Genomic DNA, 56077 nt, shown 5'->3' with positions numbered 1-56077 from the left:
GGCGGACAACTCCGGCGTCGACCTTGCAAACGTCAAGATGTCCATGAACCCCTTCTGCGAGATCGCCGTCGAAGAAGCCGTGCGCCTGAAAGAGAAGGGTGTGGCCACCGAGATCGTCGCCGTTACCATCGGCCCCACCGCTGCCCAGGAGCAGCTGCGTACCGCCCTGGCCCTCGGCGCCGACCGCGCCATCCTGGTCGAAACCAGTGAAGAGCTGAACTCCCTGGCCGTGGCCAAGGCCCTCAAGGCCGTGGTCGACAAGGAACAGCCACAACTGGTGATCCTCGGCAAGCAGGCCATCGATAGCGACAACAACCAGACTGGCCAGATGCTCGCTGCGCTGACCGGCTATGCCCAGGGCACCTTCGCCTCCAAGGTCGAGGTCGCTGGCGACAAGCTGAACGTCACCCGCGAGATCGATGGCGGCCTGCAGACCGTCGCGCTGAACCTGCCGGCGATCGTCACCACCGACCTGCGCCTGAACGAGCCACGCTACGCGTCGCTGCCGAACATCATGAAGGCCAAGAAGAAGCCGCTGGAGACCGTGACGCCGGACGCGCTGGGCGTTTCCACCGCCTCCACCAACAAGACCCTGAAGGTCGAAGCGCCGGCTGCGCGCAGCGCCGGTATCAAGGTCAAGTCGGTGGCCGAACTGGTCGAGAAGCTGAAGAACGAAGCGAAGGTAATCTAAATGACTATCCTGGTTGTCGCTGAACACGAAAACGGTGCCGTTGCCCCGGCTACCCTGAACACTGTCGCTGCCGCCGCCAAGATCGGTGGTGATATCCACGTGCTGGTCGCTGGCCAGAACGTCGCTGGCGTTGCCGAGGCCGCCGCCAAGATCGCCGGCGTTGCCAAGGTGCTGGTCGCGGACAACGCCGCCTACGCCCACCTGCTGCCGGAAAACGTCGCCCCGCTGGTTGCCGAGCTGGGCAAGGCTTACAGCCACGTGCTGGCCCCGGCCACCACCAACGGCAAGAACATCCTGCCGCGCGTCGCCGCACTGCTGGACGTCGACCAGATCTCCGAGATCATCTCGGTCGAGTCCGCCGACACCTTCAAGCGCCCGATCTACGCCGGTAACGCCATTGCCACCGTGCAATCCAGCGCTGGCGTCAAGGTCATCACCGTGCGCGCCACCGGCTTCGACGCCGTGGCCGCCGAAGGTGGCTCGGCCGCGGTCGAGGCCGTTGGCGCCGTGCACGACGCCGGCAAGTCCGCCTTCGTCGGTGAAGAGCTGGCCAAGTCCGACCGTCCTGAGCTGACCGCTGCCAAGATCGTCGTTTCCGGCGGCCGCGGCATGGGCAACGGTGACAACTTCAAGCACCTGTACGCCCTGGCCGACAAGCTCGGTGCTGCCGTCGGCGCTTCCCGCGCCGCGGTCGACGCAGGCTTCGTGCCCAACGACATGCAGGTCGGCCAGACCGGCAAGATCGTCGCGCCGCAGCTGTACATCGCCGTGGGTATCTCCGGTGCCATCCAGCACCTGGCGGGCATGAAGGACTCCAAGGTGATCGTGGCGATCAACAAGGACGAGGAGGCGCCGATCTTCCAGGTCGCCGACTACGGCCTGGTCGCGGACCTGTTCGAAGCGGTTCCGGAGCTGGAAAAGCTGGTCTGATCCGCCTGCTTCACTTATAAAGAAGCCCGGCCCTCCTGCAGGGGGCCGGGCTTTTTTTGTGTGCGAGGCCGAGCCTGCAGGGTTGATAGCGTGAGGAGTGAGGCATGGAGTTTCGCGGAACGGGCAGGGCGCTGGCCTGCGTGGCAGCGCTGCTGTCGCCGCTGGCGATGGCGGCGGGCAAGTGCGAGCGCCTGGTGGCGACCGGCAGCCCGGATGCGCCACCGTATTCCTGGCAGGACCCGAACGACCCCCGGCACCTGATCGGCGCCAATGTCGACTTGCTGCGCCAGGTGGCCAGGGAGCTTGGCGTGTCGCTCGAGGTATTGCACGCCGGTAAGCGCGAGCAGGCGCTGGAGGAGGTACGCAGCGGGCGCATGGACCTGCTGGTCGATACCCCCATGCAGGTAGGCCAGTTGACCGCGCTGGACTATATCCATCCGCCCCTGCAGCTCAACGAGTATCTGGTCTGGACTCGTCATGACGCCTCGGTGGTGTTCGATGGCCCGGCGGACCTGGCCCGCTATCGGGGTAGCCTCTCGGAAAGGGCACGCCTGACGCCGGCCTTCGAAGCCTTTGCCAAGGCCCAGCTCAAGCTGGAGCCGGCGCAGAACCTGACCCAGGCGTTCCAGAAGCTGGTGCTGGGTCAGGTCGACTACGTGCTGGCTGGCCGTTATGCGGGCATGGGCATGATGCAGAGCCTGGGCATGGGCAACGACCTGATCGCCCGTGGCCTGCCGGTGGACCGCCCGGGCCTGTACCTGGCCGTGTCGCACAACTCGGCCTGCAATGACGCCTGGTTGCGCGGACAACTGGCGAAAAAACTGACAGAATTGCCGATTTCCGGGGCATCCGAGGCGGTGCTGCAGCGCAATGTCGAGCGCTGGAAGGCACAGATGCAGGGGCCGCAGGATGCTCCCAAACAGTAGGAAGATTGCGTGAGAACCCAACCATTGATCCTGGCCCTGGTCGTGCTTGGCCTGTCGGGCTGCGCCAACGATCCGGCGCCCAACGAGCAACTGCGCTTGTCCGAACAGGCGTTGGAGCAGGCCAAGGCCGTCGGCGCCACCGACCAGGTGGAGGCGCTCAAGCTGGCTGAAGACAAACTGGCGCGGGCCAAGGCCAACATGACCCGTGCAAGCTACCGTGAAGCGCGCATGCGTGCCGAGCAGGCCGAGCTGGATGCGCGTCTGGCCGAGGCCCAGGTGCTGACCAGCAAGAGCGAGGAGCAGCTCGAGCTGCTGCAATCGCGGGTCACGCGCCTGCGCAAGCAGCTGGAGGTGCAGCCATGATGGGCAAGCCATCGATGGCCGCCCTGGCGGTGCTGGCGCTGGTCGGTTTGCAGGGCTGCGCCAGCCAGCGCAGCGCCTCGGCGCTGGATGAGGCCAGCACCGCATTCCAGCGGGTCAAGGACGATTCCGATGTGCTGCGCAGCGCTCCCCGCGATGTGATCCGCGCAGGCGAGTCGCTGGCCAAGGCCGAGCGTCTGTCCAGCTACATCGGTACCGGGGCCGATGTTCGCCACTATGCCTACCTGAGCCGGCGCTACAGCGAGATTGCCGGCGAGCACGCCAAATTGGCGCTGAACCAGGAGCGGCTGGCCAAGCTCGATCTGGAGCGCCAGCGCCTGCAGTTGGCCTTGCGCGAGGCCAAGCTGGCCAGTGTGCAGCAGCAGGGCAAGTGGGTCGAGGCGCAGATCGCCGCCTTGGCTTCCGAGCAGAGCGACCGAGGGCTGGTGATGACCTTGGGCGACGTGTTGTTCGATACCGGGCGCGCCGACCTGAAGAACTCGGCCAGCCGCACAGTCCTCAAGCTGGTTCAGTTCCTTCAGCTCAACCCGCGTCGGGTGGTGCGCATCGAGGGCTATACCGACAGCACCGGCGCTCCCGAGGACAACCTCAAGCTGTCTCGCGACCGGGCCCAGGCCGTGGCCGACATGCTGGTCGACCTCGGTGTCGACGAGAAGCGCATCCAGGTCGAGGGTTATGGCGACCAGTACCCGGTCGAGGCCAATGCCTCGGAGCGGGGCAGGGCGCAGAACCGGCGGGTGGAGATCGTCTTCTCCGACGACAAGGGCAAGCTGGCGCCGGTGCGCTGATATTCGAGCCAGGGCTGCTGCGCAGCCCTTTCGCGACACAAGGCCGCTCTCACAGGTACGACGCTGCGCTGTAATCCAGCGCCGTACCTGTGAGAGCGGCCTTGTGTCGCGAAGCGCCCCCAAAAGGGCCGGCGCAGATCATATCGGGCGCGAACGAGGCCAGTTCTTCATTCGTCGGAACGAAGCGCCAGCATCCATCGCATGGCTGTCACGCAACTGTATTGTTGACTATTCTGCGATCTGTCCCAGTACACTTTGCAACTGTTACGGTATTCTGTCTCGTCAGTGAGCCGCACAAGAACAACGAACCCGTTTGCGCTTCGAGAAACCGCCATGACCAACCTGCTGCTGTACCAGCGCATCGCCCAGCAACTGGCCGACGACATCCGCCGGGGTGTCTACCAGCCCGGCGAGCGCGTACCGTCCGTACGCAAGATGAGCGCCCAGCTCAACGTCAGCCACGCCACGGTGCTGCAGGCCTACGCCAACCTGGAGGACCAGGGGCTGATCCGCGCGCGTCCGCAGTCGGGGTACTACGTGCACCAGACCCCAGCGCTGACCGCCCAGACACCGGATATCGCCCGGGTCGAGCGGCCTGGCCTGGTCACCCGCGCCAGTATCATCCAGCAGGTGCTGACCGAGGCGCGGCGCGATGGCGTGTTCCCGTTCGGTGCGGCGGTGCCCCACGTGGACTACCTGCCGGTGCGGGCGCTGCACCAGCAACTGGCCAAGGTCACGCGCTTCCATAGCCCACGGGCGTTCAGCTATATGTTCAGCCCCGGCTTCGAGCCGTTGCGCCGGCAGATCGCTATCCGCATGCGCGATGCCGGGGTGCTGGTCGATCCGCGCGAGGTCGTGGTCACCCACGGCTGCGTCGATGCCCTGCAGATGTCGCTGCGGGTGCTGACCCGGCCGGGCGACCTGATCGCCGCCGAATCGCCGACCTACTACGGCTTGCTGCAACTGGCCGACCTGCTGGGCCTGAAGGTCATCGAGATTCCCAGCGATCCGTCCACTGGCATCAGCCTCGAGGCCCTGCAACTGGCGGCCAACCAGTGGTCGATCAAGGCCCTGGTGCTGACCCCGCGGCTGAGCAACCCGCTCGGCGGCACCATTCCCGAGGAGCGCCAGAAGCAGCTGTTGCGCCTGGCCTCGGACTTCGACATCCAGATCGTCGAGGACGATATCTACGGCGAGCTGATGTTCGAGCAGGGGCGCACCAAGGCGCTCAAGGCTTTCGATCGCCTGGACCGGGTGATCTACTGCTCGAGTTTCTCCAAGACCTTGTCGCCAGGGGTGCGTGTTGGCTGGATGATCGCCGGGCGCTACCAGGACGAGATCCAGCGCCTGCAGACCTTCACCACCCATTCGGCCTGCAGCGTGACACAGATGGGCGTGGCGGCCTACCTGGAGAACGGAGGCTATGATCGACACCTGCGCTACATCCGCCAGGAGTACCGCAAGAACCTCAGCGCCTATCAGTTGGCAGTGCAGCAGCACTTTCCGGAAGGTACGCAGATGACCCGGCCCACGGGGGGATTCATCCTCTGGGTCAGCCTGCCGGGGCGGGTCAATACCCAGGAGTTGCACGTGCGGGCGCTGGAGCAGGGGATCAGCATCGCGCCGGGGCTGATCTTCAGCAACACCGAGCAGTTCAACCACTGCATCCGGCTCAATTGCGGTATTCCGTGGAACAAGGAGGCGGAGCGCGCGGTGATCACCCTCGGGTTGCTGGCCCACCAGCTGTGCAAGGCGCCGGCAGGTTCGCTGCTGTAGGCTTGCCAGGCGCGAAAGGAACAGAGAGCATACGCATCTTTGCAGCTGGCCTTCGATGTCGATGAAAGCGCTTCGCTCTCTTGCCCTGTTCTTCTGCCTGGCGCCTCTGTGCCTGTCCAGTGGGGCGCTGCAGGCTGCACAACCGGCGGTCCAGGCGCAATCGAAACCCGGCGCGGTCGTGGCCAAGCCCAAGCCCGTGGCGCGCAAACCACTGCGTAAGGCCGTGGCGAAACCGCTGCCAAAGCCCAAGCTGGACTTGAGCCTGCCTGTGGAGATGGTCAAGGACCTCAAGCCCGACGTCGGCACCTCGACGCCAGGCCGCGCGCCGCTGTTGCCGTCCATGTTCCCGGTAAAGCCGATGTCCGACGACAGTCCGTTCCAGCTCAATGGCCGCTTGATCAGCAACGAGATGCAGCTGCAGTTGCGCAACGACAGCCGGCGTGACGTAGACGGGGCAGCCATCGATTTCGAATTCCGTCAGTAGTCGGTCCAACTGACTGCCCGGTCAGGGCAGATTTCATCCGGCCAGCAATTTCAAACGTATGTTTGAGCGGTTACCATCCAGGGACGCTCGTCCCATTCTGTTCCAGGGAGTCCTGTTTTCATGAAATGCCGAGAGGGCTGTGGCGCCTGCTGCATCGCACCTTCCATCAGTTCGCCGATGCCGCGCATGCCCCAGGGCAAGCCGGCGGGTGAGCGTTGCCTGCACCTGACCGTGGAAAACCTCTGCGACCTGTTCGGCAAGCCCGAGCGGCCGAAGGTGTGTGGTGGTTTCAGGGCGGACGTGGAGGTGTGCGGCGACGACCGTGACGAAGCGATCAGGATTCTCGGTTGGCTGGAGCGGATGACGGCGGCGTGACAGGCTGGAACTTCGACAACAAGGACAAAGATGATGAGATCGTTCAAGCGTATTGCACTGCTGTGTGGCATGGGTGTCCTGCTGGCGCCGGCCGCCTGGGCCGAGAACTGGCAGGTAGCCAAGGACGAGGAGGGGATCAAGGTGTCCCTCAGCGAGGTGCCTGGTTCCAAGTACAAGGCCTACCGTGGGGTGACGGTGATCAAGGCGCCGCTGGCCAAGGTCAAGGCGCTGCAGGAGGATGTGGCGGGCGCCTGTGCCTGGATCCATGAGTGCAAGTCGCAGAAGTTGCTCAAGCATGAAGGTGACCAGAGCTGGACCTATACCCAGTTCAATACGCCCTGGCCGGTGACGCCGCGTGATTCGGTCCTGCACGTGACCACCACCGTCGAGGCCGACGGCAGCGTGACCCGCAGGATCGAGGAGGATCCCAAATACATTCCCGAGGAGAAGGGCTATGTGCGGGTGGCGCAGGTGAAGGGGTACTGGAAGCTGGTGCCCAAGGGGGACAGTACCGAAGTGACCTACCAGGTGCATACCGAGCCTGGGGGGAGCGTGCCTTCGTGGCTGGCCAACAAGTTCGTGGTGGACGCGCCGTTCAATACGCTCAAGGGGTTGCGGCAGTTGGCCGAGAAGCCTTGAGGTTGTGCGCCATCTCGATGGAGGCTGGGTTGGTGTGTTTACGAAGCTTTCGGTCCTAGGGGTGCGAAGCGGCCCCGGCGGTGGTGCCACTGCTCAAACGGATATTCGTACGCCAGAAAGCCCAAAGAAAAAGGCCACCCAAGGGTTAATGTCAGTCAGTTAAGCGGCGCTTTGTCATTTTTGGGGCTACCTTGCAGCCCATCGCCGGCAAGCCGGCCCCCACAGGGGCCGCGGCGACCACACACGATGCGGTTTGCACGGACAATGTGGGAGCCGGCTTGCCGGCGATGGGGCGCGAAGCGGCCCCAAATGACAACTGAAAGCCTAACTGACCGGCATTGACCCAAGAGTGGTCTTTTTCATGTCACGCATCCGGCGTTGCCAGGCAACCCTTAGGCGCGATCCTTCAGGTCAACGATGTCGCGCTGCTCGTGACCGGTGTACAGCTGACGCGGGCGGCCGATCTTGTACGGGCCGGAGAGCATTTCCTTCCAGTGCGAGATCCAGCCCACGGTACGCGCCAGGGCGAAGATCACGGTGAACATGCTGGTCGGAATGCCGATCGCCTTGAGGATGATGCCCGAGTAGAAGTCGACGTTCGGGTACAGCGAGCGCTCCTTGAAGTACGGATCGGTCAGGGCGATCTCTTCCAGGCGCATGGCCAGCTCCAGCTGCGGATCGTTGATGCCCAGCTCGCTGAGCACTTCGTCGCAGGTCTGCTTCATCACGGTGGCGCGCGGGTCGCGGTTCTTGTACACGCGGTGGCCGAAGCCCATGAGCTTGAACGGATCGTTCTTGTCCTTGGCCTTGGCGATGAACTTGTCGATGTTCGACACGTCACCGATCTCGTCCAGCATGTTCAGCACCGCCTCGTTGGCGCCGCCGTGGGCCGGGCCCCACAGCGCGGCGATGCCGGCGGCGATACAGGCGAACGGGTTGGCGCCCGAGGAACCGGCCAGGCGCACGGTGGAGGTGGAGGCGTTCTGCTCGTGGTCGGCGTGGAGGATGAAGATCCGGTCCATCGCCTTGGCCAGTACCGGGCTGATCGGTTTGATCTCGCACGGGGTGTTGAACATCATGTGCAGGAAGTTCTCCGCGTACGACAGGTCGTTGCGCGGATACATCATCGGCTGGCCCATGGAGTACTTGTAGACCATCGCTGCCAGGGTCGGCATCTTGGCGACCAGGCGTACCGCGGAGATCTCGCGATGCTGCGGATTGTTGATGTCCAGGGAGTCATGGTAGAACGCCGACAGGGCGCCGACCACGCCGCACATCACCGCCATCGGGTGGGCATCGCGACGGAAACCGTTGAAGAAGGATTTCAGCTGCTCGTGGACCATGGTGTGGTTCTTCACGGTGCTGACGAACTGGGCCTTCTGCTCGGCGTTCGGCAGTTCGCCGTTGAGCAGCAGGTAGCAGGTTTCGAGGTAGTCCGATTTTTCGGCGAGCTGTTCGATCGGGTAGCCGCGGTGCAGCAGGACGCCCTTGTCGCCATCGATATAGGTGATCTTCGACTCGCAGGATGCGGTCGCCATGAAGCCAGGGTCGAAGGTGAAGTGACCGGTAGCCCCCAACCCGCGGACGTCGATAACATCGGGACCAACGGTGCCGGTTAAAATGGGCAGCTCGACGGGGGCTGCGCCCTCGATGACCAACTGCGCTTTTTTGTCAGCCATGTGGCCTCCTATTAATGCTTGAAATCATCAGACAGACCCCCCACGCAGGGCCCGCACCACTATAGAGGGATAAATTCGAATGTCAATTTGCCTAAAGGCTGGTTGAAACGCCCTCGCAGCCTTGGTTTTTCGCGAAATTGTCGCCCATTTACGCCTTTTGTTCGCCAAAGGCAATGCGCTATTTGGGCTAGCCCCTCACGTTGTCATAAGCAGCCTAACTGTCTATACTCCGCAACCGACCGCCAGGGGCTTGCAAGCCCGTTCCGCTGGGGGTCGTCGCTCCCTGGGTGGTGGGTACCTGACCAGTACACTTACCAACAACTTTGCCCTGTTAGCTAGGGGCTCTTCAGTGTGAAAAAAGCCGTGAAAAGCCAACGACCTGTAAACCTAGACCTAAGGACCATCAAACTCCCGATCACCGCTTACACGTCCATTCTTCACCGTATCTCCGGCGTCATCCTGTTTCTCGGCCTGGCCATCATGCTCTATGCATTGAGCAAGTCCCTGGGTTCCGAGGAAGGTTTCGCGGAAGTGAAGGCGTGTCTGACCAGCCCGCTGGCCAAGCTGGTGACCTGGGGGCTGCTGTCCGCCCTGCTGTATCACCTGGTGGCTGGCGTACGCCACCTGATCATGGACATGGGCATCGGTGAGACGCTGGAAGGCGGCAAGCTGGGCTCGAAAATCGTGATTGTCATCTCCGTGGTGGTGATCGTTCTGGCGGGAGTTTGGGTATGGTAACCAATGTCACGAACCTGTCGCGTTCGGGCCTCTATGACTGGATGGCGCAGCGCGTCTCTGCGGTCGTTCTCGCGGCTTATTTCATCTTCCTGATCGGCTACCTCGTGGCCCACCCGGGCATCGACTATGCCCAGTGGCACAGCCTGTTCTCCAACAACGCGATGCGTATCTTCAGTCTGTTGGCCCTGGTGGCCCTGGGCGCTCACGCCTGGGTCGGCATGTGGACCATCGCCACCGACTACCTGACGCCGATGTCCTTCGGCAAGTCGGCGACTGCGGTACGTTTCCTGTTCCAGGCGGTTTGCGGCGTCGCGATGTTCGCGTACTTCGTCTGGGGTGTACAGATTCTCTGGGGTATCTGATTCATGGCTAGCCTTCCAACGATTTCCTTCGACGCCATCATCATCGGTGGCGGCGGCGCCGGCATGCGCGCAGCGCTGCAACTGGCCCAGGGCGGTCACAAGACCGCGGTCATCACCAAGGTCTTCCCGACCCGTTCCCACACCGTGTCCGCCCAGGGCGGCATCACCTGCGCCATCGCTTCGGCCGACCCGAACGACGACTGGCGCTGGCACATGTACGATACCGTCAAGGGTTCCGACTACATCGGTGACCAGGACGCGATCGAATACATGTGTCAGGAAGGCCCGGCCGCGGTCTTCGAACTGGACCACATGGGCCTGCCGTTCTCCCGTACCGAAACCGGCCGCATCTACCAGCGTCCGTTCGGCGGCCAGTCGAAAGACTACGGCAAGGGTGGCCAGGCTGCCCGTACCTGCGCGGCCTCCGACCGTACCGGTCACGCGCTGCTGCACACCCTGTACCAGAACAACGTCAAGCACGGCACCGTGTTCCTCAACGAGTGGTACGCCGTCGACCTGGTGAAGAACCAGGACGGTGCCATCGTCGGTGTGATCGCCATCTGCATCGAGACCGGCGAGACCGTCTACGTGCGTTCCAAGGCCACCGTACTGGCCACCGGCGGTGCTGGCCGTATCTATGCCTCCACCACCAACGCCCTGATCAATACCGGTGACGGTGTCGGCATGGCCCTGCGTGCCGGCGTGCCGGTGCAGGACATCGAGATGTGGCAGTTCCACCCGACCGGCATCGCCGGCGCCGGTGTGCTGGTCACCGAGGGTTGCCGCGGCGAGGGTGGCTACCTGATCAACGCCCACGGCGAGCGCTTCATGGAGCGTTACGCGCCGAACGCGAAGGACCTGGCCGGCCGCGACGTGGTCGCCCGTTCCATGGTCAAGGAAATCATCGCCGGCAACGGCGTGGGCCCGAACAAGGACCACGTGCTGCTGAAGCTGGACCACCTGGGCGAGGAAGTGCTGCACAGCCGCCTGCCAGGTATCTGCGAACTGTCCAAGACCTTCGCCCACGTCGACCCGGTCGTCGCGCCGGTGCCGGTCATCCCGACCTGCCACTACATGATGGGCGGCATCGCCACCAACATCCATGGCCAGGCCATCACCATGGACGCCAACGGCCAGGATCACATCATCGAAGGCCTGTTCGCCGTAGGTGAAGTGGCGTGCGTATCGGTCCACGGCGCCAACCGTCTGGGCGGCAACTCGCTGCTCGACCTGGTGGTGTTCGGTCGCGCCGCCGGCCTGCACCTGGAGAAGGCGCTGAGCGAAGGCATCGAGTACCGCGACGCCAGCGACACCGACGTCGACGTGGCCCTGAACCGCCTGAACAAGCTCAACGAGCGTACCGCTGGCGAAGACGTCGCCAGCCTCAAGCGCGAGCTGCAGAGCTGCATGCAGAACTACTTCGGTGTATTCCGTACCGGCGAATACATGCAGAAGGGTATCGAGCAGCTGGCCGGCCTGCGCGACCGTATCGCCAACGTCAAGATCAACGACAAGTCCCAGGCCTTCAACACCGCGCGTATCGAAGCGCTGGAGCTGCAGAACCTGCTGGAAGTCGCCGAAGCTACTGCCATCGCGGCCGAAGCCCGTAAAGAGTCCCGTGGCGCCCACGCCCGTGAAGACTTCGAAGACCGTGACGACGAAAACTGGCTGTGCCACACCCTGTACTACCCGGGTGAGAAGCGCGTGGCCAAGCGTGCAGTCAACTTCGCGCCGAAGACCGTACCGGCCTTCGAACCAAAAGTCCGGACTTACTAAGGGTGGCCGCTATGTTGCAAGTCGAAGTTTATCGTTACAACCCGGACACCGATTCGGCCCCGAAGATGCAGGCCTTCCAGGTCGACACCGGTGGCAAGGACCTGATGGTGCTGGACGTGCTGGCCTTGATCAAGGAGCAGGACGAAGGTTTCTCCTACCGTCGCTCCTGCCGTGAAGGCGTCTGCGGTTCCGATGGCATGAACATCAACGGCAAGAACGGCCTGGCCTGCATCACCCCGCTGTCGTCGGTGGTCAAGGGCAACAAGCTGGTCCTGCGTCCGCTGCCGGGCCTGCCGGTCATTCGTGACCTGGTCGTCGATATGAGCATCTTCTACAAGCAGTACGAGAAGGTGAAGCCGTTCCTGCAGAACGACACGCCGGCCCCGGCCATCGAGCGTCTGCAGTCGCCGGAGGACCGTGACAAGCTGGACGGCCTGTACGAGTGCATCCTGTGCGCTTGCTGCTCGACCTCCTGCCCGTCGTTCTGGTGGAACCCGGACAAGTTCCTCGGTCCCGCCGCGCTGCTGCAGGCCTATCGCTTCCTGGCCGACAGCCGTGACACCAAGACCCAGGAGCGCCTGGCGTCCCTGGATGACCCGTTCAGCGTATTCCGCTGCCGCGGGATCATGAACTGCGTAAACGTTTGCCCGAAAGGTCTGAACCCGACCAAGGCGATCGGTCACGTACGTAACATGCTGCTGCAAAGCGGCACTTGATGTAAGACCGCTGTAACCGTTGCAAGCCGAGGTGCGGGTGCTGAGCCCGCACCGAGGTAAAACCCGAGCAAGGGCCCACAAAGCCCGCGCTCATTACCTATGAAGATATGAGACCAGCAGGGGCTTCCGGGCTGGTACCCGGAAAATCTGCAGGATCCTCGGTGGCGTGGTTCAGTCGCTGTACTCGGACTTTTCCAGGTTTGCTGTGGCTCTTGCCGATCAGTCCCCTAACCGAGGGTGACCAAGCATGCAAGAAAGCGTGATGCAGCGCATGTGGGAAAGCGCCCACCTTTCAGGTGGTAACGCTGCATATGTGGAAGAGCTTTATGAGCTCTACCTGCACGACCCTAACGCTGTGCCAGAAGAGTGGCGCACTTACTTCCAGAAGTTGCCCGCCGACGGCAGCACCGCTACCGATGTATCGCACTCTACAATCCGCGACCATTTCGTACTGCTGGCGAAGAACCAGCGCCGCGCCCAGCCGGTTTCCGCCGGGAGCGTGAGCAGCGAACACGAGAAGAAGCAGGTTGAAGTACTGCGACTGATCCAGGCCTATCGTATGCGCGGTCATCAGGCTGCCAAGCTCGACCCGCTGGGGTTGTGGCAGCGCCCTGCGCCCGTAGACCTGTCGATCAATCACTACGGCTTGACCAATGCCGACCTTGATACGACCTTCCGTGCCGGCGACCTGTACATCGGCAAGGAGGAGGCGAGCCTACGCGAAATCTTCGACGCGTTGCAGAAGACATATTGTCGCACCATCGGCGCCGAGTTCACCCACATCGTCGATTCCGAGCAGCGCAGCTGGTTCCAGCAGCGCCTGGAAAGCGTCCGTGGCCGTCCCGAGTTCTCCGTCGACGCGCAGACCCACCTGCTCGAGCGCGTCACCGCGGCCGAGGGCCTGGAGAAGTACCTGGGCACCAAGTACCCAGGCACCAAGCGCTTCGGCCTGGAAGGTGGCGAGAGCCTGATCCCGATGCTGGACGAAATGATCCAGCGCTCCGGCTCCTACGGCACCAAGGAAGTCGTGATCGGCATGGCCCACCGTGGCCGTCTCAACGTGCTGGTCAACACCTTCGGCAAGAACCCGCGCGAGCTGTTCGACGAGTTCGAAGGCAAGAAGATGAACGAGCTGGGCTCCGGTGACGTGAAGTATCACCAGGGCTTCTCCTCCAACGTGATGACCACCGGCGGCGAAGTCCACCTGGCCATGGCGTTCAACCCTTCCCACCTGGAAATCGTCTCGCCGGTGGTGGAGGGTTCGGTGCGTGCCCGCCAGGACCGTCGCAACGACCGTGTCGGTGACAAGGTCCTGCCGATCTCGATCCACGGCGACGCGGCGTTCGCCGGCCAGGGCGTGGTCATGGAAACCTTCCAGATGTCGCAGACCCGCGGTTTCAAGACCGGCGGTACCGTGCACATCGTGATCAACAACCAGGTCGGTTTCACCATCAGCAACCCGCTGGACTCGCGTTCCACCGAGTACTGCACCGACGTCGCCAAGATGATCCAGGCGCCGATCCTGCACGTGAACGGCGATGACCCGGAAGCGGTGCTGTTCGTCACCCAGCTGGCCATCGACTATCGCATGCAGTTCAAGCGTGACGTGGTCATCGACCTGGTCTGCTACCGCCGTCGCGGCCACAACGAGGCCGACGAGCCGAGCGGCACCCAGCCGCTGATGTACCAGCAGATCGCCAAGCAGCGCACCACCCGCGAGCTGTACGCCGAGTCCCTGATCCAGGCCGGACGTATCGACGCCGAGCGCGCCCAGGCCAAGATCGACGAGTACCGCAATGCGCTGGACAACGGCCTGCACGTGGTCAAGAGCCTGGTCAAGGAGCCGAACCGCGAGCTGTTCGTCGATTGGCGCCCATACCTGGGCCATGCCTGGACCGCCCGTCACGACACCCGCTTCGACCTCAAGACCCTGCAGGACCTGTCGGCCAAGCTGCTCGACCTGCCGGAAGGCTTCGTGGTCCAGCGCCAGGTCTCGAAAATCTACGAAGACCGCCAGAAGATGCAGGCCGGCGGCCTGCCGATCAACTGGGGCTACGCCGAGACCATGGCCTACGCGACCCTGCTGTTCGAAGGCCACCCGGTGCGCATCACCGGCCAGGACGTAGGCCGCGGCACCTTCTCGCACCGCCATGCGGCGTTGCACAACCAGAAGGACGCCAGCACCTACCTGCCGCTGCAGAACCTGTTCGCCGGCCAGCCGAGCTTCGAGCTGTACGACTCCTTCCTGTCGGAAGAAGCGGTACTGGCCTTCGAATACGGCTACTCGACCACCACGCCGAACGCGCTGGTGATCTGGGAAGCCCAGTTCGGTGACTTCGCCAACGGCGCCCAGGTGGTGATCGACCAGTTCATCACCAGCGGCGAGCACAAGTGGGGGCGCCTGTGCGGCCTGACCATGCTGCTGCCGCACGGCTACGAAGGCCAGGGCCCCGAGCACTCCTCGGCACGCCTGGAGCGCTACCTGCAGCTGTGCGCCGAGCACAACATCCAGGTTTGCGTACCGACCACGCCGGCACAGATCTACCACCTGCTGCGTCGCCAGGTCATCCGTCCGCTGCGCAAGCCGCTGATCGTCCTGACGCCGAAGTCGCTGCTGCGCCACAAGCTGGCCATCTCGACCCTGGAAGAACTGGCCGAAGGCTCGTTCCAGACCGTGATCCCGGAAGTCGATGCCCACGACCCGGCCAAGGTCGAGCGCATCGTGCTGTGCAGCGGCAAGGTCTACTACGACCTGCTGGAAAAACGCCGTGCCGAAGGCCGCGAAGACATCGCCATCGTGCGTATCGAGCAGCTGTATCCGTTCCCTGAGGACGACCTGGTCGAGATCCTTGCTCCGTACACCAACCTCAAGCATGCGGTGTGGTGCCAGGAAGAACCGATGAACCAGGGCGCCTGGTACAGCAGCCAGCACCACATGCGCCGTATCCTGACCCGCCACAACAAGGCGCTGGTCCTGGAGTACGCCGGTCGCGAAGCGTCCGCCGCGCCCGCTTGTGGTTACGCATCGATGCACGCCGAGCAGCAGGAAAAACTGCTGCAGGATGCCTTCACTGTCTAATGCCTTCGCGCACCTGAAACCGAATTTAAGGAATCACTGATAATGGCTATCGAGATCAAAGCCCCAACCTTCCCGGAATCGGTCGCCGACGGCACCGTTGCCACCTGGCACAAGAAGCCGGGCGAAGCCGTCAAGCGTGACGAGCTGATCGTCGACATCGAGACCGACAAGGTCGTCCTGGAAGTCCTGGCCACCGCCGACGGCGTGCTGGGTGACATCGTCAAGGGCGAGGGCGACACCGTCCTGTCCGACGAAGTCCTGGGCTCGATCGTTGAAGGCGCCGCCGCTGCCCCGGCTGCTGCACCTGCCGCTGCCGCCGCCGCTCCGGCTGCCGCCGACGCTGGCGAGGACGACCCGGTCGCTGCCCCGGCCGCACGCAAACTGGCTGAAGAAAACGGCATCGACCTGGCTGCCGTTGCCGGCACCGGCAAGGGTGGCCGCGTGACCAAGGAAGACGTGGTCGCCGCCATCGCCAACAAGAAGGCCGCGCCTGCCGCTGCCCCGGCTGCCAAGCCTGCCGCCGCCGCTGCAGTGGTCACCGCTGCTGGTGACCGCACCGAGAAGCGCGTGCCGATGACCCGCCTGCGCGCCAAGATCGCCGAGCGCCTGGTCGAAGCCCAGTCGAACATGGCCATGCTGACCACCTTCAACGAAGTGGACATGACCGAAGTCATGGCCCTGCGTTCGAAGTACAAGGATCTGTTCGAGAAGACCCACAACGGCGTGCGCCTGGGCTTCATGTCGTTCTTCGTCAAGGCTGCCACCGAAGCGCTGAAGCGCTTCCCGGCGGTCAACGCCTCGATCGACGGCAACGACATCGTCTACCATGGCTACGCCGACGTCGGTGTCGCGGTTTCCAGCGACCGTGGCCTGGTGGTGCCGGTCCTGCGCAACGCCGAGTCGATGAGCCTGGCCGAGATCGAGAACGGCATCGCCACCTTCGGCAAGAAGGCCCGTGAAGGCAAGCTGGCCATCGAAGAGATGACTGGCGGTACCTTCACCATCACCAACGGTGGTACCTTCGGTTCGATGATGTCGACCCCGATCGTCAACCCGCCGCAGGCAGCGATCCTGGGCATGCACAACATCATCCAGCGTCCGATGGCGATCAATGGCCAGGTGGTCATTCGCCCGATGATGTACCTGGCGCTGTCCTACGACCACCGCCTGATCGACGGTAAGGAAGCCGTGACCTTCCTGGTGACCATCAAGAACCTGCTGGAAGATCCAGCGCGTCTGCTGCTGGACATCTAATCACGCAGCTACGAGCTGCAAGCGACCCGCTTCCTGGGAAGCGGCTCGTCTTGCAGCTCGCGGCTTGTAGCTTGAAGCTGATAAGGAATCTTTTATGACCCAGAAATTCGACGTGGTGGTGATTGGTGCTGGTCCTGGCGGCTACGTTGCCGCGATCAAGGCTGCTCAGCTCGGCCTTTCGACCGCCTGCATCGAGAAATACACCGACGCCGAGGGCAAGCTGGCCCTGGGCGGTACCTGCCTGAACGTGGGTTGCATTCCTTCCAAGGCCCTGCTGGACAGCTCCTGGAAGTACAAGGAAGCCAAAGAGAGCTTCAACGTCCACGGTATCTCCACTGGCGAAGTGAAAATGGACGTCGCCGCGATGGTCGGTCGCAAGGCCGGCATCGTCAAGAACCTGACCGGTGGCGTCGCCACCCTGTTCAAGGCCAATGGCGTGACCTCGATCCAAGGGCACGGCAAGCTGCTGGCTGGCAAGAAGGTCGAAGTCACCAAGCCTGACGGTTCGGTCGAAGTCATCGAGGCCGAGAACGTGATCCTGGCCTCCGGTTCGCGTCCGATCGACATTCCGCCGGCTCCGGTCGACCAGAAAGTCATCGTCGACTCCACCGGCGCCCTGGAATTCCAGGCCGTGCCGAAGCGCCTGGGCGTGATCGGCGCTGGCGTCATCGGCCTGGAGCTGGGTTCGGTATGGGCCCGCTTGGGTGCCGAAGTCACCGTCCTGGAAGCCCTGGACACCTTCCTGATGGCCGCCGACACCGCGGTTTCCAAGGAAGCGCTGAAGACCCTGACCAAGCAGGGCCTGGACATCAAGCTGGGCGCCCGCGTGACCGGCTCGAAGGTCAACGGCGACGAAGTCGAAGTCACCTACACCGACGCCAACGGCGAACAGAAGATCGTCTTCGACAAGCTGATCGTCGCGGTCGGCCGCCGCCCGGTGACCACCGACCTGCTGGCCGCCGACAGCGGCGTGACCATCGACGAGCGTGGCTACATCTACGTCGATGACTACTGCGCCACCAGCGTGCCGGGCGTCTACGCCATCGGCGACGTGGTACGTGGCCTGATGCTGGCGCACAAGGCCTCGGAAGAGGGCATCATGGTGGTCGAGCGCATCAAGGGCCACAAGGCACAGATGAACTACGACCTGATCCCGTCGGTCATCTACACCCACCCGGAAATCGCTTGGGTCGGCAAGACCGAACAGGCCTTGAAGGCCGAGGGCGTTGAGGTTAACGTGGGCACCTTCCCGTTCGCGGCCAGCGGCCGTGCGATGGCGGCCAACGATACCGGTGGTTTCGTCAAGGTCATCGCCGATGCCAAGACCGACCGCGTCCTGGGCGTTCACGTGATCGGCCCATCCGCTGCCGAGCTGGTCCAGCAGGGTGCGATCGCGATGGAATTCGGCACCAGCGCCGAAGACCTGGGCATGATGGTCTTCAGCCATCCGACCCTGTCCGAAGCGCTGCACGAAGCCGCGCTGGCAGTGAATGGCGGTGCCATTCACGTGGCCAACCGTAAGAAGCGTTAATTATAAGAAACCACGGCGGGCTGCCCGTCGTGGGTCTTGCGTGCAAGACTCACCGCGGAACGTCCGCCGGACCGGGCCCTCGGGACAACCCGCGGGTCAACGGTCACAGGTGGCGCGGCACCGGTAACGGTGCAGCGCCGAAGCGCAGTACCTAACGAAGACGGTAAAAAGCATGAATCTTCACGAGTATCAGGGTAAGCAGCTGTTCGCTGAATACGGCCTGCCAGTTTCCAAGGGTTTCGCTGTCGATACCCCTGAAGCTGCCGCAGAAGCCTGCGAAAAGATCGGCGGTTCCGAGTGGGTCGTAAAGGCCCAGGTCCACGCCGGCGGTCGCGGCAAGGCGGGCGGCGTCAAGCTGGTCAAGAGCAAGGAGGACGCCAAGGCGTTCGCCGCGCAGTGGCTGGGCAAGCGCCTGGTGACCTACCAGACCGACGCCAACGGCCAGCCAGTCAGCAAGATCCTGGTCGAATCCTGCACTGACATCGCCAAGGAACTCTACCTGGGCGCGGTCGTCGATCGTTCCAGCCGCCGCATCGTGTTCATGGCCTCCACCGAAGGTGGCGTGGACATCGAGAAGGTCGCGCACGACACTCCCGAGAAGATTCTCAAGGCCACCATCGACCCGCTGGTCGGCGCCCAGCCGTTCCAGGGCCGTGAGCTGGCGTTCAAGCTGGGCCTGGAAGGCAAGCAAGTCGCCCAGTTCGTCAAGATCTTCACCGGCCTGGCCAAGCTGTTCCAGGACTACGACCTGGCCCTGCTGGAAGTCAACCCGCTGGTCATCAAGGCCGACGGCGACCTGCACTGCCTGGACGCCAAGATCAACATCGACGGCAACGCGATCTATCGCCAGCCGAAGCTCAAGGCCATGCACGACCCGTCCCAGGACGACCCGCGTGAAGCCCACGCCGCCAGCTTCGAGCTGAACTACGTGGCCCTGGAAGGCAACATCGGCTGCATGGTCAACGGCGCAGGCCTGGCCATGGGTACCATGGACATCGTCAACCTGCACGGCGGCAAGCCGGCCAACTTCCTCGACGTTGGCGGTGGCGCTACCAAGGAACGCGTGACCGAAGCGTTCAAGATCATCCTGTCCGACAGCAATGTCGCGGCCGTGCTGGTCAACATCTTCGGTGGCATCGTTCGCTGCGACATGATCGCCGAAGGCATCATCGGTGCAGTGAAGGAAGTCGGCGTCAAGGTGCCGGTCGTGGTTCGCCTCGAAGGCAACAACGCCGAACTGGGCGCTAAAGTTCTGGCAGAAAGCGGTTTGAACATCATTGCGGCTACCAGCCTGACCGACGCTGCTCAACAAGTTGTCAAAGCTGCGGAGGGCAAGTAATGAGCGTCCTGATCAATAAAGACACCAAAGTCATCTGCCAGGGCTTCACCGGCTCGCAGGGCACTTTCCACTCCGAACAGGCCATCGCCTACGGCACCAAGATGGTTGGCGGCGTCACCCCGGGCAAGGGTGGCACCACCCACCTGGGCCTGCCGGTGTTCAACACCGTCAAGGAAGCCGTTGAGACCACCGGCGCCGAAGCCTCGGTGATCTACGTTCCGGCTCCTTTCTGCAAGGACTCGATCCTGGAAGCGGCCAACGCCGGCATCAAGCTGATCGTCTGCATCACCGAGGGTATTCCTACCCTCGACATGCTGGACGCCAAGGTCAAGTGCGACGAGCTGGGCGTACGCCTGATCGGCCCGAACTGCCCAGGCGTCATCACGCCGGGCGAGTGCAAGATCGGCATCATGCCGGGCCACATCCACCAGCCAGGCAAGGTCGGTATCGTTTCCCGTTCCGGCACCCTGACCTATGAAGCGGTCAAGCAGACCACCGACGCCGGCTTCGGCCAGTCGACCTGCGTTGGTATCGGTGGCGACCCGATCCCGGGCTCCAACTTCATCGATATCCTCAAGCTGTTCCAGGAAGACCCGCAGACCGAAGCGATCGTCATGATCGGTGAGATCGGTGGTTCCGCCGAGGAAGAGGCCGCGGCCTACATCAAGGCCAACGTCACCAAGCCTGTCGTTTCCTACATCGCCGGTGTTACCGCGCCTGCAGGTAAGCGCATGGGCCACGCTGGCGCCATCATCTCCGGTGGCAAGGGCACCGCGGACGAGAAGTTCGCCGCCCTGCAGGACGCCGGTGTGAAGACCGTGCGTTCCCTGGCTGACATCGGCAAGGCCCTGGCCGAGCTGACCGGTTGGGAAATCAAGAAGTAATACGCTTTACCCCCCACGCAACACAAAGGCCACCTTCGGGTGGCCTTTGTGTTTCTTGCGAGCAGGGATTCAACGCCCCCTGCGTCATGCACGATGAATTCGATCGGTTTGATAGGAATTTTCAGACAGACATCTCATCAGGTGCCTGAGAGAATTCTCGCAGCTCAGAGTCACCCAGACGACAAGAACATACGCACATCGGACAAGCACGACTGTACCAGTGCGTTTGCTGGGTAAAACGGTTACCCTACGCGCTCACTCTGTGCCCGTACCCCAAAAGGGAACGACACGCTAAACGGGTCTGGCTCATCAAGCCGGGCAGCATTTCCCCCGACCCATGGGGAAATCCCCTCACGAATCCCGATTTCAGCAGTGTGGTACTTCCTTAAATGAAAGTGTTAAAAGGCCAGGACATCCTGGCGCTTGGCTTTATGACGTTCGCGCTGTTCGTCGGCGCTGGCAATATCATCTTCCCGCCCATCGTCGGTCTGCAAGCCGGTCCGCACGTGTGGATGGCGGCACTGGGCTTTTTGGTCACGGCCGTTGGCCTGCCGGTCATCACCGTGGTCGCCCTGGCCAAGGTCGGTGGCGGCATGGACGCCCTGAGCAGCCCGATCGGCAAGTTCTTCGGCGGCCTGCTGGCTGCCGTGTGCTACCTGTCGGTCGGCCCGCTGTTCGCCACCCCACGCACCGCCACCGTGTCCTTCGAGGTGGGCGTGGCGCCGCTGACCGGTGAAAGCCCGCTGGCGTTGTTCATCTACAGCCTGGTGTATTTCCTGGTGGTGCTGGCGGTGTCCATGTACCCGGGCAAGCTGCTCGACACCGTCGGCCGCTTCCTCGCGCCGCTGAAGATCATCGCCCTGGCCGTGCTGGGCATCGCTGCCTTCGCGTTGCCGGCCGGGACCATCGGCGAGGCGCAACCGGCCTACGTGGCCTCACCGTTCTCCCAGGGCTTCATCAACGGCTACCTGACCATGGACACCCTGGGTGCGCTGGTCTTCGGCATCGTCATCGTCAACGCCATCCGTTCCCGGGGCGTCGAGTCGCCGAAGCTGATCACCCGCTACGCCATCATCGCGGGCCTGATCGCCGGTGTGGGCCTGGCCCTGGTGTACATCAGCCTGTTCCGCCTGGGTGCCGGCAGCCATGACATCGCCATGGGCGCCACCAACGGCGCGGCGGTTCTGCATGCCTACGTGCAGCACACCTTCGGCTCGCTGGGCAGCGGCTTCCTGGCCGTGCTGATCGCCCTGGCCTGCCTGGTCACCGCGGTCGGCCTGACCTGCGCTTGCGCGGAGTACTTCAGCCAGATCCTGCCGCTGTCGTACCGTGCGCTGGTGGTGATTCTCGCTGGTTTCTCGCTGCTGATCTCCAACCTGGGCCTGACCAAGCTGATCCTGTTCTCGATCCCGGTGCTGACCGCCATCTACCCGCCCTGCATCGTGGTGGTGGGCCTGAGCTTCTGCAAGGAGCTGTGGAACTCGCCGGTGCGCATCCTGGCGCCGGTGATGCTGGTATCCCTGCTGTTCGGCATGGTCGATGCGATCAAGGGCAGCAGCCTGGCGCACCTCCTGCCGGATGCCATGGCGCACCTGCCGCTGAGCGAGCAGGGCCTGGCCTGGTTGGTGCCGTCGGTGATCACCCTGGCCGCTGCCGTGGCCTGCGACCGTATGCTCGGCAAGCCGCGCGAGGCGCTGGCGTGATGCGTTGACACCGTCAGGTGGGCGCCGGCCACAAGCCGAAGGGCGCCCGTCGATGGTCGAGACCGAAACCCCGTGTCCGCAAGGGCACGGGGTTTTTTCATCGCAGGTCCCAATACCGGTCGGTTAGCAACATTGGCGCGCGGAGCGGCCCCGGTAGGGTGCCTGACAGTCTTAACCCCATCTCCTCCTGGATTTTTTACGACCAAGGCGTGCCTTTTCCGTCGACCGAGCGTCGAAAGCCGGTCTATATCATTCTGTGCACCGGAACGATCAGGAGCCTGCATGAGCTTCATACAAAGCAATCTGAGCAACCTGCTGGCGGTTTGCTGGTTCGCCCTTTGCTGGGGCGGCTACACCCGCTATGCCATCTGGAAAGGCCGTGACACCGCCTGCCTGGCCAGTGTGCTGCACCTCTACCGGGAAGACTGGATGCGCCGCATGCTGCTGCGCGACAACCGCATCGCCGACGCCAGCGTGATCGGCAACCTGGAGCGCAATGCCTCGTTCTTCGCCTCCAGTACGCTGATCATCCTGGCCGGCATCCTCACCGTGCTGGGCGCCTCGGACCGGGCGTTGTCGCTGCTGGCGGACCTGCCGCTGGTACAGCAGGCCTCCCAGGGGATGTCGGAAATCAAGCTGCTGTGCCTGGCGATGGTGTTCGTCTATGCCTTCTTCACTTTCAGTTGGTGCATGCGCCAGTACAACTTCGCCGCCGTGCTGGTCGGCTCGGCGCCCATGGTCGGTGAGCGCCAGGTCAACGAACTGGAGCGCAAGGCATTCGCATCGCGGGCGGCCCGGGTATTGTCGCTGGCAGCCAACCAGTTCAACTTCGGCCTGCGTTCGTATTATTTCGGCATGGCCATGTTGAGCTGGTTCATCAGCCCATGGCTGTTCATGGCCATGAGCGTTGGTGTGGTATTTATCCTCTATCGCCGGGAATTCCACTCCGATGTACTGGACGTCATGGTCTTCACGCCGACGGAACATGTACCGCAGGACGCGGGCAAGGAAAGTACCGGTAGCATTAACTGAAGCGTTTCATCTAAAGCGCCAGGCACAAAAAAACCCGACAATGTCGGGTTTTTTTGTATGTGCCGCTTACTGCTTGGCTGGCTCGGTCGGCGCGGTGTCCGGAGCAGGGGTGGCAGGTGCGGTTTCCGGAGCCGGCGTAGCCGGGGCGGCTTCCTCGGCGGCCTTCTGCTGCGCTTCGGCCTGATCTTTGGCGGCTTCGGCGTTTTCCTTGGCGGCCTCGTTCATCTTATCCTGAGCTTCGCCCATCTTCTCCTGGGCTTGCTCGGCGTGTTGCTGTGCGTCCTGGGCTTTGTCCTCGCTCGCTTTGTCGCAAGCGGCCAGACCCATGGCAGCGGCCAGCATCAGAGCAAAAGCAAAAGGTTTACGCATGGGGGTGTCTCTCCTTGGTGGAATAACTGACTTGTTCCTTCGAGTTCAAGTAAGCGGAATAAGTTCCGCAAACATGTCAGATATATAACACGCGGATCTATATGGACTTTTCACCGTTTTCATGCCGCTGTGAAATCGATCACGGAAATAGCCGCAGATGACCGATACGACCTTGATGGCCATGGCCGAACGTTTCTTGTCGGCCTTGAAACATTGCCAGCTGTTGCAGATGCGTGTGCATCATGCCGATGCCGACGGCATGACCCTGGTTCTGCCCTGGTCGCCGGCGATCGTCGGCAACCCGCAGACTGGCGCCGTCCATGGCGGCGCCCTGACCACGCTGATGGACACCACCTGCGGCATGGCGACCTTGTGCGCGCTGCCGCGCTTCGAAGTCTGCCCGACCCTCGACCTGCGCATCGACTACATGCATCCGGCCCAGGCGGGCAAGGACATCTTCGGCCATGCCCAATGCTACCGGGTGACCCGCGACGTGATCTTCACCCGTGGCACGGCCTACCAGGACGACTCCGCGCAGCCGATCTGCCAGGTGGTCGGCACCTTCATGCGCTTGGGCTCGCAGGTCAAGGGCGGAATCCATTTCGGCAACAGCCTCAAGGAGAGCAGGGCATGATTCCACGGGATGTCCGCGAACGTCTCAACCAGGCCCATGCCGTCGGTGACTACCGGCCCTTGCTGGCGTTGATCCCCTATGCCGGGCTGATCGGCATCGAATGCGAGCGCCAGGGCGACGACCTGCTGTTCCGCCTGCCTGCCAGCCAGGACAACATCGGCAACCCATTGCTGCCAGCGATCCATGGCGGCGTGATCGCAGGCTTCATGGAGCTGTCGGCGGCGCTGTACCTGCTGATCTACAGCGAAAGCGCCAGTATCCCGAAGATCATAGACTTCTCCATCGATTACCTGCGGGCCGGGCACTACCGCGACACTTTCGCCCAGTGCCAGCTGTGGCGCCAGGGCCGCCGGGTGACCAACGTCGCCATCACCGCCTGGCAGGGCGATCGCGACTCGCCGATCGCCACTGCCCGGGCCCATTTCAAGATCGAACCGGAAAAGCCCTTGAAATAGCCAAGCGAGCCCCCATCTGCAGGACATCCGCCATTCAACGCAGGCCACCGCGGCCGCCAGGCGACAACTGCAATCAGATCGGAGTTTTGAAGACCATGAGTGTGGAGACTCAAAAAGAAACCCTGGGCTTCCAGACCGAGGTGAAGCAACTGCTGCACCTCATGATCCATTCGCTGTACTCGAACAAGGAGATCTTCCTGCGCGAACTGATCTCCAACGCCTCCGACGCCGCCGACAAGCTGCGTTTCGAGGCCCTGGCCAAGCCTGAACTGCTCGAGGGCGATGCCGATCTGAAGATCCGCGTGAGCTTCGACAAGGATGCCGGCACCGTGACCCTCGAGGACAACGGTATCGGCATGAGCCGCGAGGACGTCATCACCCACCTGGGCACCATCGCCAAGTCCGGCACCGCCGACTTCATGAAGAGCCTGACCGGTGACCAGAAGAAGGACTCGCACCTGATCGGCCAGTTCGGCGTCGGCTTCTATTCGGCGTTCATCGTCGCCGACAAGGTCGACGTCTTCAGCCGTCGCGCCGGCTTGCCAGCCGCCGAGGGTGTGCACTGGTCGTCCAAGGGCGAGGGCGAGTTCGAAGTCGCCACCGTCGACAAGCCCCAGCGCGGCACCCGTATCGTCCTGCACCTGAAGAAGGGCGAGGAAGAGTTCGCCGACGGCTGGCGCCTGCGCAACATCGTCAAGAAATACTCCGACCACATCGCCCTGCCGATCGAGCTGCCCAAGCAGCAGCCTGCGGCCGCCGAGGGCGAGGAGCAGCCGGCCCAGGAATGGGAAACCGTCAACCGCGCCAGCGCCCTGTGGACCCGTCCGCGCACCGAGGTCAAGGACGAGGAGTACCAGGAGTTCTACAAGCACATCGCCCACGACTTCGAGAACCCGCTGGCCTGGAGCCACAACAAGGTCGAAGGCAAGCTGGAATACAACTCGCTGCTGTACGTGCCGGCCCGTGCGCCGTTCGACCTGTACCAGCGCGAAGCGCCACGCGGCCTGAAACTGTACGTGCAGCGCGTGTTCATCATGGACCAGGCCGAGTCGTTCCTGCCGCTGTACCTGCGTTTCATCAAGGGTGTGGTCGACTCCAACGACCTGTCGCTGAACGTCTCCCGCGAGATCCTGCAGAAGGACCCGATCATCGATTCGATGAAGACGGCCCTGACCAAGCGCGTGCTGGACATGCTGGAGAAGCTGGCGAAGAACGAGCCCGAGCAGTACAAGGGCTTCTGGAAGAACTTCGGTCAGGTGATGAAAGAGGGCCCGGCCGAGGACTTCGCCAACAAGGAGAAGATCGCCGGCCTGCTGCGCTTTGCCTCCACTCATGACGACAGTGGCGAGCAGAGCGTCGCCCTGGCCGACTACCTGGCCCGCGCCAAGGAAGGCCAGGACAAGATCTACTACCTGACCGGCGAAACCTACGCGCAGGTCAAGAACAGCCCGCACCTGGAAGTCTTCCGCAAGAAGGGCATCGAGGTCCTGCTGCTGACCGACCGCATCGACGAGTGGCTGATGAGCTACCTCAACGAGTTCGACGGCAAGGGCTTCGTCGATGTCGCCCGCGGCGACCTGGACCTGGGCCAGTTGGATTCCGAAGAAGACAAGAAAGCCCAGGAAGAGATTGCCAAGGAGAAGGAAGGCCTGGTCGAGCGCCTGAAGACCGCGCTGGGCGACAGCGTCGCCGAGGTGCGGGTCTCTCACCGCCTGACCGACTCGCCGGCGATCCTGGCCATCGGCGAACAGGACCTGGGCCTGCAGATGCGCCAGATCCTCGAAGCCAGCGGGCAGAAGGTACCGGAAGCCAAGCCGATCTTCGAGTTCAACCCGGGCCACCCGCTGATCGAGAAGCTGGACAACGAGCAGAGCGAGGATCGCTTCGCCGAGCTGTCGCACATCCTGTTCGACCAGGCGGCCCTGGCGGCCGGTGACAGCCTGAAGGATCCGGCGGCCTACGTTCGTCGCCTGAACAAGCTGCTGGTCGAGCTGTCTGCTTGAGTTGATGCAAGGAAAGCCCGCTTCGGCGCAATGCCGGTCAGTTAAGACTTTCAGTTGCCATTTGGGGCCGCTTCGCGCCCCATCGCCGGCAAGCCGGCTCCCACATTGTCCGTGCAAACCGCATCATGTGTGGTCGCCGCGGTCCCTGTGGGAGCCGGCTTTGCCGGCGATGGGCTGCAAGGTAGCCCCAAAAATGACAAAGCGCCGCTTAACTGACTGACATTGCGCTTCGGCGGGCTTTTTTCATGGTGCAAGGAGGGTTTGATGAGCAAGGTAATCGTCGAGTCGCTGGTCTATCACCTGTCGGGCAAGGCTTATGAGAGCCGCCTGGTCTACACGCCGGGCGCGTTGCCTCAGCCGGGCTTGGTGATGGCGCCGAACTGGATGGGGATTGGCGAGGGTGCCGAGCGGATCGCCAAGGAAGTGGCCGAGAAAGGCTATGTGGTGCTGATCGCCGACCTGTATGGGCAATCGGTGCGGCCATCCAACGCCGATGAGGCGGGGGCGGCGATGATGCCGCTGAAGAACGATCGCGGCGAGCTGCGCAAGCGCATGGAAGAAGCCCTGGCGCAATTGCTGGGGCAATCGAAGGCGCTGCTGGAGCCGGGCAAGGTGGCGGCTTTCGGTTTCTGCTTCGGTGGCTGTTGCGCCCTGGAACTGGCCCGTGCCGGGGCCGATCTCAAGGCCACGGTCTCCTTCCACGGCACCCTGGACACGCCGAACCCGGCCGATGCCAAGCGTATCCAGGGTTCGGTGCTGGTGCTGCACGGGGCGTCCGACCCATTGGTGGCCAAGGAGCAGTTGCCGGCCTTCGAGGATGAGATGAACGCCGCCAAGGTCGACTGGCAACTGGTCAGCTATGGTGGGGCGGTGCATTCGTTCACCGATCCTGGGGCGAACGTGCCGGGCAAGATGCAGTATGACCGGCGTACCTCGGAGCGGGCCTTCCGTGCCATGCACAACCTGCTGGCGGAGGTCTTCCAGGGCTGAGGTGCCTGGGTGGGGCCGCGAAGCGGCCCCACGTCAGCGAGGCAGTTCGATCCGCGAAGTCTCCCCCGGCACCCTGGGCCAGTCACCCGCCGCCCAGCGCGCACGGGCCTGTTCGATCAGCTCCGGATCGCTGGCCACGAAGTTCCAGTTCATCCGCCGTGGCCCATCCAGTGGCGCGCCGCCGATAAGCACCAGCTGGCATTCGCTTTGCGCGTACAGCGTCACCTCTTCGCCCTCCGGCAGCACGACCAGGCTGCACGGGTCGACCTCGTCCTCTCCGAGCAACAGTTCACCATCGAGCAGGTACAGGGCACGCTGCGCATGCTCCGTCGGCACGTTCAGGGTCGTGGCCGGCTGCATCCGCACATGGGCGTAGAGGGTAGGGGAGAGCACCGGCACTGGGGATCGCAGGCAGAAACCTTCGCCGGCGATCATGCAGATGCGCACGCCGAGGCTGTCGCTGACCGGCAGGCTGTCCGCTGGGTGGTGGCTGTAGCTGGCCGGCCCCTGCTCGGCCTCGCGTGGCGATGCCAGCCAGACCTGCAGGCCATGCAGGCGCGACCCTGCGGCCACGCTGTCCACGGGAGTGCGTTCGACATGGGCGACGCCGCGGCCGGCGGTCATCCAGCTGACCTCGCCGGGCAGCACGCGCTGCTCGGAGCCCAGGCTGTCCTTGTGCAGGATCTCGCCCTCGAACAGGTAGGTCAGGGTCGACAGGCCGATGTGCGGGTGCTGGCGGATGTCCATGCCGCTGCCCGGTGCGTAGTCGGTCTCCAGCATGTGGTCGAAGAACACGAAGGGGCCGACGCTGCGGCATTGGGCCGAAGGCAGCGGACGCAGGATGGGCTGGCCCTCGACCGATTCGGCGCGTGGGTGGATGACCAGTGGGCTGCTCATGACAGGGCTCCAGGCAAGGCGGTGGATGCCCCAAGCATAGCGGGTTGGCGGCCGTCGCTGAACCGTCCGCTGCGCTTGCCGGTCTACTCTGTTCGTACTTGGAGAAGGAAGCTGCCCATGATCGCCAGAGCACTGGCCTGCTTGCTGTTGTCTGGAGGGCTGTGCCTGGCCGCGCAGGCACGTGACTACCGCTACAGTGACGCCCACTTGCATTACGTCGATTTCTTCCAGGAGAGCGAGGGCATGCCGGCCTTGCTCAAGGCCATGGACAGGGCGGGGATCGAGCAATCGATGATCTCGGGCATCCCGGTGGCCAAGAAATGGCACGAGGATGAGCCCAAGCGCCCACGCTATTACGCCGGGGATGATGCCGATGCCTACTGGTACAGCGCTACCGATGTTTATGTGGCGGCCGCCCTGGAGCGCCTGCCGCCGGAGCAACGGCGTCGCTTCCATCCGTTTCTCAGTGGCTTCAACCCGGTGGACAAGAATGCCGTCAGCCATATCGAGCGCATGCTCGACCTGTATCCCGGGCTCTGGCAGGGGATCGGCGAGGTCTTCACCCGCCACGACGACCTCACCGCCCTGACCACCGGCGACACCCCCAGGGCCAACAACGAGGCCATGACCCGGATCTACCACCTGGCGGCCGAGCGTGACCTGCCGGTATTGATCCACTCCAACGTCACTTCCAAGCGCGAGCGTAATCCGCTGTACCTGGCGGAAATCGAGGAGCCGCTGCGCAACCATCCGCATACCCGCTTCATCTGGGCCCATGCCGGGACCAGCATGGAGATCCACCGCCACCAGACGCGCATGAACTTCCTCCTGCCGCTGCTGGGCCGGCTGCTGGAGGACTATCCGAACCTGTATGTCGACCTGTCCTGGAGCGTGCTGGAGCCCTACCTGCTGGATGAGCAGGGCAAGCCCAGGCAGGCTTGGGTCGAGCTCGTGAAACGGTTTCCCGATCGTTTCATGCTAGGGTCCGATGTGGTCGGGCGGTTCTCCAGCCTGGGGGAGCAGATGCACGCCTTCGACCCGTTCCTGGATGCCTTGCCGCCAGAGGTGGCGGACAAGGTGGCGCGGGGCAATTTCCTGGCGGTACTGCCCAAAGGGCATTGAGCGGTCTGGATGGTATTGGGGCGCGAAGCGGCCCCGCACAGGCTGTGAGGGCGGCCTGGGAGGCGGTACAAAAGAAAACGCCCCGAACCGGTCGGGGCGTTTTCAACAGGCCTTCAAGGCATCACTTGCCCTGCCAGCGCTTGAGCACCAGGGTGGCGTTGGTGCCACCGAAGCCGAAGCTGTTGCTCATGACGGTGTCGACCTTGGCGTTTTCCTCGGTCTTGCACAGGATCGGCATGTCGGCGACTTCCGGGTCCAGCTCGTCGATGTTGGCGGAGCCGGCGATGAAGTTGTTTTCCATCATCAGCAGGCAGTAGATCGCCTCGTGGACACCGGCGGCGCCCAGGGAGTGGCCGGACAGGCTCTTGGTCGAGCTGATCTTCGGTGCCTTGTCGCCGAACACTTCGCGAACGCCCTTGATCTCGGCGACATCGCCGACCGGGGTCGAGGTGCCGTGGGTGTTCAGGTAGTCGATCGGGGCGTCGACGGTGGACAGCGCCTGCTGCATGCAGCGGATCGCGCCTTCGCCGCTCGGGGCGACCATGTCGTAGCCGTCGGAGGTGGCGCCGTAGCCGACGATCTCGGCATAGATCTTGGCGCCACGGGCCAGGGCGTGTTCCAGCTCCTCGACCACCACCATGCCACCACCGCCCGCGATGACGAAGCCATCACGGTCGGCGTCGTAGGCGCGCGAGGCCAGCTCCGGCGTCTCGTTGCGCTTGGTGGACAGGGCGCCCATGGCGTCGAACAGGAACGACTGGCTCCAGTGCTCTTCTTCACCGCCGCCGGCGAAGACGATGTCCTGCTTGCCCATCTGGATCTGCTCCATGGCGGTGCCGATGCAGTGTGCGCTGGTGGCGCAGGCCGAGGCGATGGAGTAGTTCAGGCCCTTGATCTTGAACGGCGTGGCCAGGCACGCCGAGACGGTGCTGCTCATGGTACGGGTGACGCGGTACGGGCCGACACGCTTGACGCCCTTCTCGCGCAGGATGTCCAGCGCTTCCATCTGGTTCAGGGTCGAGGCGCCGCCGCTGCCGGCGATCAGGCCGGTGCGCGGGTTGGACACCTGTTCTTCGGTCAGGCCCGAGTCCTTGATCGCCTGTTCCATGGCCAGGTAGGCATAGGCGGCGGCGTGGCCGACGAAGCGGAAGACCTTGCGGTCGATCAGTTCTTCGAGGTTGAGGTCGATGGAACCGGAAACCTGGCTACGCAGCCCCATTTCCTTGTATTCCGGGTTGAAACGAATGCCCGGACGGCTCTTGCGCAGGTTTTCGGTGACGGTAGCTTTGTCATTGCCCAGGCACGATACGATGCCCAGACCAGTGATAACGACGCGGCGCATGCGAATAACCCTTAGAAATTGTCAGTGGAGGTGAACACGCCGACCCGCAGGCCTTCGGCGGTGTAGATCTCGCGGCCATCGACGCTGACCGAGCCATCGGCGATGGCCATGTTCAGCTTGCCCTTCAGGACGCGCTTGATGTGAATGTTGTAGGTGACCTTCTTCGCTTCCGGCAGGACCTGGCCGAAGAACTTCACTTCACCTGAGCCCAGCGCACGGCCACGGCCCGGCAGGCCCTGCCAGCCGAGGAAGAAACCGACCAGCTGCCACATGGCGTCCAGGCCCAGGCAGCCCGGCATGACCGGATCGCCTTCGAAGTGGCAGGCGAAGAACCACAGGTCCGGATTGATATCCAGCTCGGCGACCAATTCACCTTTGCCGAACTTGCCGCCTTCCTCGCTGATATGGGTAATGCGATCGACCATCAGCATGTTCGGGGCGGGCAGTTGCGCATTACCGGGGCCGAACAGCTCACCGCGACTGCAGCGCAGCAGGTCTTCCCGAGTAAAGGCGTGTTGTTTGGTCATGCGAGCTCCTCAATAACCCCCTGCGGCAGGGGATGAATCTTCCCGGCCGGCCCGGAACCCTCTGAGTCCGGGGCGGCAGCCTACAGGTAGACTATTGCGTTGTGGTGAAAGTCACAGCGCACCTGGCAAAAGAAGTACAGGTGTGCACTGAAACCGGTATTTTCAGGCCCAGTGATGGGTTCTGTCCAGCCTCTAGACTGCCGCAATTTAGCTTTTATCGCCAGTCGCAGCTGTCTGCCCGGGCAGCCAACGTTGCAGGACCTGCTGCAGGTCGGTGCGCTTGAAGGGTTTGCTCAGGTAATCGTTCATCCCGATGGCCAGGCAGCGCTCGCGGTCGCCCTGCAGGGCATTGGCGGTCAGGGCGATGATCGGTACTTGGGCGCCGCGGGGTAGCAGGCGGATGCGCCGGGTGGCTTCGTAGCCGTCCATCCGGGGCAGGCGGCAGTCCATCAGCACGGCCGCGAACGACTGCTGCTGCACCTGCTCGATGGCCTGCAGGCCATCGAGCGCCACGCTGACATCGAAGCCCAGGCTACGCAGCATGGCCTCGATGACGCTCTGGTTGACCGGATTGTCCTCCACCAACAGGATCCGGCCGCCCAAGGCGGCAGGCCGGCCCTGCTCTACGTTGCCTGGGAGCAGGGCCGCAGGGGCGCTGGCCAAGGTCAGGGGGATCTCCAGGGTAAAGGTCGAGCCCAGGCCTTCACGGCTCTCGCCCCGCAAGCGGCCCCCCATGCGCTCGGCCAGGGTGCGGGCGATCGCCAGGCCCAGGCCGGTGCCGCCGTAGCGCCGGGAAATCGAGCTGTCGGCCTGCTGGAAGGCGACGAACATCATCTCCAGCCGTTCGTTGTCGATGCCGATACCGGTGTCGCGCACTGCACAGGTGAACCAGACCTGTTGCTGATCGAGCACCTGCCAGTGGGTCTGCACGTGCACTTCGCCTTGTTCGGTGAACTTCAGGGCGTTGCCGATCAGGTTCAGCAGGATCTGGCGGATCCGCGTCGGGTCGCCCGTCACCCCTAGCCGTTCGATCCCCGTCTGCTGTTGCAGGCGCAGGTCCAGGCCGCGCTGCTGGGCGCTGTGCTGGAACGACTGGACGCTGCTGGCGATCAGTTCGCCCAGGTTGAAGCCGATGTGTTCCAGCTCCAGGGCGGTGCGCTCGATCCGCGAGAAATCGAGGATGTCGTTGATCACCTTGAGCAGGTGGCCGGTGGATTCGCTGGCCACCGCGGTGTATTCGGCCTGTTCGCTGGTCAGCTGGGTGGTTTCCAGCAACTGCAGCATGCCGAGCACGCCATTCATGGGGGTGCGCAGCTCATGGCTCATCATCGCCAGGAAGTCCGACTTGGCCCGGTTGGCCTGCTCGGCCTCCTCGCGGGCCTGGATCAATTGCGCGATGGCCTGTTTCTGCTCGTGGCTGGCCTGCTCCAGGGCGCTGGCCAGGTTGTTGATGTGACGGGCCAGGTGGCCCAGTTCGCTGTCGTCGACCACCGGGACCGGCGCATTGAACTCGCCCTGCTGGATCGCCTTGACCGCGTGGCCCATGTCGCTGATCGGCTTGGCCAGGCTCCTGGCCAGGCGTCGCGCCAGCAGGAAGGTGAACAGCAGGGCGAACAGGGCGAGGATGCCGGCCTTGATGACGATTTCCTGCTGGCGCTGGCTGAAGGCATCGTCGGACATGCCGACGATCACCCGCCCGAGGTAATCGTCGCCGACGCTCGGGGTGGGCATGTCGCCCTGTTGCAGGAAGTCGTCGTCCAGGCGGATCTGCTGCAGGCGGATGGGGGCCTGGAACACTTCCACGCGCTGGGAGCGGCTGCTGTTCTCGCTGCCCTGTTCCACGTACACCAGGATGTGGTTGCGGCTGTCCTGCACCTCCAGGAAGCGCACGTGGGGAATGCTCAAGGTGGCCCGCATCAGGCTCTCCAGCACCTCGTTGTTGCCCGAGATCACCCCGTATTCGGAGGCCGGGGCCAGTTGGTTGGCGATCAGTTGGCCGGTGTGGTTGAGCTCCTGGCGCAGGTCCTGGATACGCACGAAGGTGAAGAAACTGATCAGCAGCAGGGTCAACAGGAGCGCTGGGCCCAGGCTGATGATCTGGGTACGGGTGTGGATGTCCCAGCTCAGGCGTCTGCTCATGGGGTGGGTTCTCCTTCGGCCAGGGCCAGGGCGGCGGCCTTCGGATCGATCGGCTCCAGGCCCAGGGCCCGTGCCACCTGCTGGTTGCCACTGACTCCGAAGTGCTCGGGGTAGAGGCTGCGCGGCCAGCGGGCCGGCGCCTGGTCGAGCAGCCGGTCGAGCACCGCCAGCCAGTCGTCCTGGTCGCTGTAGGTGCTCGCCAGGGCGCCGGCGCGGACGAAGCCGGCGCTTGGCCCGATCAAGGCCATTTGCCGGCCATAGCTGCTGAGCAGCACGTTCTTGGCGGTCGTGGAGTTGTACAGGTGGGGGTCGTCGATGCCCAGCAGCACGTCGCTGCTACCCAGCAGGTGCTGCAACGGACGACTGTCGCGCGGGTCGGGCCAGTCCTGGGCGACGATCTCCAGGCCCAGCGGGCTGGCGGCCAGGCGCAGTTCGTCGAGCAGGAAGCGGCTGTGCTCGCCGTACAGCACCCCGACCCGTCGTGCCTGGGGCAGCAGGTAGCGGGTCAGGCGTAGTTGCCGGGCCGGGGGCGGGTCGCTCCACAGCAGGCTGAGGAAGGCCGGACGGGCCTTGCCCAGGCGCTGTTCGGCCTGCACCCGGCTGACCCGCAAGGCCAGGGCGGGTGGCCCGGCTGCCTCGGTCATGCGCCAGTCGAGGGCGACGCCGTCGAGCAGCACCAGGCGGATGTCGGCTTTCAACTGGCCCGGGCGTGGCAGCTCGGTCACTGTCTGGAAACGTACCTGGTCGTGGCTGCGACGTGCGTCCAGGGCCGCGACGAAGCTGCGGATACCGGGCTGGTCTTCGGCGCCGACCAGCAGGACTTCGCCGGCCGACAGCGACCCCAGCGGCCACAGGCATAACAGCAGCAGGCCCAGCAGGCGGCGCATCAGAACTCAAGCTCCGCGCTGACGCTCAGGCGGTGGCGGCTGTCATAGCGGTTCTGCGGGGCGGTGATCGGCTCGTCGTCCAGGCGCTGCTGCCAGAGCGCGGCCAGTTCCAGGCTGGTGCCCTGCAGGCGAATGCGCTTGGCCAGGCGCAGGTCGAGGCGCTCGTAGCGGTATTGGTTGAGGGCGTCGTCGCCATAGTAGAACAGCGCGCTGGACCAGCCGTCGCCCCAGTCGCGCATCCACCCGGCCGAGCCACTGTTGCGGGCACTGAGACGGCGGTCGGCGGGGTTGCTGGCCCAGGCGTCGACATAGGCATAGGTCAGGCGCAAGCGGTCGTGCTGGGTGGGGCGCCAGTCCAGTTGCGCCTCGCTGCCGCTGAAGCGGGCCTTGTTGGCATTGCTGGCGATGTATTGGTTGTTGCGCAGCGGCTCGCTGATCATGCCGGTGATCTCGTCATAGAACAGCTTCACGTCCATGCTCAGGTCGATGTCGCTGAAGTGGCCGTTGTAGCCCAGCTCCCGCGAGCGCATGCGCTCCTGGTCGAGGTTGCCCGGGCCACGGGTCTTGACGAAATACTCGGCGTGCTGCTGGCCGAACGCGGTGGGGCTGAGGTTGTTGACCCGGTAGCTCCAGTTGACGTTGTTCTCGAACATGTCGGGCGAGCGCACCGCTTCGGAGTACACCGCGCGCAGGCCGTGGCGCGGGGTGATCAGGTAGTTGACCGCCAGGCGCGGGGTCAGTGAGCTGCCAGAGAGGCGGGTGTCCTCGAACATCGCCCCACCCTGGAGGATCCAGTGCTCATCGGCGCGCCATTCCAACTGGCCGAACAGGCGCCAGGTCTGGTCGTCCAGGGCGCCGTTGAAATAGGTCTGCGAATCGGCCCGGTCGTAGCGGTAGTTCATGCCGCTGAGCAGGCGCAGGTTGTCGGTCAGGCTGAGGGTGTCCTGGATCTCCAGGTCGTAGCGGGTCTCGCGGGTGCTCTGGTCGACGTCGCCGCACACCACCTGCTTGCCGCCGAGGTTGTCCCACTGGTTCTTGATCTGGTCGCGCAGGGCCTGCTGCACCGGGTCGCTGCTGTTGGGCGGGTCGAAAGCCCGGCGGGCCACCTGCTCGGCGTAGTCGGGGTTCAGTTGCCACAGCCGGGTCAGTTCGGGGCTGAACGCCAGGGCCGCGTCACAGGCACGCCACACCTGCTGGCGGTCGAAGTGCTGGGCCGAACCCTGGACGTACAGGCTGTGCTCGGGGTTGAAATCGATGTTCCAGCGCACCGAGCCTGCGTAGTCCTTGGCGTTGACGTCGGCGTTGTCGCCACGGGCGGTGACGAAGGGAAACACCGGCTCGTAGGTGTAGGGCCGCTGGTTGCTGCCTTCCTTGGCCGCCAGTTGCCATTCCAGGGTCTGGTTGGGCGCCAGGTTGTGGCTGACGCTGAGGTTGAAGCGGTTCAGGCGTCGGCTGTCGCGGTAGTCCTGGCCGAACTGGTCGCTGTCGAAGCCGTCGTCCTGCATGCCGGACAGTGACAGGCGCAGGTCGCCACCGTCCCAGCCGAAACCATGGCTGACGTAGTAGTCGTTGATGCCGTCCTGGCCGCGGGTGACCTTCAGCCGCGTGCCATGGCTGTCGGCGGGGTTGCGGGTGAGGATGTTGACCACCGCCATCAGGGCGTTGGCGCCATAGCTGACGGTATTGGGGCCACGGAACACTTCGATCCGCTCGATGTCTTCCATTGCCAGCGGGATGTCGCTCCAGTCCACCGTGGCCAAGCCAGCGCGGTACACCGAGCGGCCATCGATCAGTACCTGCATGCGCCGGGCGTCGTTGACGTTGCTGCCGTGGTAATTGACCGTCGGCTGGTTGCCGGCGCCATAGCCGATCATCATCCCCGGCACCAGGCGCATGAGCTCGGGAATGTCTCGGGCGCCGCTGGCACGGATCAGCTCGCGGTCGAGCACGGTCATGCTGCCGGGCACCGCCGCGGGGGACTGTTTCAGGCGGGTGGCGGTCAGAATCTGTGGCAGGTCCTGGTTGTCGAGGAACAGGTCGTCGGCCACGGCCGGCCCGCCCACCAGGGCAGTCAGCAATAGCAGGCGAGGGAAGGGTGGCGTGCCAGGGAACACGGTACGGCCTTGTTTCAGGGATGAGTCAGGCATGTTAACCGACCGTGGGGGTTTTTCCAGTCGGGCGGTGAGACACAAGCCACAAGCTGCAAGCTGCAAGGAAAAGCGGGGGTGGCTTCGGGTTGGGAGAGCGAGACGCTGGTTCTGGCGTAAGCGCGCCGTATAATGCTCCGGTCGCCACTTACATTTATATATTGGTTTAATGGATTGAATATGACTGAACAGCAACCTGTTGCAGTTCTGGGAGGCGGTAGCTTCGGTACCGCCGTGGCGAACCTGCTGGCGGAGAACGGTGTCCCGGTGCGGCAGTGGATGCGCGACCCGGAACAGGCCGAGGCCATGCGCCTGAACCGCGAGAACCCGCGCTACCTCAAGGGCATCCGCCTGCTGGAGGGCGTCGAGCCGGTCAATGACCTGCTGGCCACCCTGCAGGCCTGTGAACTGGTCTTCGTCGCCCTGCCATCCAGCGCCTTGCGCGTCGTGCTGGCGCCCCATGCCGAGCTGTTGCGTGGCAAATGCCTGGTCAGCCTGACCAAGGGCATCGAGGCGCAGAGCTTCAAGCTGATGAGCCAGATCCTCGAAGAGATCGCACCCCAGGCCCGCATCGGTGTGCTCTCAGGGCCGAACCTGGCCCGCGAGATCGCCGAGCATGCCCTGACCGCCACCGTGGTCGCCAGCGAGGACGAGGCGCTCTGCCAGCGCGTGCAGGCCGTCCTGCACGGGCGCACCTTCCGCGTCTACGCCAGTGCCGACCGCTTCGGCGTCGAGCTCGGCGGTGCGCTGAAGAACGTCTATGCGATCATCGCCGGCATGGCCGTGGCCCTGGGCATGGGCGAAAACACCAAGAGCATGCTGATTACCCGCGCCCTGGCGGAAATGACCCGCTTCGCCGTGAGCCTGGGCGCCAACCCCATGACCTTCCTCGGCCTCGCCGGCGTGGGCGACCTGATCGTCACCTGCTCCTCACCCAAGAGCCGCAACTACCAGGTCGGCCATGCCCTGGGCCAGGGCCTGACCCTGGAGCAGGCGGTCAGCCGCCTGGGCGAGGTGGCCGAGGGCGTCAACACCCTCAAGGTGCTCAAGGCCAAGGCCCAGCAGATGCAGGTCTACATGCCGCTGGTGGCGGGGCTGCACGCCATCCTGTTCGAGGGGCGCACGCTGAACCAGGTGATCGAGCACCTGATGCGTGCCGAGCCCAAGACCGATGTCGATTTCATTTCCACCAGCGGTTTCAACTGATCCGGAGCACGACATGAACGACACTGCCAACCGCGCCCAGCGCGAATCGATCATCCTGCGGGTGCTGTGGATGCTGGTTTTCCTGGTGATCTGGCAACTGGCCGAACTGTTGCTCGGTGGCCTGGTGCTGGTCCAGCTGATCTATCGCCTGATCTATGGCGCACCCAGCGCCAGCCTGATGAACTTCGGCGACAGCCTGAGCCAGTACCTGGCGCAGATTGGCCGCTTCGGCACCTTCCACAGCGACCAGAAACCCTGGCCGTTCGCCGACTGGCCGGCGCCACGCGCCCCTGAGGGCGAGACGCCGCATGCGGTGGCGCCGGCGGCGCATCCGGTACGCGACGAGGAGCCGAAGCTGTGAAGGTCTGGGTGCTGCGCCATGGCGAGGCCGAGCCGCGTGCCAACAGCGATGCCGAGCGGCGCCTGACCGCCCACGGCCGCGAGCAGGTCCTGCGCAGCGCTGCACGCCTACTGGGCCAGCCACTGCAGGCGATCCTTGCCAGCCCCTACGTGCGGGCGCAGCAGACCGCGGCGCTGGTGCACGAGGCCCTCGGTTTCGCCGAGCCGGTGCGCACCGTGCCCTGGCTCACGTCCGACCACGATGCCGGGCAGGTGATCGGCGAGCTGGAGCGCCTGGGGCTGGAGCAGGTGCTGCTGGTCAGCCACCAGCCGCTGGTGGGGACTTTGGTTGGCCTGTTGGAGCATGGCCATGGCCAGCAGCCGGCGCCGATGAGCACTGCCAGCCTGGCCGAGCTGGAGGGGGACTGGCCGCTGGCGGGGGTGATGACGTTGCGTGGCCTGTATCATCCTGGTTGAGGCTTGGCTATAGCGGCCCCAGCATTTGCCAAACCCAGCGCTGTAGAAGGGGTAGACCCTAAAGCGCGCTGGCGGTCCAGGCCGCAAATGACCTGATCGTCATGGGCGATGACCTTTCCGAACGTTGCCGCCCCGGCGCACCTTGCCGACAATGGGCCATCATCCCCCACGCGGTCCCGGCGGTCATGTCGCAGCAGATCTTCTTCGCCCACGCCAACGGCTTCCCTTCGGCCACTTACGGCAAGCTGTTCGCTGCCCTGGCGCCGGACTACCAGGTCCGGCACCTGGCGCAGCATGCCCACGACCCGCGCTTCCCGGTGAACGACAACTGGCAGAACCTGGTCGACGAACTGCTGCACCACCTAGCCCGCCAGGACCAGCCGGTATGGGGTGTCGGGCATTCCCTCGGCGGGGTGCTGCACCTGCATGCCGCCCTGCGTTGCCCACAGTACTACCGCGGCGTGGTGATGCTCGACTCGCCAGTGCTGACCCGCGCTGACCAGTGGCTGATCCGCGCAGCCAAGCGCTTCGGTTTCATCGACCGGATCACCCCGGCCGGCCGTACCCTGGGCCGACGCGAGGCCTTCGCCGACCGTGATAGCGCACGGGCCTACTTCGCCAGCAAGACATTGTTCCGGCACTTCGATCCCGAGTGCCTGGAGGCCTACCTGGAGCATGGCCTGCAGGCTGGCCAGGAGGGGCTGCACCTGCGCTTCGACCCCGCCACGGAGATCCGTATCTACCGCAGCATCCCCCATGTCAGCCCGGCACCGGCGCGTCAGTTGCAGGTGCCGTTGGCGATGGTCCGTGGCGATCGCAGCCGAGTGATCCGCCGCCATCACGCCCTGGCGGTGCGGGGCATGCCACGGGGCGAGTACCATTGTGTGCCGGGTGGGCACATGTTCCCGCTGGAGCGGCCAGACGATACCGCCAGCCTGATCAAGGGGCTGTTCGACCGCTGGAGCCAGGCATGAGCGCCCAGGTCGAGGAGATCCGCCTGAGCCTGGGCCATATCGAACTGGCGGCGCACCTGTTCGGCCCGGCCGATGGCGTGCCGGTGATCGCCCTGCATGGCTGGCTGGACAACGCCAACAGCTTCGTCCGCCTGGCGCCACGGTTGAAGGGCCTGCGCATCGTCGCCCTGGACCTGGCCGGGCACGGCTACTCCGAGCATCGTCCGCCCGGCGCCGGCTACGCCCTGGCCGACTATGCCCATGACGTGCTGCGGGTTGCCGAGCAACTGGGCTGGCCGCGTTTCGGCCTGCTCGGGCATTCGCTGGGGGCGATCATCTCGGTGCAGCTGGCCGGCGCCTTGCCGGAGCGGGTCAGCCACCTGGCGTTGATCGATGGCGTCCTCCCGCCCACGGCGGACGAGCAGGGCGCCGCCGAACGCCTGGGGATGGCGCTGCAGGCGCAACTGCGCCTGGAGGGCAAGCGCAAGTCGGTCTACGCGACCCTGGAAGAGGGTGTGCAGGCGCGGATGAAGGGCATGGTCGCGGTCAGCCGTGAAGCCGCCGAACTGCTCGCCCAGCGCGGCCTGATGCCGGTGCCGGGCGGCTACAGCTGGCGCAGCGACAGCCGCTTGACCTTGCCGTCGGCGGTGCGTTTGAACCACGCCCAGGCCATGGCCTTCGTGCAGCGGGTCAGTTGCCCGGTCTGCCTGGTGGTGGCCGCTGACGGCATGCTCGCTCGCCACACGGCGTTGCTGGAGCAGCTACCCTTTGAGCAGGCCATGCTACCCGGGGGCCATCACCTGCACCTGAACGACGAACAGGGGGCAGCCCTTGTTGCAGACTGTTTCAATCGCTTCTTCGGCTTTTCTTGACTTGCACCGGACAAGTGTCGAGGCTTGGCGGGTTGAACAGGGAGACAACCATACATGCCAGACATCCATGAGCTTTTCACCGGCGCCGCCTGCGGCAAGGGTGGCCGATGAGCGCGCGTGCACCCATTCGTACCTTCATCGTCGGCTGCCTGGGCTTCGCCAGCCCACTGCTGTGGGCCGCTAGCCTGCCGGTACCGGTGGATGCCAAGGTGGTCGACCAGCGCCCGGCGGTGGAGCAGGAGCGGGTCTACCCCATGGGAGGACTGCGCAGGATCAGTGGGCGGCTGCGGGTCGAGGAGAAGGTCGAGAGCCGTGGCCTGGTCAGTTCCGTCACCTACGAGCTGCCTGTCGAGCGCACCGCCCGCGAGGCGTTCACCAGTGCCCGCGAAGCCCTGCAGCGCGAGGGCGGCTATCCGCTGTTCTGGTGCCAGGGGCGTGACTGCGGCGAGGCCAGCCTGTGGGCCAACCAGGTGTTCGGCAATGCTCGCCTCAACGGCGGCGACGAGCAGCAGGCGTTCATCCTCCTGCGTCGCTCCGCCGAAGAGGCCGATACCCTGGTCGCGCTCTACAGCGTGACCCGTGGCAACCGCCGGGCCTACCTGCATGTCGAGGAGTTCGTCGCCAGCAGCCCGCTGGGCGAACTGCTGCCGACCCCGGCCACGGTGCTGCGCGAACTGCGCGACACCGGCAAGCTGGACTACCCTGATCTTGCCTCCCCGCAACCGGCCTGGGTGGCTTTGCTCGGGCGCAGCCTGAACCTGGACAGCACCCTGCGCGCCAGCCTCAGCGGCAGCGAGGCCGAGGCCTGGCGCGAGGAGCTGGTCAAGGCCGGCGTGCGCAGCGCCCGCCTGGAGGTGGGGGAGGCGACGACGACCGGGCTGCACCTGGAACTGATCCGTTGAGTGAGCGCCGGCATGGCCAACAATGACCGCCTGTTGATCCAGATCCTCCTGCTGGCCTTGCTGGGCGCCGGCCTGTGGGTGATGGCACCGTTCATCTCGGCGCTGCTCTGGGGCGCCATCCTGGCGTTCGCCAGCTGGCCGCTGATGCGTCTGCTCACCCGGGCGCTGGGTGGGCGCGAAACCCTTGCCGCCAGCCTGTTGACGGCGGCGTGGATTCTCGTGGTGGCCTTGCCCCTGGTGTGGCTGGGTTTCAACCTGGCCGACCATATCCGCGATGCCACCGCCTTCGTGCGGGACGTGCAGGTCGACGGCCTGCCTGATGCACCGGCCTGGCTGGGCAGTATCCCCTTCGTCGGCGAGCGCCTGGTCGGTTGGTGGGAGTCCCTCGACCAGCAAGGCGCGGCCCTGCTGGCCTCGGCCAAGCCCTACCTGGGCCAGGTGGGTAACTGGTTGCTGGCGCGCAGTGCGCAGATCGGCAGTGGTGTCCTCGAGCTGACCTTGAGCCTGGTCTTCGTGTTCTTCTTCTACCGTGACGGCCCGCGCCTGGCGGCCTTCGTCCTGCGCCTGCTGCAGCGGCTGATGGGCGAGCGCGCCGAGTACTACCTCGACCTGGTGGCCGCCACCGTGCAACGGGTGGTCAACGGCGTGATCGGCACCGCCGCGGCCCAGGGCCTGCTGGCGATGATCGGTTTCCTGATCGCCGGCGTGCCGGGGGCCATCGTCCTTGGCCTGGTCACCTTCATGCTCAGCCTGATCCCCATGGGCCCGCCGCTGGCCTGGATCCCCGCCACCGCCTGGCTGGCGTGGAAGGGCGAGTACGGCATGGCGGTGTTCCTCGGGATCTGGGGCACCTTCATCATCAGCGGCGTGGACAACGTGCTCAAGCCGTACCTGATCAGCCGTGGCGGCAACCTGCCGCTGGTGATCGTCCTGCTCGGCGTCTTCGGCGGCTTGATCGCCTTCGGTTTCATCGGCCTGTTCATCGGCCCGACCTTGTTGGCGGTGGGCTACAGCCTGCTGCTCGACTGGAGTCGCAACGTTGGGCAGCAAACACCGCAACGGTAAGCTGCAAGCTGCAAGCTGCAAGAAAAAGCGAGACCGAGTGAGCAACACGATCCGCTTTTGCTTGCAGCTTGAGGCTCTGAACTGCGCCGAAACCTTTACGCATTCTTTATGCCCTGAGACCCGCTCCGGCCTCGTTCCTTTACGCCCCGTTCTTCGACAATTTCCCTGAAGCGGCCGACGCCGCAAGAAGGGGAGATTCGCATGAACAGGCTCGATGAGGTGTCGCTGCTCCTGGCAGTGGCGTTGGCGGTGTACCTGCTGGTGGCGCTGCTGCGCGCCGATCGCGGCTAGGGGGCGGCCATGCACGGTCATGACTTCGCATTGCTGCTGGCCTTCTTCGCCATCGTGCTGCTGCCAGCGCCCTGGCTTGGGCGTTTCTACTACAAGGTGATGGAAGGCCAGCGCACCTGGCTGTCGCCGATCCTCGGCCCGTTGGAGCGGGCCTGTTACCGCCTGGCCGGGGTGCGTGCCGACCAGGAGCAGAACTGGAAGCAGTACGCCCTGGCCCTGCTGACCTTCAACCTGGTCGGCTTCGTGCTGTTGTTCGCCTTGTTGTCGCTACAGGGCCACCTGCCGCTCAACCCGCAGCACCTGCCCGGCCAGGAGTGGTCGCTGGCGTTCAACACCGCGGTGAGCTTCGTCACCAACACCAACTGGCAGGCCTACAGTGGCGAGACGTCGCTCAGCTACCTGAGCCAGATGCTCGGCCTGACCGTGCAGAACTTCGTCAGCGCGGCTACCGGCCTTGCCGTGCTGGTCGCCTTGTGCCGGGGGATCACCCGGCGTTCGGCTTCGACCCTGGGCAACTTCTGGGTCGACATGACCCGCGCCACCCTCTATGGCCTGCTGCCGTTATGCCTGCTGCTGGCACTGGCGCTGGTCTGGCAGGGCGTACCGCAGACCTTCGCCGACGCTGTTCAGGCCATGACCTTGCAAGGTCATGAGCAGACCATCCCCCTGGGGCCAGCCGCCAGCCAGATCGCCATCAAGCAGTTGGGTACCAACGGTGGTGGCTTCTTCGGCAGCAATTCGGCACATCCCTTCGAGAACCCCACGGCCTGGAGCAACCTGTTCGAGGTGGCCTCGATCATTCTCATCCCCGTGGCCCTGGTCTTCATGTTCGGCCACTACGTCAAGGACCTGCGCCAAAGCCGGGCGATCCTCGCCTGCATGCTTGCCCTGTTCCTGATGGGGGGCAGCGTCGCGCTGTGGTCCGAGCACCAGCCCAACCCGGCCCTGGACAGCGTCCAGGTGCAGCAGCAGGCACCGCTGGAAGGCAAGGAAAGCCGCGTCGGCATCACCGGCTCGGTACTCTGGACAGTGACCACCACCGCGGCTTCCAACGGCTCGGTCAACGCCATGCACGACAGCCTCAACCCGCTCACCGGCCTGGTGGCCATGCTCGACATGATGGTCGGCGAGGTGATCTTCGGCGGTGTCGGCGCAGGGCTGTACGGCATGTTGCTGTTCGTGTTGATCACGGTGTTCCTGGCCGGGCTGATGATCGGCCGCACGCCGGAGTACCTGGGCAAGAAGCTGCAGGCCCGCGAGGTGCAGTTGCTGGTGGCGAGCCTGCTGGTGATGCCGGTCGGCGTGCTGGTGCTGGGGGCGATCGCGGCGAGCCTGCCGAGCGCTGCCGGTGCGGTCAGCAACCCGGGCGCCCATGGCTTCAGCCAACTGCTGTATGCCTACACCTCCGGCACCGCCAACAACGGCTCGGCCTTCGCTGGCTTCGGCGCCAACACGGTCTTCCACAACCTGATGATCGGCCTGGCCATGCTCATCGGCCGCTTCGGCTACATCCTGCCGGTACTGGCCCTGGCCGGTAGCCTGGCGGCGAAGACGAGCGCGCCCCAGGGGCTGAACAGCTTCCCCACCCATGGCCCGCTGTTCGCCACCCTGCTGTTGCTGACCATCCTACTGGTGGGCGGCCTGACCTTCCTGCCAACCCTGGCCCTTGGGCCGATCGCCGAACACCTGAGCCTTGGTTTCTGAGGAACGCACCATGAACATGCCCATTTCTGAAGTGAAAGCGCAGCGTGGCGGGGCGGATCACACCCGTTTTTCCGCGCTCTGGCGCCCGGCCCTGGTGCAGGCGTTCCTCAAACTCGACCCCCGCCAGCTCAAGCGCTCGCCGGTGATGTTGGTGGTGGCCCTGACGGCCACCCTCACCAGCGTACTGTGCGCCGTGCCTGGCAGCGGTGTCGGTACTGGCGTGGCGCTGCAGATCACCTTGTGGCTGTGGTTCACGGTATTGTTCGCCAACTTCGCCGAGGCGCTGGCCGAAGGCCGTGGCAGGGCCCGTGCCGACAGCCTCAAGGCGGGCAGCCAGGGCATGAGTGCCCGGCGCCGCACCGCCAGCGGCGATTTCGAACAGGTATCGGCCAGCGAATTGCGCAAGGACGATGTGGTCAAGGTGCTGGCCGGTGAGCTGATCCCCGGCGATGGCGAAGTGCTCGAGGGCATCGCCGCGGTCAACGAGGCCGCCATCACCGGCGAGTCCGCCCCGGTGATCCGCGAGTCCGGGGGCGACCGCTCGGCGGTGACCGGTAACACCCGCCTGGTTTCCGACTGGCTGCTGGTGCGCATCACCAGCAACCCCGGCGAGTCGACCCTGGACCGCATGATCGCCCTGGTCGAAGGTGCCAAGCGGCAGAAGACGCCCAACGAGATCGCCCTGGACATTCTGCTGATCGGCCTCACCCTGATCTTTCTGATCGTGGTGGTGACCCTGCAGCCATTCGCGCATTTCGCCGGCGGCAGCCTGCCGCTGATCTTCCTCGCCGCCTTGTTGGTGACTTTGATACCGACCACGATCGGCGGCCTGCTCTCGGCCATCGGCATCGCCGGCATGGACCGCCTGGTCCGGTTGAACGTCATCGCCCGTTCCGGCCGCGCCGTGGAGGCCGCCGGCGACGTGCACACGCTGATGCTCGACAAGACCGGCACCATCACCTTCGGCAACCGCCGTTGCAGCGCCGTGCACCCCGCGCCGGGCGTCAGCGCCCGCGAGCTGGGGGAGGGTGCCTTGCTCGCCTCGCTGGCCGACGACACCGCCGAGGGCAAGTCGATCGTCGAGTACCTGCGCCAGCGGCAGGACGTGATCGAGCCGCCTGGCGAGCAGCCGTTCGAACCGATCGCCTTCAGCGCCGAAACCCGCCTGTCGGGCGTCGATTTCCAGCAGCGCCGCTATCGCAAGGGCGCCGTCGACGCGGTACTGGCCTTCGTGGGTTTGCCACGCGAGGAAATGCCGGTGCCCCTGGCCCGTGAAATCGAGCGCATCGCCCAGGGTGGCGGTACGCCGTTGCTGGTCTGCCTCGACACGCGCCTGTTGGGGGTGATCCACCTCAAGGATGTGGTCAAGCCCGGTATCCGCGAGCGCTTCGCCGAGTTGCGCAAACTTGGCATCCGTACCGTGATGGTGACGGGCGACAACCCGCTGACTGCCGCCGCCATCGCAGCCGAGGCGGGCGTGGACGATGTGCTGGCCGAGGCCACGCCGGAGAAGAAGCTGGCGCGCATCCGCCAGGAGCAGAACGAAGGCCGTCTGGTAGCCATGTGCGGCGACGGCGCCAACGACGCCCCGGCACTGGCCCAGGCCGATGTCGGCATGGCCATGAACGATGGCACCCAGGCAGCCCGCGAGGCGGCCAACATGGTCGACCTGGACAGCGACCCGACCAAGCTGCTGGATGTGGTCCAGGTGGGCAAGGAGCTGCTGGTTACCCGCGGCGCACTGACCACCTTCTCCATCGCCAACGACGTGGCCAAGTACTTCGCCATCCTGCCGGCGCTGTTCGCCTCGATCCACCCACAACTGGGCGTGCTCAACCTGATGCACCTGGCCAGCCCACGGAGCGCGATCCTCTCGGCGATCGTGTTCAACGCGCTGATCATCATCGTGCTGATCCCGCTGGCCCTGCGCGGTGTGCGGGTACAGGCGGCGAGCGCGGCGCACCTGTTGCGGCGCAACCTGCTGATCTACGGCATGGGTGGGATCATCGTGCCGTTCGCCGGCATCAAGCTGATCGACCTCTTGCTCAATGCCTTGCACCTGGTTTGAAGGAGATGAACATGAACCCTTGTGTACGCCCAGCCGTGAGCCTGATCCTGCTGATGAGCCTGGTCACCGGCGTGCTCTACCCCTTGCTGGTGACCGGCATCGCCCAGGCCGCCTTCCCCGGGCAAGCCAACGGCAGCCTGGTCCGCGACGAGCAGGGCCGGGTGCGCGGTTCGCTGCTGATCGCCCAGGGTTTCACGGGGGATGCCTGGTTCCAGGCACGCCCTTCGGCGGCCGGCTATGCCACGCTCCCCAGCGGTGCCAGCAACCTGTCGCCCAGCAACCCAGCACTGGCCGAGCGGGTCCGGGCCGATGCCGGTGCGCTGTACCAGGCGCAGCAGGGGCCGGTGCCCCTGGCGCTGCTGACCACCTCCGGCAGCGGCCTGGACCCGCACCTGCCGCCCGAGGCGATCGCCTACCAACTCCCTCGTGTGGCGGCGGCGCGCCAGGTTGCGGTGGAGCGCTTGCAAGTGCTGGTGGATGAGGCCACCCTGCAGCCATTGGTCGGCCCGCCGGTGGTCAACGTGCTGGCTCTGAACCAGGCCTTGGAACGCCTGGCGCCAGTTGGCGACAATGCCGGACGTTGATGTTGGGGCCGCGAAGCAGGCCCAGGACTCCTGATCGCCGTACACGTAAAGGATGCAACATGAGTGATTCCGCCCGCGCCGATGCGCTGCTGGCGAGCCTGCCGCGCGAGGGGCGCGGCAAGCTCAAGGTGTTTCTCGGGGCCGCGCCCGGTGTGGGCAAGACCTACGCCATGCTGCAGGCTGCACATGCCCAGCAGCGCCAGGGGGTACGGGTGCTGGCCGGGGTCGTCGAGACCCACGGCCGCGCCGAGACCGAGGCGCTGCTCGGCGGCCTGGCGCAGCAACCCTTGCTACGCAGCGAATACCGTGGGGTGATCCTCGAGGAAATGGATCTGGACGGCTTGCTCGAGGTCGCTCCCTCCCTCGTGTTGGTCGATGAACTGGCGCACACCAATGCCCCGGGCAGCCGTCATGCCAAGCGCTGGCAGGATGTCCAGGAGTTGCTGGGCAGCGGCATCGACGTGTACACCACGGTCAACGTCCAGCACCTGGAGAGCCTCAACGACAAGGTGCGCGACATCACCGGCGTGCAGGTGCGCGAGACCGTACCGGACTGGGTCCTGCAGGAGGCCTTCGAGCTGGTGCTGATCGACCTGCCGCCGCGCGAGCTGCTCGAGCGCTTGCGCGAGGGCAAGGTCTATGTGCCGGAGCAGGCGCGGGCGGCGATCGATGCCTTCTTCTCCCAGACCAACCTCACCGCCCTGCGCGAACTGGCCATGCAGACCGCCGCGGCCCAGGTCGATGCCGACCTGGCCCACGGCTATCGCCAGCGTGGCCAGGAGGCACCGGCCCTGCGCGGGCGTCTGCTGGTCGGTGTCGACAGCGACGACCAGGCCGAGCGCCTGGTGCGCCATGCCAGCCGGGTGGCGCAACGCCGCCACCTGCCCTGGAGCATGGTCCATGTGGACAGCGGCCGCCTGCGCGACGAAACCGCGCGCCAGTGCTTGCAGGCGGCCCAGCAACTGGCCGAACGCCTGGGGGGCGAGGTGGTGGTGCTGCGTGGGGGCGAAGTGGCGCGAACCCTCATCCAGCATGCCACCGAGCGTCGGGCCAGCCTGGTGTTGGTGGGGCAATCCCGCAATCGCCTGCGACGACGCTTCTTCGGGGCCGGTGTGGCAGCGCGCTTGTTGCGCGAAAGCCATGGCCTGGAGATCAACGTGCTCGACCGCGATGAACAACCGCAGCCGGTGCGGGTGGCGGTCAAACGGGTCTGGGCCTGGCGTCACTACGTGCTGGCGCTACTGGCCACCGCGCTGGCCTCTGGCCTGGCGTGGGCGGTGTCGAGCGTGCTGGCCTTGCCCAACATTTCCCTGGTGTTCCTCGCCGCGGTGCTGATGGTGGCGGTGCGCAGCAGCCTGGGCCCGGCCCTGGTGTGCGCGGCGCTGTCGTTCCTGGCCTACGCCTTCTTGTTCATTCCACCGAACTTCTCCTTGAGCATCCAGCGCGAAGAGGACGTGCTGACCTTGATGTTCTTCCTGTTCATGGCCGCGCTGACCGGCAACCTGGCCACGCGCCAGCGCCGCCAGTTGCAGGCCCTGCGCGAAACCCAGGCCGAGACCAGCCAATTGCTCGAGCTGTCGCGGCGATTGACCGTGGCCACCGACCGCCAGGCGGTCTTCAACGCCGCCGGCCAGCACTTGGGCGGCTGGCAGGACGTGCAGGTGTGCCTGTTGGAGCGCGACGGCGAAGGATTGCTGCGGGTAGCCGGCGGCCAGGCGTCGTCATTCACCGACAACGAACGCGCCGCTGCCGAGTGGGCCTGGCAGCATGGCCAGGCCGCCGGCCATGGCAGCGACACCTTGCCCCATGGCCGCTGGTGGTGGTGGCCGTTGTCGGTGGAGGCGCAGCCGTTGGCCCTGCTCGGCGTGCTGCCGCGTTCCGGCGAACCGTTGAGCGCCCAGCGCCGGCGACTGCTCATGGCCCTTGGCGAGCCGCTGGCCCAGGCGCTGGCGCGGGCCAGGCTGGCCGAGCAGCTGGAGGCGGCGCGGCTGCAGGGCGAAACCGAGCAACTGCGCAGCGCCTTGCTGGCCTCCGTCTCCCACGACCTGCGCACGCCCCTGACGGCCATGCGCGGCAGTATCGACAGCCTGCTCGCCCTGGGTGACGCGATCTCCCCCGATGACCGCCGGGACTTGCTGGAAGGCACTCGCAACGAGGCCGAGCGCCTGGACCGCTACATCCAGAACCTGCTGGACATGACCCGCCTGGGCCATGGCGGCCTGAAGCTCGCCCGTGACTGGGTCGCACCGGCGGACATCGTCGGCAGCGCACTGAATCGCCTGCGTGTGGTGCTGGCGCCGTTGCGCGTGCACACCGAGGTGCCCGCCGAGCTGCCGTTGCTGTTCGTGCACGCGGCGTTGATCGAGCAGGCGCTGGTCAACGTGCTGGAGAATGCCGCGCGCTTCTCGCCGGCCAAGGGGCGCCTGGAGCTGCGGGTCACGACGCAGGACGAGCAGTTGTGTTTCGCTGTCAGCGACCAGGGGCCGGGCATCCCGGCGGCCGAGCGGGAAAAGATCTTCGACATGTTCTACACCGCGGCGCGTGGTGACCGGGGAGGGCAAGGCACCGGCTTGGGCTTGGCCATCTGCCAAGGCATGATCGGTGCCCATGGCGGGCGGATCCTGGTCGGCGAAGGCATCGATGGCCAGGGCACCTGCATCACTCTATGCTTGCCGTTGCCCACTCAACCTGAGCCTGAACGCGAAACCCCATGAGCCAGCCCGCCACCCTCCTGGTCATCGACGACGAGCCGCAGATCCGCAAGTTCCTGCGTATCAGCCTGGTGTCCCAGGGCTACAAGGTGATCGAAGCCGCCACCGGTGGCGAGGGTTTGGCCCAGGCCGCCCTCGCGCGGCCTGACTTGGTGGTGCTGGACTTGGGGTTGCCGGACATGGACGGCCAGCAGGTCTTGCGCGAGCTACGCGAGTGGAGTGCGGTGCCGGTGATGGTGCTGTCGGTGCGGGCCAGCGAGGTGCAGAAGGTCGATGTCCTGGACGGTGGGGCCAATGACTATGTGACCAAGCCGTTTGGCATCCAGGAGTTCCTTGCGCGCATCCGCGCCTTGCTTCGCCACGCCCCGCAAACCGGTGCCGTGGAACCGGTAGCGAGCTTCGGCCCGCTGACCGTGGATTTCGCCTACCGCAAAGTGATGCTCGACGGCGTCGAGGTGCCCCTGACCCGCAAGGAGTACGCCTTGCTGGCACAACTGGCGGCGCATCCCGGGCGGGTGATCACCCAGCAGCAACTGCTCAAGGACATCTGGGGGCCGACTCATGTGGACGATACCCACTACCTGCGGATCGTCGTGGCGCATGTGCGGCAGAAGCTCGGCGATGACCCGACCGCGCCCCGCTTCATCATCACCGAGGCAGGGGTGGGCTATCGGTTGGTGGCGCCTGGGTAGCCGTGAGGTCCAGGCTGAAGTCGCCTGGCTTCATCGACCCACTGGAGCTGTGGGATGTACTGCCGCGCAGAGAACATACGGCTGGCGAAGGGCCCAGTGCAGGCTGTGTACGCGTATTCTGGGTGAGTTGAGCAGCCAAGCTTTTCCAGATTTCGCGTAGAAGCGCGATCCTGAAAAAGCATTGGAGGTTTTCACACAGCCTGTGTGGGAGCGGGCTTGCCCGCGATCACCGACGAAGTCGGTGCCATACACCCCGGTGCTTATTTCGTGGAGCCTGCACGGTGCCGAAGTGATTTTTGGCCTAGACATGGCTCAGGGTTCTGTTTGCAGGATGACTTCGAGCAGGCCTTGCGGAACAGCCTCGGGGTCGTGCTTTCGAGCGGCCAACAGGAAACGTTCGAGCAACTCATCTTTTTCGAAGCGCGTTCCTGGTGGGCACGTCAGTGCGGCGTAGGGCGTTTTCATCAACGGGTGATCGATGAACGGGTTGGCCAGCCCCAAAGAGCGGCGCAGGTTGAGGATGGCCAGGATTTCAGCGGGGTAGACCGCCTCGAAGGGGGAGCCGAATTCGAAGTTGCCGGAGTCGAGCTCGCGGGAGGTCAGGGCGATGCGCTCGACATGGGTATCGCAGGCGGTGAGTAGAACGGGGAGCAGCTTCTCGGGATCGGGCTCGCGCCAGTGGGCGACCAGTTGGCCCCAGGCGGGGTCGCGGGGTAGGGCATGTTTATCGAGGTCGAGCGGTTTGCCGAGCCAGTTGCCGATGATGGTCAGGCCGAATGCGGCGTAGCGCAGGGTGGTGCCGATGGGTAAGTTGTGACCGTCACGAACCCCGTAGCCGTTCTCAAGGCCAGCGAAAACAGCCCGGTGGAAGGGCTCGATCAGACTGAATTGGCCTGTGGCTAATGCACATAGCATTATGAGAGTAATGCCATCTAAATCGTCAAAGCTTATATTTCGAGTGCCTTGGAGTCTCTTGATTAGTATCGAGTCGGCGGCCACTAATATTCTGGTGCCCGCGGCTATCTGTTTTGTTGATGTTGTTGTGGATGAGTTGGAAGGTGTTTGAAAAGCTTTTCCGATCTGGTTCATGCCAATCATGAAAAATTCGTCGGCCGCAATTCCGACGGAACCGCCGTACTCTACGTAGGTCGTGATGTTATTGATATCTTGGGGAAGCTCGCTAAGTGCCCAGGAGTGGATTGTGTTCAGGCTTTTTATAAGGCGTGCTTGTGGTTCTCTAATCATGTGAAGTCCATTTTTGAGCTGTATTTCGGTTGCATTTTCTGTCAGGGGTGGTTGTCTATTGGTGTTAAATAATACTTGTGCGTTATTTATGAGATTTTGTTGTCGATTAATTGTCATGTATTGTTTTTAACTTGGAGGCAAAGGCGAGGTCGGCTTGCATTAATGTCTCTGCTTTCCATCCTTGGTGCTGCTTACTTATTAAGTCTTTGATACGTTGCAACCTCTCAGCGCCTCCGACCGCCTGGGTCTTCAGAAACCAGGTGTCTTGCTTTTCCCCAGCGTCGTCTTCACCTCGATTACCAACAACGTTCCTTCTTCAAACCGCATCTCTTCCACCGGCGCCGAGTTCAGCTTGCCGAGTTCATTTGCAGTGCGGCTTCATAGAAACCGTCTGGGACATCCTCGGGGTCGTACTTTCGAGCAGCCAACAGGAAGCGTTCGAGCAGCTCATCTTTTTCGAATCGCGTTCCTGGCGGGCAGGTCAGTGCGGCGTAGGGCGTTTTCATCAAGGGATGATCGATGAAAGGGGTGGCCAGCCCCAAAGAGCGGCGCAGGTTGAGGATGGCCAGGATTTCAGCGGGGTAGACCGCCTCGAAGGGGGAGCCGAATTCGAAGTTGCCGGAGTCGAGTTCGCGGGAGGTCAGGGCGATGCGCTCGACATGGGTATCGCAGGCGGTGAGTAGAACGGGAAGCAGTTTCTCGGGATTGGGTTCGCGCCAGTGGGTGACCAGTTGGTCCCAGGCTGGGTCACGGGGTAGGGCATGTTTGTCGAGGTCGAGCGGTTTGCCGAGCCAGTCGCCGATGATGGTCAGGCCGAAGGCGGCGTAGCGCAGGGTGGTGCCGAGGGGTAAGTTGTGACCATCACGAACGCCGTAGCCGTTCTCAAGGCCAGCGAAAACAGCCCGGTGGAAGGGCTCGATCAGACTGAACTGGCCTGTGGCCAATGTACAAAACATGAGTTGGGTGATGCCATCTAAGCTTTCAGTTGCCCACCGTTGAGTGCCTTTTCTGGTTTGAATCAATATGCTATCAGCCAGCAGCATTTTTATGATTCCTGAGCCCAAATAGCTGGTGGCTATGTAGCATGGTCCCTCTGGCGCAAGTGCCAAGGCTTTGCCAATCGAATTCATGCCAGCTCTGAAAAGTTGCTTGCACGCAACGCCTACCGTTCCTCCGTACTCGATATATGAGTTTAATAAGATTTCGTTAACTGATAAATCATGGGTTGCCCACTCTGGAAGGGACTTGAGGCTGGCCTTGAGTCGGTCTTTTCGATTGCTGCTCATCGCTAGTTCCAAATGTTTAGTTGAATGCCTGGAGTATTGCCCATCAGGACGCGAGGGTGGCCTTTCGTGTCAAAGAATACCTGTGCATGAAGGAAGAAGGCTTTTCCTGTCTCGATACTTTCATCAATGGCCTGTATTTTGGCTTCGAAGACAGGGTCTGTATTTTTCAGGATCGCTTCATCCCACCCTTGCTGTTTGTGTTCTAGAAGTTGTTGGATTCTCTCCAAGTTGATCGCGCCGCCTTTAGCCTGTGTAGGTAAAAACCCAGGCGTCTTGCTTTTCCCCAGCGTCGTCTTCACCTCGATCACCAACAACGTTCCTTCTTCAAACCGCATCTCTTCCACCGGCGCTAAGTTCAGCTTTGCAGCACGGCTTCATAGAAACCGTCTGGAACATCCTCGGGGTCGTACTTTCGAGCGGCCAACAGGAAGCGTTCGAGCAGCTCATCTTTTTCGAATCGCGTTCCTGGCGGGCAGGTCAGTGCGGCGTAGGGCGTTTTCATCAAGGGATGATCGATGAGAGGGTTGGTCAGCCCCAAGGAGCGGCGCAGGTTGAGGATGGCCAGGATTTCGGCGGGATAGACCGCTTCGAAGGGGGAGCCGAATTCGAAGTTGCCGGAGTCGAGTTCGCGGGAGGTCAGGGCGATGCGCTCGACATGGGTATCGCAGGCGGTGAGTAGAACGGGGAGCAGCTTCTCGGGATTGGGTTCGCGCCAGTGGGCGACCAGTTGGCCCCAGGCTGGGTCACGGGGTAGGGCATGTTTGTCGAGGTCGAGCGGTTTGCCGAGCCAGTCGCCGATGATGGTCAGGCCGAAGGCGGCGTAGCGCAGGGTGGTGCCGAGGGGTAAGTTGTGGCCATCACGAACGCCGTAGCCATTTTCAAGTGCGGTGAATATGACTTTACGTATTGGCGCAATCAGTTCGAATTGACCAGTGGCAAGAGCACACAGCATTAGGAGAGTGATATCGTCCAGTACAGCGATGTCTTCGTCTTGAGTTTCCCTCAATCGCTGAATGAGGATCGTATCAGCCACCAGCATTTCGCGGACTGCCCATGCTAGGCTTTTTTGTGCAGCCAAGCTGGAACCATTGGCTGCAAGCAGAAGGCCATTGCCGATATTTATCATTCCGGTAGAGAATAGCTCTCTGCAAGCTCTATAGAGACTTCCAGAGCCTTCGATGTAGTCAGCTATTAGGTGTTCTTTACTTGGGAAGTTGTCCGCAGCCCATGTTGGTGTGTTGGTCAAGCTCCTTTTTAGGCGCATGGGGATGTCTGTGCTCATGTTAGTTCCAATTGTTTAGTTGAATATTTGTAGTATTCGCTGATAGGCCGCTTAAGGTGCCTTTGCTGTTAAAGAATATTTGCGCATGTATGTATTTGATTTTTTCTCTTCAAGGGCATTGTCTATGGCTGCTAACTTAGAGGTGAAGATAGGGTCTAGATTTATTAAGTGGGATGGATTCCAACCTTGGGCTTTATTGTGTATGAGGCGCTGAATGCGCTTGATGTTGATACTCCCCCCATTTTGTTGGGTTTTGAGAAACCCAGGCGTCTTGCTTTTCCCCTGCGTCGTCTTCACCTCGATCACCAACAACGTTCCTTCTTCAAACCGCATCTCTTCCACCGGCGCCACCCCTTCAATCCATCGATGTGATGGCGCATTTCATTGGTCGTCGGATTCCTCACTCAGCTTGCCGTGTTCGTTTGCAGCACGGCTTCGTAGAGACCCTCCGGAACAGCCTCGGGATCGTATTTTCGAGCGGCCAACAGGAAACGTTCGAGCAGCTCATCTTTTTCGAAGCGCGTTCCTGGTGGGCACGTCAGTGCGGCGTAGGGCGTTTTCATCAACGGGTGATCGATGAACGGGTTGGCTAGCCCCAAAGAGCGACGCAGGTTGAGGATGGCCAGGATTTCGGCGGGGTAGACCGCTTCGAAGGGGGAGCCGAATTCGAAGTTGCCGGAGTCGAGTTCGCGGGAGGTCAGGGCGATGCGCTCGACATGGGTATCGCAGGCGGCGAGTAGAACGGGGAGCAGTTTCTCGGGATCGGGCTCGCGCCAGTGGGCGACCAGTTGGCCCCAGGCGGGGTCGCGGGGTAGGGCATGTTTGTCGAGGTCGAGCGGTTTGCCGAGCCAGTCGCCGATGATGGTCAGGCCGAAGGCGGCGAAGCGTAGGCGGGTGCCGATGGGTAAGTTGTGACCGTCACGAACGCCGTAGCCGTTCTCAAGGCCAGCGAAAACAGCCCGGTGGAAGGGCTCGATCAGACTGAATTGGCCTGTGGCTAATGCACATAGCATCACGTGAGTGACACAGTCCAAATCTTCCGTAGCTACTCTATGCGTTCCCTGAAGTCTCGTTATCAGTATTGCATCGGCCACTAGAGTCATTGTGAAGCCCGAAGATAATAAATTTGTTGATTCTATTCTGTAGGCGTTTGTCGGAGCTCGTAAGGCTTTCCCTGTTTTAGTCATGCCGAGCTTAAAGAGCTCATTGCATGCCTTTCCTAGGGAATTGTCGCCATCTATGTAAGATGTGATGTTTTTGTCGTTCAACGGGAGCTCGCTCAAGGACCAAGAATGTATTGCTCTAAGGCTTTTATTTAAACGGCTGGATGATTTTGGTTTCATGTTAATTCCAGTGATTAAGCTGAATTCCAGTGTTGTTTCCTGCTAGATGATTTGGTTGGCCTTTATGGTTTAAGAATACCTGGGCGTGTAGGTATGAGATTTTTCCGTCAAATAATTTGTCTTCAATTATCTGTAGCTTAGATACGAAAGCTGGGTCTTCTGTTTTCAAGGTTTCAGTTTTCCAACCTTGGCGTTGTCTTGATATGAGGCCGTGGATACGTTGCAAATTCTCAGCGCCTCCTACCGCTTGGGTCTTCAGAAACCCAGGCGTTTTGCTTTTCCCCAGGGTCGTCTTCACCTCGATCACCAACAACGTTCCTTCTTCAAACCGCATCTCTTCCACCGGCGCCATTCCCTTCAAACCATCGATGTGATGACGCATAGCCTGGGTAGTCGGATTCCTCACCTTCATCGACGGTGGTGGCGGCACATACACCAACATGTCGATCCCATGGTCGCTCT

The 56077-nt window shown here is 63.7% G+C and carries 52 protein-coding genes and 1 pseudogene (1 of these 53 cut by a window edge); 38 read left to right on the top strand and 15 right to left on the bottom strand.

The genetic code is table 11. The features are described 5' to 3' along the window. From NJF35_RS10525 to NJF35_RS10485, 9 genes are all read left to right on the top strand, one after another. A protein-coding gene (locus tag NJF35_RS10525) for an electron transfer flavoprotein subunit beta/FixA family protein (RefSeq protein ID WP_225790370.1) crosses the window boundary here: on the top strand, positions 1 to 691 show its 3' portion. 59 nt of this gene lie to the left of the window's left edge; only the last 691 of its 750 coding nucleotides appear in the window; the start codon falls outside the window, past its left edge; it ends in the stop codon at positions 689 to 691. Next, complete coding sequence (locus NJF35_RS10520; RefSeq protein WP_225790371.1) at positions 692 to 1621, top strand: electron transfer flavoprotein subunit alpha/FixB family protein; 930 nt, start codon at positions 692 to 694, stop codon at positions 1619 to 1621. A gap of 104 nt (positions 1622 to 1725) precedes the next feature. Further along, positions 1726 to 2547 (top strand): substrate-binding periplasmic protein, encoded by an 822-nt coding sequence (locus NJF35_RS10515; protein ID WP_225790372.1) that lies wholly within the window; start codon positions 1726 to 1728, stop codon positions 2545 to 2547. Positions 2548 to 2556: 9 nt separating this feature from the next. Further along, a complete protein-coding gene (locus NJF35_RS10510; RefSeq protein WP_225790373.1) occupies positions 2557 to 2910 on the top strand; it encodes a DUF4398 domain-containing protein in 354 nt (117 codons plus the stop codon). Further along, positions 2907 to 3716, top strand: a complete 810-nt coding sequence (locus NJF35_RS10505; RefSeq protein ID WP_253091006.1) for an OmpA family protein — start codon at positions 2907 to 2909, stop codon at positions 3714 to 3716. Before NJF35_RS10510 ends, NJF35_RS10505 begins: the two co-directional genes overlap by 4 nt. Positions 3717 to 4049: 333 nt before the next feature. Then, positions 4050 to 5492, top strand: a complete 1443-nt coding sequence (locus NJF35_RS10500; RefSeq protein ID WP_225790375.1) for a PLP-dependent aminotransferase family protein — start codon at positions 4050 to 4052, stop codon at positions 5490 to 5492. A 61-nt stretch (positions 5493 to 5553) separates the two neighbouring features. Continuing rightward, on the top strand, positions 5554 to 5976 hold the full coding sequence (locus NJF35_RS10495; RefSeq protein ID WP_253091005.1) for a hypothetical protein: 423 nt from the start codon (positions 5554 to 5556) through the stop codon (positions 5974 to 5976). A gap of 120 nt (positions 5977 to 6096) precedes the next feature. Beyond that, a complete protein-coding gene (locus NJF35_RS10490) occupies positions 6097 to 6351 on the top strand; it encodes a YkgJ family cysteine cluster protein (RefSeq protein ID WP_225790377.1) in 255 nt (84 codons plus the stop codon). A gap of 33 nt (positions 6352 to 6384) precedes the next feature. After that, on the top strand, positions 6385 to 6990 hold the full coding sequence (locus NJF35_RS10485) for an START domain-containing protein (RefSeq protein WP_253091025.1): 606 nt from the start codon (positions 6385 to 6387) through the stop codon (positions 6988 to 6990). A gap of 392 nt (positions 6991 to 7382) precedes the next feature. Here NJF35_RS10485 and gltA read toward each other — a convergent pair whose 3' ends face one another. Further along, positions 7383 to 8669 carry a citrate synthase gene (gltA, locus tag NJF35_RS10480; RefSeq protein WP_225790378.1) on the bottom strand — a complete coding sequence of 429 codons (1287 nt, stop codon included), beginning with the start codon at positions 8667 to 8669 and terminating at the stop codon, positions 7383 to 7385. A 351-nt stretch (positions 8670 to 9020) separates the two neighbouring features. Here gltA and sdhC point away from each other — a divergent pair, with 351 nt between their 5' ends. From sdhC to NJF35_RS10425, 11 genes are all read left to right on the top strand, one after another. Further along, entirely contained in the window at positions 9021 to 9407 is a 387-nt protein-coding gene (gene sdhC / locus NJF35_RS10475) for a succinate dehydrogenase, cytochrome b556 subunit (protein WP_225790379.1), read from the top strand. Continuing rightward, complete coding sequence (sdhD, locus tag NJF35_RS10470) at positions 9401 to 9769, top strand: succinate dehydrogenase, hydrophobic membrane anchor protein (RefSeq protein WP_225790380.1); 369 nt, start codon at positions 9401 to 9403, stop codon at positions 9767 to 9769. The genes sdhC and sdhD overlap by 7 nt, the downstream gene beginning before the upstream one ends. Before the next feature lie 3 nt (positions 9770 to 9772). Then, entirely contained in the window at positions 9773 to 11545 is a 1773-nt protein-coding gene (sdhA, locus tag NJF35_RS10465) for a succinate dehydrogenase flavoprotein subunit (protein ID WP_225790381.1), read from the top strand. A gap of 11 nt (positions 11546 to 11556) precedes the next feature. Next, positions 11557 to 12261: a succinate dehydrogenase iron-sulfur subunit gene (locus NJF35_RS10460; protein WP_225790382.1), complete on the top strand. Its 705-nt coding sequence runs from the start codon at positions 11557 to 11559 to the stop codon at positions 12259 to 12261. A gap of 247 nt (positions 12262 to 12508) precedes the next feature. Further along, positions 12509 to 15340 (top strand): 2-oxoglutarate dehydrogenase E1 component, encoded by a 2832-nt coding sequence (locus NJF35_RS10455; RefSeq protein ID WP_225790383.1) that lies wholly within the window; start codon positions 12509 to 12511, stop codon positions 15338 to 15340. A 42-nt stretch (positions 15341 to 15382) separates the two neighbouring features. Beyond that, positions 15383 to 16594: a 2-oxoglutarate dehydrogenase complex dihydrolipoyllysine-residue succinyltransferase gene (gene odhB / locus NJF35_RS10450; RefSeq protein WP_253091004.1), complete on the top strand. Its 1212-nt coding sequence runs from the start codon at positions 15383 to 15385 to the stop codon at positions 16592 to 16594. A gap of 94 nt (positions 16595 to 16688) precedes the next feature. Then, the gene (lpdA, locus tag NJF35_RS10445) at positions 16689 to 18125 is read left to right on the top strand and encodes a dihydrolipoyl dehydrogenase (protein WP_225790385.1); all 1437 of its coding nucleotides are present in this window, start codon (positions 16689 to 16691) and stop codon (positions 18123 to 18125) included. A gap of 172 nt (positions 18126 to 18297) precedes the next feature. Next, positions 18298 to 19464 carry an ADP-forming succinate--CoA ligase subunit beta gene (gene sucC, locus NJF35_RS10440; RefSeq protein WP_225790386.1) on the top strand — a complete coding sequence of 389 codons (1167 nt, stop codon included), beginning with the start codon at positions 18298 to 18300 and terminating at the stop codon, positions 19462 to 19464. Then, complete coding sequence (gene sucD, locus NJF35_RS10435) at positions 19464 to 20348, top strand: succinate--CoA ligase subunit alpha (RefSeq protein ID WP_225790387.1); 885 nt, start codon at positions 19464 to 19466, stop codon at positions 20346 to 20348. The genes sucC and sucD overlap by 1 nt, the downstream gene beginning before the upstream one ends. A 389-nt stretch (positions 20349 to 20737) precedes the next feature. Then, positions 20738 to 22051: a branched-chain amino acid transport system II carrier protein gene (gene brnQ / locus NJF35_RS10430; protein ID WP_225790388.1), complete on the top strand. Its 1314-nt coding sequence runs from the start codon at positions 20738 to 20740 to the stop codon at positions 22049 to 22051. Between the two features lie 282 nt (positions 22052 to 22333). After that, the gene (locus NJF35_RS10425) at positions 22334 to 23083 is read left to right on the top strand and encodes a DUF599 domain-containing protein (RefSeq protein WP_253091003.1); all 750 of its coding nucleotides are present in this window, start codon (positions 22334 to 22336) and stop codon (positions 23081 to 23083) included. 66 nt (positions 23084 to 23149) lie between these two features. On the opposite strand, the gene NJF35_RS10420 is transcribed toward NJF35_RS10425, so the two are convergent. Next, positions 23150 to 23452, bottom strand: a complete 303-nt coding sequence (locus NJF35_RS10420; protein ID WP_225790390.1) for a hypothetical protein — start codon at positions 23450 to 23452, stop codon at positions 23150 to 23152. Between the two features lie 157 nt (positions 23453 to 23609). Between NJF35_RS10420 and NJF35_RS10415 the strand changes: the two genes are divergently transcribed. From NJF35_RS10415 to NJF35_RS10400, 4 genes are all read left to right on the top strand, one after another. Beyond that, positions 23610 to 24086, top strand: coding sequence for a PaaI family thioesterase (locus tag NJF35_RS10415; RefSeq protein ID WP_225790391.1), 477 nt, complete (start codon positions 23610 to 23612; stop codon positions 24084 to 24086). Beyond that, entirely contained in the window at positions 24083 to 24541 is a 459-nt protein-coding gene (locus NJF35_RS10410; RefSeq protein WP_225790392.1) for a PaaI family thioesterase, read from the top strand. The genes NJF35_RS10415 and NJF35_RS10410 overlap by 4 nt, the downstream gene beginning before the upstream one ends. 95 nt (positions 24542 to 24636) lie before the next feature. Beyond that, on the top strand, positions 24637 to 26544 hold the full coding sequence (gene htpG, locus NJF35_RS10405) for a molecular chaperone HtpG (protein ID WP_225790393.1): 1908 nt from the start codon (positions 24637 to 24639) through the stop codon (positions 26542 to 26544). Positions 26545 to 26808: 264 nt separating this feature from the next. Next, positions 26809 to 27534, top strand: a complete 726-nt coding sequence (locus NJF35_RS10400) for a dienelactone hydrolase family protein (protein ID WP_225790394.1) — start codon at positions 26809 to 26811, stop codon at positions 27532 to 27534. Between the two features lie 33 nt (positions 27535 to 27567). Here the strand turns inward: NJF35_RS10400 and NJF35_RS10395 are convergent, their stop codons facing one another. Beyond that, positions 27568 to 28431: a pirin family protein gene (locus NJF35_RS10395; protein WP_253081564.1), complete on the bottom strand. Its 864-nt coding sequence runs from the start codon at positions 28429 to 28431 to the stop codon at positions 27568 to 27570. Positions 28432 to 28548: 117 nt separating this feature from the next. On the opposite strand from NJF35_RS10395, the gene NJF35_RS10390 reads away from it, so the two are divergent. Further along, positions 28549 to 29553 carry an amidohydrolase family protein gene (locus NJF35_RS10390; RefSeq protein ID WP_253091002.1) on the top strand — a complete coding sequence of 335 codons (1005 nt, stop codon included), beginning with the start codon at positions 28549 to 28551 and terminating at the stop codon, positions 29551 to 29553. A gap of 121 nt (positions 29554 to 29674) precedes the next feature. On the opposite strand, the gene fabB is transcribed toward NJF35_RS10390, so the two are convergent. From fabB to NJF35_RS10365, 5 genes are all read right to left on the bottom strand, one after another. After that, positions 29675 to 30895: a beta-ketoacyl-ACP synthase I gene (fabB, locus tag NJF35_RS10385; RefSeq protein WP_225790397.1), complete on the bottom strand. Its 1221-nt coding sequence runs from the start codon at positions 30893 to 30895 to the stop codon at positions 29675 to 29677. An 11-nt stretch (positions 30896 to 30906) separates the two neighbouring features. Beyond that, a complete protein-coding gene (gene fabA, locus NJF35_RS10380) occupies positions 30907 to 31422 on the bottom strand; it encodes a 3-hydroxyacyl-[acyl-carrier-protein] dehydratase FabA (RefSeq protein WP_028690473.1) in 516 nt (171 codons plus the stop codon). 207 nt (positions 31423 to 31629) lie between these two features. After that, complete coding sequence (locus NJF35_RS10375) at positions 31630 to 33561, bottom strand: response regulator (protein WP_253081566.1); 1932 nt, start codon at positions 33559 to 33561, stop codon at positions 31630 to 31632. Then, positions 33558 to 34448 (bottom strand): ABC transporter substrate-binding protein, encoded by an 891-nt coding sequence (locus NJF35_RS10370; RefSeq protein ID WP_253091001.1) that lies wholly within the window; start codon positions 34446 to 34448, stop codon positions 33558 to 33560. The genes NJF35_RS10375 and NJF35_RS10370 overlap by 4 nt, the downstream gene beginning before the upstream one ends. Further along, on the bottom strand, positions 34448 to 36595 hold the full coding sequence (locus NJF35_RS10365; protein WP_253091000.1) for a TonB-dependent receptor plug domain-containing protein: 2148 nt from the start codon (positions 36593 to 36595) through the stop codon (positions 34448 to 34450). The genes NJF35_RS10370 and NJF35_RS10365 overlap by 1 nt, the downstream gene beginning before the upstream one ends. Before the next feature lie 180 nt (positions 36596 to 36775). On the opposite strand from NJF35_RS10365, the gene NJF35_RS10360 reads away from it, so the two are divergent. The 13 genes from NJF35_RS10360 (at position 36776) to NJF35_RS10300 (ending at position 50459) form a co-directional block, all read left to right on the top strand. After that, a complete protein-coding gene (locus tag NJF35_RS10360; RefSeq protein ID WP_225790401.1) occupies positions 36776 to 37801 on the top strand; it encodes an NAD(P)H-dependent glycerol-3-phosphate dehydrogenase in 1026 nt (341 codons plus the stop codon). Between the two features lie 13 nt (positions 37802 to 37814). Then, a complete protein-coding gene (locus NJF35_RS10355) occupies positions 37815 to 38162 on the top strand; it encodes a DUF4389 domain-containing protein (protein WP_225790402.1) in 348 nt (115 codons plus the stop codon). After that, the gene (gene sixA, locus NJF35_RS10350; protein ID WP_253081567.1) at positions 38159 to 38617 is read left to right on the top strand and encodes a phosphohistidine phosphatase SixA; all 459 of its coding nucleotides are present in this window, start codon (positions 38159 to 38161) and stop codon (positions 38615 to 38617) included. Before NJF35_RS10355 ends, sixA begins: the two co-directional genes overlap by 4 nt. A 185-nt stretch (positions 38618 to 38802) precedes the next feature. Next, the gene (locus tag NJF35_RS10345; protein ID WP_253091024.1) at positions 38803 to 39591 is read left to right on the top strand and encodes an alpha/beta fold hydrolase; all 789 of its coding nucleotides are present in this window, start codon (positions 38803 to 38805) and stop codon (positions 39589 to 39591) included. After that, a complete protein-coding gene (locus NJF35_RS10340) occupies positions 39588 to 40442 on the top strand; it encodes an alpha/beta hydrolase (RefSeq protein WP_225790404.1) in 855 nt (284 codons plus the stop codon). The genes NJF35_RS10345 and NJF35_RS10340 overlap by 4 nt, the downstream gene beginning before the upstream one ends. A gap of 107 nt (positions 40443 to 40549) precedes the next feature. After that, positions 40550 to 41344, top strand: coding sequence for a DUF4892 domain-containing protein (locus tag NJF35_RS10335; RefSeq protein WP_225790405.1), 795 nt, complete (start codon positions 40550 to 40552; stop codon positions 41342 to 41344). A gap of 12 nt (positions 41345 to 41356) precedes the next feature. Then, the gene (locus NJF35_RS10330; RefSeq protein WP_225790406.1) at positions 41357 to 42409 is read left to right on the top strand and encodes an AI-2E family transporter; all 1053 of its coding nucleotides are present in this window, start codon (positions 41357 to 41359) and stop codon (positions 42407 to 42409) included. 201 nt (positions 42410 to 42610) lie between these two features. Further along, positions 42611 to 42700, top strand: coding sequence for a K(+)-transporting ATPase subunit F (kdpF, locus tag NJF35_RS10325; protein WP_225790407.1), 90 nt, complete (start codon positions 42611 to 42613; stop codon positions 42698 to 42700). Between the two features lie 9 nt (positions 42701 to 42709). Next, positions 42710 to 44404, top strand: a complete 1695-nt coding sequence (gene kdpA / locus NJF35_RS10320; RefSeq protein WP_253090999.1) for a potassium-transporting ATPase subunit KdpA — start codon at positions 42710 to 42712, stop codon at positions 44402 to 44404. Between the two features lie 10 nt (positions 44405 to 44414). Continuing rightward, positions 44415 to 46472, top strand: coding sequence for a potassium-transporting ATPase subunit KdpB (kdpB, locus tag NJF35_RS10315; RefSeq protein WP_253090998.1), 2058 nt, complete (start codon positions 44415 to 44417; stop codon positions 46470 to 46472). An 11-nt stretch (positions 46473 to 46483) separates the two neighbouring features. Next, positions 46484 to 47056 carry a potassium-transporting ATPase subunit KdpC gene (kdpC, locus tag NJF35_RS10310; protein WP_225790410.1) on the top strand — a complete coding sequence of 191 codons (573 nt, stop codon included), beginning with the start codon at positions 46484 to 46486 and terminating at the stop codon, positions 47054 to 47056. Positions 47057 to 47115: 59 nt separating this feature from the next. Further along, positions 47116 to 49770 (top strand): sensor histidine kinase, encoded by a 2655-nt coding sequence (locus tag NJF35_RS10305; protein WP_253090997.1) that lies wholly within the window; start codon positions 47116 to 47118, stop codon positions 49768 to 49770. Beyond that, on the top strand, positions 49767 to 50459 hold the full coding sequence (locus NJF35_RS10300) for a response regulator (RefSeq protein WP_253090996.1): 693 nt from the start codon (positions 49767 to 49769) through the stop codon (positions 50457 to 50459). The genes NJF35_RS10305 and NJF35_RS10300 overlap by 4 nt, the downstream gene beginning before the upstream one ends. 312 nt (positions 50460 to 50771) lie before the next feature. On the opposite strand, the gene NJF35_RS10295 is transcribed toward NJF35_RS10300, so the two are convergent. The 7 genes and pseudogenes from NJF35_RS10295 to NJF35_RS10265 all read right to left on the bottom strand — a co-directional run. Beyond that, a complete protein-coding gene (locus NJF35_RS10295) occupies positions 50772 to 51704 on the bottom strand; it encodes a hypothetical protein (RefSeq protein ID WP_225790413.1) in 933 nt (310 codons plus the stop codon). A gap of 347 nt (positions 51705 to 52051) precedes the next feature. Then, entirely contained in the window at positions 52052 to 52990 is a 939-nt protein-coding gene (locus NJF35_RS10290; RefSeq protein WP_253090995.1) for a hypothetical protein, read from the bottom strand. 2 nt (positions 52991 to 52992) lie between these two features. After that, positions 52993 to 53325: a hypothetical protein gene (locus tag NJF35_RS10285; protein WP_225790415.1), complete on the bottom strand. Its 333-nt coding sequence runs from the start codon at positions 53323 to 53325 to the stop codon at positions 52993 to 52995. A gap of 20 nt (positions 53326 to 53345) precedes the next feature. Then, positions 53346 to 54272 (bottom strand): hypothetical protein, encoded by a 927-nt coding sequence (locus tag NJF35_RS10280; RefSeq protein ID WP_225790416.1) that lies wholly within the window; start codon positions 54270 to 54272, stop codon positions 53346 to 53348. 51 nt (positions 54273 to 54323) lie between these two features. Continuing rightward, entirely contained in the window at positions 54324 to 54623 is a 300-nt protein-coding gene (locus NJF35_RS10275; protein WP_225790417.1) for a hypothetical protein, read from the bottom strand. 53 nt (positions 54624 to 54676) lie between these two features. Beyond that, complete coding sequence (locus NJF35_RS10270; protein WP_225790418.1) at positions 54677 to 55540, bottom strand: hypothetical protein; 864 nt, start codon at positions 55538 to 55540, stop codon at positions 54677 to 54679. 76 nt (positions 55541 to 55616) lie between these two features. Then, a pseudogene (locus NJF35_RS10265) lies at positions 55617 to 56077 on the bottom strand (hypothetical protein); the annotation flags it as partial.

Source organism: Pseudomonas guariconensis, assembly GCF_024127895.1.
GTDB lineage: Bacteria > Pseudomonadota > Gammaproteobacteria > Pseudomonadales > Pseudomonadaceae > Aquipseudomonas > Aquipseudomonas guariconensis_B.
Note: the sequence above shows the minus strand (reverse complement) of the source record. Positions and strands in the feature narration are given on the sequence as shown.

Excerpts from the sequence above, each read along its gene's own strand:
- NJF35_RS10455 (WP_225790383.1), top strand. The coding sequence starts at position 12,509 with ATGCAAGAAAGCGTGATGCAGCGCATGTGGGAAAGCGCCCACCTTTCA.
- NJF35_RS10520 (WP_225790371.1), top strand. The coding sequence starts at position 692 with ATGACTATCCTGGTTGTCGCTGAACACGAAAACGGTGCCGTTGCCCCG.
- NJF35_RS10365 (WP_253091000.1), bottom strand. The coding sequence starts at position 36,595 with ATGCCTGACTCATCCCTGAAACAAGGCCGTACCGTGTTCCCTGGCACG.
- NJF35_RS10410 (WP_225790392.1), top strand. The coding sequence starts at position 24,083 with ATGATTCCACGGGATGTCCGCGAACGTCTCAACCAGGCCCATGCCGTC.
- NJF35_RS10400 (WP_225790394.1), top strand. The coding sequence starts at position 26,809 with ATGAGCAAGGTAATCGTCGAGTCGCTGGTCTATCACCTGTCGGGCAAG.
- brnQ (WP_225790388.1), top strand. The coding sequence starts at position 20,738 with ATGAAAGTGTTAAAAGGCCAGGACATCCTGGCGCTTGGCTTTATGACG.
- lpdA (WP_225790385.1), top strand. The coding sequence starts at position 16,689 with ATGACCCAGAAATTCGACGTGGTGGTGATTGGTGCTGGTCCTGGCGGC.
- sdhD (WP_225790380.1), top strand. The coding sequence starts at position 9,401 with ATGGTAACCAATGTCACGAACCTGTCGCGTTCGGGCCTCTATGACTGG.
- fabA (WP_028690473.1), bottom strand. The coding sequence starts at position 31,422 with ATGACCAAACAACACGCCTTTACTCGGGAAGACCTGCTGCGCTGCAGT.
- htpG (WP_225790393.1), top strand. The coding sequence starts at position 24,637 with ATGAGTGTGGAGACTCAAAAAGAAACCCTGGGCTTCCAGACCGAGGTG.
- odhB (WP_253091004.1), top strand. The coding sequence starts at position 15,383 with ATGGCTATCGAGATCAAAGCCCCAACCTTCCCGGAATCGGTCGCCGAC.
- NJF35_RS10295 (WP_225790413.1), bottom strand. The coding sequence starts at position 51,704 with ATGATTAGAGAACCACAAGCACGCCTTATAAAAAGCCTGAACACAATC.
- sdhA (WP_225790381.1), top strand. The coding sequence starts at position 9,773 with ATGGCTAGCCTTCCAACGATTTCCTTCGACGCCATCATCATCGGTGGC.
- NJF35_RS10485 (WP_253091025.1), top strand. The coding sequence starts at position 6,385 with ATGAGATCGTTCAAGCGTATTGCACTGCTGTGTGGCATGGGTGTCCTG.
- sucD (WP_225790387.1), top strand. The coding sequence starts at position 19,464 with ATGAGCGTCCTGATCAATAAAGACACCAAAGTCATCTGCCAGGGCTTC.
- NJF35_RS10420 (WP_225790390.1), bottom strand. The coding sequence starts at position 23,452 with ATGCGTAAACCTTTTGCTTTTGCTCTGATGCTGGCCGCTGCCATGGGT.
- NJF35_RS10490 (WP_225790377.1), top strand. The coding sequence starts at position 6,097 with ATGAAATGCCGAGAGGGCTGTGGCGCCTGCTGCATCGCACCTTCCATC.
- NJF35_RS10415 (WP_225790391.1), top strand. The coding sequence starts at position 23,610 with ATGACCGATACGACCTTGATGGCCATGGCCGAACGTTTCTTGTCGGCC.
- NJF35_RS10500 (WP_225790375.1), top strand. The coding sequence starts at position 4,050 with ATGACCAACCTGCTGCTGTACCAGCGCATCGCCCAGCAACTGGCCGAC.
- NJF35_RS10355 (WP_225790402.1), top strand. The coding sequence starts at position 37,815 with ATGAACGACACTGCCAACCGCGCCCAGCGCGAATCGATCATCCTGCGG.
- NJF35_RS10300 (WP_253090996.1), top strand. The coding sequence starts at position 49,767 with ATGAGCCAGCCCGCCACCCTCCTGGTCATCGACGACGAGCCGCAGATC.
- NJF35_RS10305 (WP_253090997.1), top strand. The coding sequence starts at position 47,116 with ATGAGTGATTCCGCCCGCGCCGATGCGCTGCTGGCGAGCCTGCCGCGC.
- NJF35_RS10515 (WP_225790372.1), top strand. The coding sequence starts at position 1,726 with ATGGAGTTTCGCGGAACGGGCAGGGCGCTGGCCTGCGTGGCAGCGCTG.
- kdpF (WP_225790407.1), top strand. The coding sequence starts at position 42,611 with ATGAACAGGCTCGATGAGGTGTCGCTGCTCCTGGCAGTGGCGTTGGCG.
- sucC (WP_225790386.1), top strand. The coding sequence starts at position 18,298 with ATGAATCTTCACGAGTATCAGGGTAAGCAGCTGTTCGCTGAATACGGC.
- kdpA (WP_253090999.1), top strand. The coding sequence starts at position 42,710 with ATGCACGGTCATGACTTCGCATTGCTGCTGGCCTTCTTCGCCATCGTG.
- NJF35_RS10375 (WP_253081566.1), bottom strand. The coding sequence starts at position 33,561 with ATGAGCAGACGCCTGAGCTGGGACATCCACACCCGTACCCAGATCATC.
- NJF35_RS10290 (WP_253090995.1), bottom strand. The coding sequence starts at position 52,990 with ATGAGCAGCAATCGAAAAGACCGACTCAAGGCCAGCCTCAAGTCCCTT.
- NJF35_RS10370 (WP_253091001.1), bottom strand. The coding sequence starts at position 34,448 with ATGCGCCGCCTGCTGGGCCTGCTGCTGTTATGCCTGTGGCCGCTGGGG.
- NJF35_RS10330 (WP_225790406.1), top strand. The coding sequence starts at position 41,357 with ATGGCCAACAATGACCGCCTGTTGATCCAGATCCTCCTGCTGGCCTTG.
- fabB (WP_225790397.1), bottom strand. The coding sequence starts at position 30,895 with ATGCGCCGCGTCGTTATCACTGGTCTGGGCATCGTATCGTGCCTGGGC.
- NJF35_RS10390 (WP_253091002.1), top strand. The coding sequence starts at position 28,549 with ATGATCGCCAGAGCACTGGCCTGCTTGCTGTTGTCTGGAGGGCTGTGC.
- NJF35_RS10460 (WP_225790382.1), top strand. The coding sequence starts at position 11,557 with ATGTTGCAAGTCGAAGTTTATCGTTACAACCCGGACACCGATTCGGCC.
- NJF35_RS10335 (WP_225790405.1), top strand. The coding sequence starts at position 40,550 with ATGAGCGCGCGTGCACCCATTCGTACCTTCATCGTCGGCTGCCTGGGC.
- NJF35_RS10425 (WP_253091003.1), top strand. The coding sequence starts at position 22,334 with ATGAGCTTCATACAAAGCAATCTGAGCAACCTGCTGGCGGTTTGCTGG.
- NJF35_RS10395 (WP_253081564.1), bottom strand. The coding sequence starts at position 28,431 with ATGAGCAGCCCACTGGTCATCCACCCACGCGCCGAATCGGTCGAGGGC.
- NJF35_RS10280 (WP_225790416.1), bottom strand. The coding sequence starts at position 54,272 with ATGAGCACAGACATCCCCATGCGCCTAAAAAGGAGCTTGACCAACACA.
- gltA (WP_225790378.1), bottom strand. The coding sequence starts at position 8,669 with ATGGCTGACAAAAAAGCGCAGTTGGTCATCGAGGGCGCAGCCCCCGTC.
- NJF35_RS10360 (WP_225790401.1), top strand. The coding sequence starts at position 36,776 with ATGACTGAACAGCAACCTGTTGCAGTTCTGGGAGGCGGTAGCTTCGGT.
- NJF35_RS10495 (WP_253091005.1), top strand. The coding sequence starts at position 5,554 with ATGAAAGCGCTTCGCTCTCTTGCCCTGTTCTTCTGCCTGGCGCCTCTG.
- NJF35_RS10505 (WP_253091006.1), top strand. The coding sequence starts at position 2,907 with ATGATGGGCAAGCCATCGATGGCCGCCCTGGCGGTGCTGGCGCTGGTC.
- NJF35_RS10285 (WP_225790415.1), bottom strand. The coding sequence starts at position 53,325 with ATGCGGTTTGAAGAAGGAACGTTGTTGGTGATCGAGGTGAAGACGACG.
- kdpC (WP_225790410.1), top strand. The coding sequence starts at position 46,484 with ATGAACCCTTGTGTACGCCCAGCCGTGAGCCTGATCCTGCTGATGAGC.
- NJF35_RS10340 (WP_225790404.1), top strand. The coding sequence starts at position 39,588 with ATGAGCGCCCAGGTCGAGGAGATCCGCCTGAGCCTGGGCCATATCGAA.
- NJF35_RS10345 (WP_253091024.1), top strand. The coding sequence starts at position 38,803 with ATGTCGCAGCAGATCTTCTTCGCCCACGCCAACGGCTTCCCTTCGGCC.
- kdpB (WP_253090998.1), top strand. The coding sequence starts at position 44,415 with ATGAACATGCCCATTTCTGAAGTGAAAGCGCAGCGTGGCGGGGCGGAT.